At 73.3% G+C, this 57359-nt stretch carries 48 protein-coding genes, 3 tRNA genes and 1 pseudogene (1 of these 52 running past the window's edge); 21 read left to right on the forward strand and 31 right to left on the reverse strand.

The genetic code is table 11. From position 1 onward, the window contains the following. The first annotated feature begins 176 nt into the window (after window positions 1-176). From ABEB07_RS15990 to ABEB07_RS16010, 5 genes are all read left to right on the forward strand, one after another. Complete coding sequence (locus ABEB07_RS15990) at window positions 177-980, forward strand: sirohydrochlorin chelatase (protein WP_345668947.1); 804 nt, start codon at window positions 177-179, stop codon at window positions 978-980. A gap of 77 nt (window positions 981-1057) precedes the next feature. Beyond that, entirely contained in the window at window positions 1058-2401 is a 1344-nt protein-coding gene (locus ABEB07_RS15995; protein WP_176148845.1) for a deoxyguanosinetriphosphate triphosphohydrolase, read from the forward strand. A 219-nt stretch (window positions 2402-2620) separates the two neighbouring features. Further along, window positions 2621-3886 carry an NAD(P)/FAD-dependent oxidoreductase gene (locus ABEB07_RS16000; RefSeq protein ID WP_345668948.1) on the forward strand — a complete coding sequence of 422 codons (1266 nt, stop codon included), beginning with the start codon at window positions 2621-2623 and terminating at the stop codon, window positions 3884-3886. A 44-nt stretch (window positions 3887-3930) separates the two neighbouring features. Next, entirely contained in the window at window positions 3931-5850 is a 1920-nt protein-coding gene (gene dnaG / locus ABEB07_RS16005) for a DNA primase (RefSeq protein ID WP_176148843.1), read from the forward strand. Between the two features lie 185 nt (window positions 5851-6035). Then, window positions 6036-7334 (forward strand): RNA polymerase sigma factor, encoded by a 1299-nt coding sequence (locus ABEB07_RS16010; protein ID WP_345668949.1) that lies wholly within the window; start codon window positions 6036-6038, stop codon window positions 7332-7334. A 110-nt stretch (window positions 7335-7444) separates the two neighbouring features. Here the strand turns inward: ABEB07_RS16010 and ABEB07_RS16015 are convergent, their stop codons facing one another. The 4 genes from ABEB07_RS16015 to ABEB07_RS16030 all read right to left on the reverse strand — a co-directional run bounded on the left by ABEB07_RS16015 (window position 7445) and on the right by ABEB07_RS16030 (window position 13329). Then, entirely contained in the window at window positions 7445-9373 is a 1929-nt protein-coding gene (locus ABEB07_RS16015; RefSeq protein WP_345668950.1) for an ABC transporter ATP-binding protein, read from the reverse strand. Next, window positions 9373-11106, reverse strand: coding sequence for an ABC transporter ATP-binding protein (locus ABEB07_RS16020; protein WP_345668951.1), 1734 nt, complete (start codon window positions 11104-11106; stop codon window positions 9373-9375). The genes ABEB07_RS16015 and ABEB07_RS16020 overlap by 1 nt, the downstream gene beginning before the upstream one ends. A 281-nt stretch (window positions 11107-11387) precedes the next feature. After that, entirely contained in the window at window positions 11388-12842 is a 1455-nt protein-coding gene (locus tag ABEB07_RS16025; protein ID WP_345668953.1) for a xylulokinase, read from the reverse strand. A 184-nt stretch (window positions 12843-13026) separates the two neighbouring features. After that, window positions 13027-13329: a YtxH domain-containing protein gene (locus ABEB07_RS16030; protein WP_164582558.1), complete on the reverse strand. Its 303-nt coding sequence runs from the start codon at window positions 13327-13329 to the stop codon at window positions 13027-13029. A gap of 147 nt (window positions 13330-13476) precedes the next feature. Here ABEB07_RS16030 and ABEB07_RS16035 point away from each other — a divergent pair. The 3 genes from ABEB07_RS16035 to ABEB07_RS16045 all read left to right on the forward strand — a co-directional run bounded on the left by ABEB07_RS16035 (window position 13477) and on the right by ABEB07_RS16045 (window position 13889). Next, window positions 13477-13549 (forward strand) — tRNA-Asn (locus ABEB07_RS16035). A gap of 5 nt (window positions 13550-13554) precedes the next feature. Further along, window positions 13555-13627, forward strand: a tRNA-Asn gene (locus ABEB07_RS16040). Between the two features lie 188 nt (window positions 13628-13815). After that, window positions 13816-13889, forward strand: a tRNA-Ile gene (locus tag ABEB07_RS16045). Window positions 13890-14011: 122 nt separating this feature from the next. Here the strand turns inward: ABEB07_RS16045 and ABEB07_RS16050 are convergent. The 3 genes from ABEB07_RS16050 to ABEB07_RS16060 all read right to left on the reverse strand — a co-directional run bounded on the left by ABEB07_RS16050 (window position 14012) and on the right by ABEB07_RS16060 (window position 16467). Then, on the reverse strand, window positions 14012-14179 hold the full coding sequence (locus tag ABEB07_RS16050; protein ID WP_203633017.1) for a hypothetical protein: 168 nt from the start codon (window positions 14177-14179) through the stop codon (window positions 14012-14014). Window positions 14180-14345: 166 nt separating this feature from the next. Then, window positions 14346-15083 carry an ANTAR domain-containing response regulator gene (locus tag ABEB07_RS16055; RefSeq protein WP_345668954.1) on the reverse strand — a complete coding sequence of 246 codons (738 nt, stop codon included), beginning with the start codon at window positions 15081-15083 and terminating at the stop codon, window positions 14346-14348. A 343-nt stretch (window positions 15084-15426) separates the two neighbouring features. Beyond that, a complete protein-coding gene (locus ABEB07_RS16060; protein WP_164582567.1) occupies window positions 15427-16467 on the reverse strand; it encodes a rod shape-determining protein in 1041 nt (346 codons plus the stop codon). 444 nt (window positions 16468-16911) lie between these two features. Here ABEB07_RS16060 and ABEB07_RS16065 point away from each other — a divergent pair, with 444 nt between their 5' ends. After that, on the forward strand, window positions 16912-20574 hold the full coding sequence (locus ABEB07_RS16065; RefSeq protein WP_425589012.1) for a S8 family serine peptidase: 3663 nt from the start codon (window positions 16912-16914) through the stop codon (window positions 20572-20574). 148 nt (window positions 20575-20722) lie between these two features. Here the strand turns inward: ABEB07_RS16065 and ABEB07_RS16070 are convergent, their stop codons facing one another. Then, complete coding sequence (locus tag ABEB07_RS16070) at window positions 20723-22201, reverse strand: acyl-CoA synthetase (RefSeq protein WP_345668956.1); 1479 nt, start codon at window positions 22199-22201, stop codon at window positions 20723-20725. A 118-nt stretch (window positions 22202-22319) separates the two neighbouring features. Next, window positions 22320-22922 carry a hypothetical protein gene (locus ABEB07_RS16075; RefSeq protein ID WP_176148834.1) on the reverse strand — a complete coding sequence of 201 codons (603 nt, stop codon included), beginning with the start codon at window positions 22920-22922 and terminating at the stop codon, window positions 22320-22322. Between the two features lie 178 nt (window positions 22923-23100). Between ABEB07_RS16075 and ABEB07_RS16080 the strand changes: the two genes are divergently transcribed. Both ABEB07_RS16080 and ABEB07_RS16085 read left to right on the forward strand, forming a co-directional pair. Next, on the forward strand, window positions 23101-23874 hold the full coding sequence (locus ABEB07_RS16080) for an IclR family transcriptional regulator (protein WP_176148833.1): 774 nt from the start codon (window positions 23101-23103) through the stop codon (window positions 23872-23874). After that, the gene (locus tag ABEB07_RS16085) at window positions 23871-24737 is read left to right on the forward strand and encodes an SMP-30/gluconolactonase/LRE family protein (RefSeq protein WP_345668957.1); all 867 of its coding nucleotides are present in this window, start codon (window positions 23871-23873) and stop codon (window positions 24735-24737) included. The genes ABEB07_RS16080 and ABEB07_RS16085 overlap by 4 nt, the downstream gene beginning before the upstream one ends. A 7-nt stretch (window positions 24738-24744) precedes the next feature. Here the strand turns inward: ABEB07_RS16085 and ABEB07_RS16090 are convergent, their stop codons facing one another. The 5 genes from ABEB07_RS16090 to ABEB07_RS16110 form a co-directional block, all read right to left on the reverse strand. Further along, the gene (locus tag ABEB07_RS16090) at window positions 24745-26214 is read right to left on the reverse strand and encodes an NAD(P)/FAD-dependent oxidoreductase (RefSeq protein WP_345668958.1); all 1470 of its coding nucleotides are present in this window, start codon (window positions 26212-26214) and stop codon (window positions 24745-24747) included. A gap of 26 nt (window positions 26215-26240) precedes the next feature. After that, entirely contained in the window at window positions 26241-27416 is a 1176-nt protein-coding gene (locus ABEB07_RS16095; RefSeq protein WP_345668960.1) for an MAB_1171c family putative transporter, read from the reverse strand. Between the two features lie 76 nt (window positions 27417-27492). Continuing rightward, window positions 27493-28779 (reverse strand): MAB_1171c family putative transporter, encoded by a 1287-nt coding sequence (locus ABEB07_RS16100; RefSeq protein ID WP_345668961.1) that lies wholly within the window; start codon window positions 28777-28779, stop codon window positions 27493-27495. Then, window positions 28776-29309 (reverse strand): toxin, encoded by a 534-nt coding sequence (locus tag ABEB07_RS16105; RefSeq protein ID WP_345668962.1) that lies wholly within the window; start codon window positions 29307-29309, stop codon window positions 28776-28778. The genes ABEB07_RS16100 and ABEB07_RS16105 overlap by 4 nt, the downstream gene beginning before the upstream one ends. A gap of 165 nt (window positions 29310-29474) precedes the next feature. Next, window positions 29475-32444: a glycoside hydrolase family 35 protein gene (locus ABEB07_RS16110; protein WP_345668963.1), complete on the reverse strand. Its 2970-nt coding sequence runs from the start codon at window positions 32442-32444 to the stop codon at window positions 29475-29477. Window positions 32445-32521: 77 nt separating this feature from the next. Between ABEB07_RS16110 and ABEB07_RS16115 the strand changes: the two genes are divergently transcribed. Beyond that, complete coding sequence (locus ABEB07_RS16115) at window positions 32522-32989, forward strand: RrF2 family transcriptional regulator (RefSeq protein ID WP_345668965.1); 468 nt, start codon at window positions 32522-32524, stop codon at window positions 32987-32989. 13 nt (window positions 32990-33002) lie between these two features. Here the strand turns inward: ABEB07_RS16115 and ABEB07_RS16120 are convergent, their stop codons facing one another. Next, window positions 33003-33245: a DUF397 domain-containing protein gene (locus ABEB07_RS16120; protein WP_345668966.1), complete on the reverse strand. Its 243-nt coding sequence runs from the start codon at window positions 33243-33245 to the stop codon at window positions 33003-33005. Next, window positions 33242-34078 (reverse strand): helix-turn-helix domain-containing protein, encoded by an 837-nt coding sequence (locus ABEB07_RS16125; protein ID WP_345668967.1) that lies wholly within the window; start codon window positions 34076-34078, stop codon window positions 33242-33244. Before ABEB07_RS16125 ends, ABEB07_RS16120 begins: the two co-directional genes overlap by 4 nt. Before the next feature lie 135 nt (window positions 34079-34213). On the opposite strand from ABEB07_RS16125, the gene ABEB07_RS16130 reads away from it, so the two are divergent. Further along, complete coding sequence (locus tag ABEB07_RS16130) at window positions 34214-34723, forward strand: ATP-binding protein (RefSeq protein ID WP_345668968.1); 510 nt, start codon at window positions 34214-34216, stop codon at window positions 34721-34723. Window positions 34724-34743: 20 nt separating this feature from the next. Here the strand turns inward: ABEB07_RS16130 and ABEB07_RS16135 are convergent, their stop codons facing one another. The 9 genes from ABEB07_RS16135 to ABEB07_RS16175 form a co-directional block, all read right to left on the reverse strand. Then, entirely contained in the window at window positions 34744-35145 is a 402-nt protein-coding gene (locus ABEB07_RS16135; protein WP_345668970.1) for a hypothetical protein, read from the reverse strand. Between the two features lie 66 nt (window positions 35146-35211). Then, window positions 35212-35586 carry a hypothetical protein gene (locus ABEB07_RS16140; RefSeq protein ID WP_345668972.1) on the reverse strand — a complete coding sequence of 125 codons (375 nt, stop codon included), beginning with the start codon at window positions 35584-35586 and terminating at the stop codon, window positions 35212-35214. A gap of 173 nt (window positions 35587-35759) precedes the next feature. Then, on the reverse strand, window positions 35760-37439 hold the full coding sequence (locus ABEB07_RS16145; RefSeq protein ID WP_345668974.1) for a pyridoxal phosphate-dependent aminotransferase: 1680 nt from the start codon (window positions 37437-37439) through the stop codon (window positions 35760-35762). A gap of 93 nt (window positions 37440-37532) precedes the next feature. Beyond that, window positions 37533-38780: a multiple monosaccharide ABC transporter permease gene (mmsB, locus tag ABEB07_RS16150; RefSeq protein WP_176148824.1), complete on the reverse strand. Its 1248-nt coding sequence runs from the start codon at window positions 38778-38780 to the stop codon at window positions 37533-37535. Then, complete coding sequence (mmsA, locus tag ABEB07_RS16155; RefSeq protein ID WP_345668975.1) at window positions 38777-40336, reverse strand: multiple monosaccharide ABC transporter ATP-binding protein; 1560 nt, start codon at window positions 40334-40336, stop codon at window positions 38777-38779. Before mmsA ends, mmsB begins: the two co-directional genes overlap by 4 nt. A 53-nt stretch (window positions 40337-40389) precedes the next feature. Continuing rightward, window positions 40390-41496: a multiple monosaccharide ABC transporter substrate-binding protein gene (chvE, locus tag ABEB07_RS16160; protein ID WP_345668976.1), complete on the reverse strand. Its 1107-nt coding sequence runs from the start codon at window positions 41494-41496 to the stop codon at window positions 40390-40392. A gap of 147 nt (window positions 41497-41643) precedes the next feature. After that, on the reverse strand, window positions 41644-42612 hold the full coding sequence (locus ABEB07_RS16165) for a hypothetical protein (protein ID WP_345668977.1): 969 nt from the start codon (window positions 42610-42612) through the stop codon (window positions 41644-41646). Window positions 42613-42825: 213 nt separating this feature from the next. Then, window positions 42826-43812 (reverse strand): zinc-dependent alcohol dehydrogenase, encoded by a 987-nt coding sequence (locus ABEB07_RS16170; protein WP_345669029.1) that lies wholly within the window; start codon window positions 43810-43812, stop codon window positions 42826-42828. Window positions 43813-43967: 155 nt separating this feature from the next. Further along, window positions 43968-45131, reverse strand: coding sequence for a mandelate racemase/muconate lactonizing enzyme family protein (locus tag ABEB07_RS16175; RefSeq protein WP_176148819.1), 1164 nt, complete (start codon window positions 45129-45131; stop codon window positions 43968-43970). Between the two features lie 201 nt (window positions 45132-45332). On the opposite strand from ABEB07_RS16175, the pseudogene ABEB07_RS39195 reads away from it, so the two are divergent. The 3 genes and pseudogenes from ABEB07_RS39195 to ABEB07_RS16185 all read left to right on the forward strand — a co-directional run. Next, window positions 45333-45521: pseudogene (locus tag ABEB07_RS39195) on the forward strand (SCO2400 family protein); the annotation flags it as partial. Between the two features lie 156 nt (window positions 45522-45677). Further along, window positions 45678-46289, forward strand: coding sequence for a hypothetical protein (locus ABEB07_RS16180; protein WP_345668979.1), 612 nt, complete (start codon window positions 45678-45680; stop codon window positions 46287-46289). A 599-nt stretch (window positions 46290-46888) separates the two neighbouring features. Continuing rightward, window positions 46889-47275 carry a hypothetical protein gene (locus tag ABEB07_RS16185; protein WP_062647838.1) on the forward strand — a complete coding sequence of 129 codons (387 nt, stop codon included), beginning with the start codon at window positions 46889-46891 and terminating at the stop codon, window positions 47273-47275. 545 nt (window positions 47276-47820) lie between these two features. On the opposite strand, the gene ABEB07_RS16190 is transcribed toward ABEB07_RS16185, so the two are convergent. Further along, window positions 47821-48348, reverse strand: coding sequence for a hypothetical protein (locus ABEB07_RS16190; protein WP_345668980.1), 528 nt, complete (start codon window positions 48346-48348; stop codon window positions 47821-47823). A gap of 181 nt (window positions 48349-48529) precedes the next feature. Continuing rightward, complete coding sequence (locus ABEB07_RS16195) at window positions 48530-48970, reverse strand: MarR family winged helix-turn-helix transcriptional regulator (RefSeq protein ID WP_345668981.1); 441 nt, start codon at window positions 48968-48970, stop codon at window positions 48530-48532. 171 nt (window positions 48971-49141) lie between these two features. On the opposite strand from ABEB07_RS16195, the gene ABEB07_RS16200 reads away from it, so the two are divergent. The 3 genes from ABEB07_RS16200 (at window position 49142) to ABEB07_RS16210 (ending at window position 51728) form a co-directional block, all read left to right on the forward strand. After that, window positions 49142-50164 (forward strand): NADP-dependent oxidoreductase, encoded by a 1023-nt coding sequence (locus ABEB07_RS16200; RefSeq protein ID WP_345668982.1) that lies wholly within the window; start codon window positions 49142-49144, stop codon window positions 50162-50164. A 111-nt stretch (window positions 50165-50275) separates the two neighbouring features. Further along, window positions 50276-50695 (forward strand): organic hydroperoxide resistance protein, encoded by a 420-nt coding sequence (locus tag ABEB07_RS16205; RefSeq protein ID WP_176148814.1) that lies wholly within the window; start codon window positions 50276-50278, stop codon window positions 50693-50695. Between the two features lie 163 nt (window positions 50696-50858). Next, window positions 50859-51728: an EI24 domain-containing protein gene (locus ABEB07_RS16210; RefSeq protein ID WP_345668985.1), complete on the forward strand. Its 870-nt coding sequence runs from the start codon at window positions 50859-50861 to the stop codon at window positions 51726-51728. On the opposite strand, the gene ABEB07_RS16215 is transcribed toward ABEB07_RS16210, so the two are convergent. Then, window positions 51694-52662 carry a LysR family transcriptional regulator gene (locus ABEB07_RS16215; protein ID WP_425589013.1) on the reverse strand — a complete coding sequence of 323 codons (969 nt, stop codon included), beginning with the start codon at window positions 52660-52662 and terminating at the stop codon, window positions 51694-51696. The two genes, ABEB07_RS16210 and ABEB07_RS16215, sit on opposite strands and share 35 nt — an antisense overlap. A gap of 49 nt (window positions 52663-52711) precedes the next feature. Between ABEB07_RS16215 and ABEB07_RS16220 the strand changes: the two genes are divergently transcribed. Further along, window positions 52712-53995: an NAD(P)-binding domain-containing protein gene (locus ABEB07_RS16220; protein WP_345668987.1), complete on the forward strand. Its 1284-nt coding sequence runs from the start codon at window positions 52712-52714 to the stop codon at window positions 53993-53995. A 167-nt stretch (window positions 53996-54162) separates the two neighbouring features. Here the strand turns inward: ABEB07_RS16220 and ABEB07_RS16225 are convergent, their stop codons facing one another. Together ABEB07_RS16225 and ABEB07_RS16230 are read right to left on the reverse strand one after the other, a co-directional pair. Beyond that, the gene (locus ABEB07_RS16225) at window positions 54163-55140 is read right to left on the reverse strand and encodes an aldose epimerase family protein (RefSeq protein WP_345669030.1); all 978 of its coding nucleotides are present in this window, start codon (window positions 55138-55140) and stop codon (window positions 54163-54165) included. 22 nt (window positions 55141-55162) lie between these two features. Further along, window positions 55163-56047 carry an SGNH/GDSL hydrolase family protein gene (locus tag ABEB07_RS16230; protein WP_345668988.1) on the reverse strand — a complete coding sequence of 295 codons (885 nt, stop codon included), beginning with the start codon at window positions 56045-56047 and terminating at the stop codon, window positions 55163-55165. 257 nt (window positions 56048-56304) lie between these two features. Between ABEB07_RS16230 and ABEB07_RS16235 the strand changes: the two genes are divergently transcribed. After that, window positions 56305-56802: a DUF3145 domain-containing protein gene (locus tag ABEB07_RS16235; protein WP_217711071.1), complete on the forward strand. Its 498-nt coding sequence runs from the start codon at window positions 56305-56307 to the stop codon at window positions 56800-56802. An 87-nt stretch (window positions 56803-56889) separates the two neighbouring features. Here ABEB07_RS16235 and fabF read toward each other — a convergent pair whose 3' ends face one another. Then, window positions 56890-57359: the final stretch of a beta-ketoacyl-ACP synthase II gene (gene fabF / locus ABEB07_RS16240; RefSeq protein WP_176148808.1), read on the reverse strand. It continues 802 nt past the right edge of the window; the window shows 470 of its 1272 coding nt (coding positions 803-1272); the start codon falls outside the window, past its right edge — the gene reads right to left on this strand; its stop codon occupies window positions 56890-56892.

Consider the following 57359-nt stretch of genomic DNA (forward strand, 5'->3'; position numbering starts at 1 on the left):
CCCCGCCGCCCTCGCGCCCCCTCGCCCCGCCGCCCTCGCGCCCCCTCGGCCCGCTGTCCGCGCGGCCTCCTCGGCCCCGCCGCCTCACACCGCCCCGCCGTGCCCCGTGAACCCTTCGCAAACCCCCGTCACCGGTGCGCAACGGAGGGGCAATCCGGTCCCGCGACCATGGCCGTATGACGCCGCCCGCCCGCACCCCGCCGGACCCGTCCGCCCCGTCCGGCTCGCCCGCCCTCGTCCTAGTCGCGCACGGCAGTCGTGACCCCCGTGCGCGGGGCACCGTCGAGGCCCTCGGGGAGCGCGTCCGGCGGTTGCGTCCGGGCCTGCCCGTCCGCCTCGGGCACATCGAGCTGAACGCGCCGCTGCTCCCCGACGCCCTGGCCCGGCTCACCGCCGCCGGGGCCGCCGAGGCGGTGCTCGTGCCGCTGCTGATCGGCCCCGGCCACCACGTCAAGCACGACATCCCGGCGACGGCGGCGAGTGCGCCGCTGCACGCGCGGGCCGCCGCCCCGCTCGGCCCGCACCCGCTGCTCGTCGAGACCCTGTGCGCCCGGCTGGCCGAGGCGGGCTGGCGCACCCCGCCCGACGCGGCGACGCGCCGCGCGAGCGCCGTCGTGCTCGCCGCCGCCGGCTCCCGCGACCCCGACTCGGCCGCCGTCACCCGCCGCACCGCCCGGCTCCTGGCCGAACGCGTCGGCGTGCCGGTCGTCGCCGCCTACGCCTCGGCCGCCGCGCCCACCGTCGAGGCCGCCGTGGCCGCCCTCGCCGCCCGGGGCCGGCACCGGGTCGCCGTCGCCTCCTGCTTCACCGCCCCGGGCCGCTTCGCCGTCGCGTGCGCGCGGGCCGCGCCCTGGATCGCGGCCGCCCCGCTCGGCGACCACCCGGCCCTGGCCCGCCTGGTCCTGCACCGCTACGACCAGGCGCTCGGCCACGACCGAACCGTCACCGCCCGCACCCGCACCCCGGCGCCGGCAGCCTGAACGGACGCGGACCGGCCCCGCCCACCCGGATCCCCACCCGCATCCCGATTGTCACCCCCTGCCCGTACTGTCGAGGCATGGAAGGGATCGCCCCCGGGGCAGCACAGGCAGCACAGGCAGCAGGACCGTACGAGAACCAGCTCCCGCCCGCCGGCTACGAGACGCCGGCCGTCGAGCGCTGGGCCGCCGAGCCGGACAAGCGGCCGGGACGTACGGCGTTCCAGCGCGACCGCGCGCGCGTGCTGCACTCCGCCGCCCTGCGCCGCCTGGCCGGCAAGACGCAGGTGGTCACGCCGGGCACCCGCAGCCAGGCGTGGGACCCGAGCCCCCGTACCCGCCTCACCCACTCCCTGGAGTGCGCCCAGGTCGGCCGTGAGCTGGGCGCGGCCCTCGGCTGCGATCCCGATCTCGTGGAGGCGGCCTGCCTCTCCCACGACCTCGGCCACCCGCCCTTCGGCCACAACGGCGAACAGGCGCTCAACGAGTTCGCGGCCGACTGCGGCGGCTTCGAGGGCAACGCCCAGTCGCTGCGCCTGCTCACCCGCATCGAGCCCAAGCGGTTCGTGCCCGACCCCGTCTCCGGCGCCCTCGTCGGCGTCGGCCTCAACCTCACCCGCGCCGCCCTGGACGCCGCCACCAAGTACCCCTGGCCGCGCGGCGCCCACCCCACCGACCCGGCCTCGCCCAAGTTCGGCGTCTACGAGGACGACCGCCCCGTCTTCGACTGGCTGCGCGAGGACGCGCCCGGCACCCGCACCTGCTTCGAGGCGCAGGTCATGGACTGGGCCGACGACGTGGCGTACTCGGTGCACGACGTGGAGGACGGCCTGCACGCGGGCCACATCGACCCGGACTGCCTGCACGCCGAGTCCGAGCGGCAGGCGGTGTTCGAGGTCGCCGTCGGCCGCTACGTCCCGGCGGACACCGACCCCGCCGAGCTGGCCGAGGCGCTGGACCGCCTGCTGGCCCAGGAGTGGTGGCCGCACGGGTACGACGGCTCGGCCCTCGCCCAGGCCCGCCTGAAGGACGCCACCAGCCAGCTCATCGGCCGGTTCTGCCTGGCCGCCGAGGGCGCGACGCGAGCGGCGTACGGCGCCGGGCGGCTGACCCGGTACGGCGCGGAGCTGGTCGTCCCGAGGAGCGCCCGGCTGGAGTGCGCCGTCCTCAAGGCGGTCGCCGACCGCTTCGTCATGCAGCGCGCCGAGCAGGAGCTGCTCCGCGCCGACCAGCGGATCGTGGTCGCCGAGCTGGCCGAGGCGCTCACCGCGCGCGCCCCCGAGGGCCTTGAACCCCAGTTCGAGTCCGCGTTCGCCGAGGCCGCCGACGACCGCGCCCGCAAGCGCGTCGTCGTCGACCAGATCGCCTCCCTCACCGACGCCTCGGCCCGCGCGCTGCACACGAGACTCACGGGCCGGGCGTGACCCTCCGTGGCCTGATCGGGGCACTCCCTCTTCCCGCATCACGCTCCGTGCGGGACGCTCGCCTATGGCGGCACCGACAACAGCACCGACAACAGCACCGCCAGCAACAGCCACAACAGCGATAGCAGAGATAACAGAGCCAACGGCGACAACAGCGACAACAGCGGCACCGACAGTGATCTCTGGGGACGTCCCCAGACCCCTGGCAGGAGGCATCAAGTGGTCGACGCGGATCAGACGTTCGTCATCGTCGGAGGAGGTCTGGCCGGCGCGAAGGCGGCCGAGACCCTGCGCGAGGAGGGTTTCAGCGGCCGCGTCATCCTCGTCTGCGACGAGCGCGACCGCCCCTACGAACGGCCGCCGCTGTCCAAGGGCTACCTGCTCGGCAAGGAGGAGCGCGACACCGTCTTCGTGCACGAACCGGCGTGGTACGCGCGCCACGACGTCGAGCTGCACCTCGGCCAGACCGTCGACGCCATCGACCGCGAGGCGAAGACCGTCCACTACGGCGACGACGGCACCCATGTGCGCTACGACAAGCTGCTGCTGGCCACCGGAGCCGAACCGCGCCGCCTGGACATCCCCGGCACCGACCTCGCCGGCGTCCACCACCTGCGCCGCCTGTCCCACGCCGAGCGGCTCAAGGGCGTCCTGGCCCACCTCGGCCGGGACAACGGCCACCTGGTGATCGCCGGCGCCGGCTGGATCGGTCTGGAGGTCGCGGCGGCGGCCCGCGAGTACGGCGCGGAGGTCACCGTCGTCGAACCGTCCGCCACCCCGCTGCACCACGTCCTCGGGCCCGAGCTGGGCGAGCTGTTCGCCGAGCTGCACAGCGCGCACGGCGTCCGCTTCCACTTCGGCGCCCGGCTGACCGAGATCGTCGGACAGGACGGCGTGGTGCTGGCCGCCCGCACCGACGACGGCGAGGAGCACCTCTGCCACGACGTGCTGGCCGCGATCGGCGCCTCCCCGCGCGTGGCGCTGGCCGAGGCGGCCGGCCTGGAGCTGGCCGACCGGGCGGACGGCGGCGGCATCGCGGTGGACGAACGGCTGCGCACCTCCGACCCCGACATCTACGCGGCCGGCGACGTGGCCGCCTTCCCGCACGGCCTGTTCGACGCCCGGCTGCGGGTCGAGCACTGGGCCAACGCGCTCAACGGCGGCCCGGCCGCCGCCCGCGCGATGCTCGGCCGGGACGTCGTGTACGACCGGGTGCCGTACTTCTTCTCCGACCAGTACGACCTGGGCATGGAGTACAGCGGCTGGGCGCCGCCGGGCTCGTACGACGAGGTGGTGATCCGGGGCGACGCCGCCAAGCGCGAGTTCATCGCGTTCTGGCTGAAGGAGGGGCGGGTGCTGGCCGGGATGAACGTGAACGTGTGGGACGTCACGGACCCGATCCAGCGGCTGATCCGCTCCCGCGCCCACGTGGACACCCACGCCCTGGCCGACCCGCACGTCCCCCTGGACACCCTGTCCGCGTGACCCGGCGGGCGAGGAGTGTCCGACCGCCCCCGTAGAATTCACTCGTGGCAGGACGGATCAACGACGAGGACGTGAAGGCGGTACGGGACGCGGTCCCGATCGACGCCGTCGTCTCCGAGTACCTCCAGCTGCGCAACGCGGGCGGCGGCAACCTCAAGGGGCTGTGCCCGTTCCACGACGAGAAGTCGCCGTCCTTCCAGGTCAGCCCGAGCAAGGGGTTCTTCCACTGCTTCGGCTGCCAGGAGGGCGGCGACACCATCACGTTCGTGATGAAGATCGACCACCTCACCTTCTCCGAGGCGGTCGAGCGCCTGGCCGCCCAGGCCGGCATCACCCTGCGCTACGAGGAGGGCGGCTACAACCCCGCCCACCAGCGCGGCGAGCGCATCCGCCTGGTCGAGGCGCACAAACTGGCCGCCGAGTGGTACGCCGAACAGCTCGCCTCCGCCGCCGAGGCCGAGGCCGGCCGTCTCTTCCTCGCCGAGCGCGGCTTCGACCAGGGCGCCGCCCTCCACTTCGGCGTCGGCTACAGCCCCCAGGGCTGGGACCACCTCACCCGCTTCCTGCGCGGCAAGGGCTTCACCGACAAGGAGCTGGTCCTCTCCGGCCTCGCCCAGGAGGGCCGCCGCGGCCCCATCGACCGCTTCCGCGGCCGGCTGATGTGGCCGATCCGCGACATCGGCGGCGAGGTGGTCGGCTTCGGCGCCCGCAAGCTCTACGAGGCGGACAACGGCCCGAAGTACCTCAACACCCCCGAGACGCCGATCTACAAGAAGTCCCAGGTGCTGTACGGCATCGACCTGGCCAAGAAGGAGATCGCCAAGGTCTCCCGCGCGGTCGTGGTCGAGGGCTACACCGACGTCATGGCCTGCCACCTGGCCGGCGTCACCACCGCGATCGCCACCTGCGGCACGGCCTTCGGCGGCGAGCACATCAAGATCCTGCGCCGGCTGCTGATGGACAACGGCTCGGCCCGGGTGATCTTCACCTTCGACGGCGACGCGGCCGGCCAGAAGGCGGCCCTGCGCGCGTTCGAGGACGACCAGAAGTTCGCCGCCGAGACCTACATCGCCGTCGCCCCGGACGGCATGGACCCCTGCGACCTGCGCCTGGCCAAGGGCGACGACGCGGTCCTGGACCTGGTCGAACCGCGCACCCCGCTGTTCGAGTTCGCGCTGCGCCAGATCGTCGCCCGCTACGACCTGGACACCCCCGGCGGCCGGGCCGCCGCCCTGGACGAGGCCGCGCCGGTCGTCGCCAGGATCAAGAACAGCGGCGCCCAGCACGAGGTCGCCGTCCAGCTCGCCGGGCTGCTCGGCATCCTCGACACCCAGTTCGTGGTCAAGCGGGTGGCGCAGCTCGCCCGCTGGGCCCGCGACCGCGGCGGCCGCGGCCCGGCCCAGGACGGCAGACAGCGCGGCGGCCCCCGGCAGGAGTTCGCCGCCCCGGCCGGCGCCCCCGCCGTCCGCGGCCCCGCCCTCACCCTGCGCAACCCCGTCTTCGCCACCGAGCGCGAACTGCTGAAGCTCGCCCTGCAACGCCCCGAGCTGGTCTCCCCGGCCTTCGACGCGTACGGCGTGGACGAGTTCACCGCGCCGCCCTACGCCGCCGTACGCCAGGCCATCCAGGACGCGGGCGGCGCCGAGCACGGCACCGCCGACCCGCACGAGTACCTGGTCCGGGTGCGCGAGGCCGCCCCCGACGACACGGTCCGCGCGATGGTCACCGAACTGGCGGTGGAGGCGATCCTGCTGCGCCGCGAGGTCGACGAGGCGTACGCGGGCGCCCAGCTCGTCACGGTGCGCCGCCGCGCGGTCGAGCGCCGCATCCGCGACCTCAGCAGCACCGTCGCCCGCCTCGGCACCGGCGGCGACCCCGCCCGACTGGCCGCCGCGCAGAACGAGTTGTGGGTGCTCCAGCAGTACGACCAGGCGCTGCGCGAGCGCGGCGCGGCCGCTCTGTGAGCATCCGCCGTACGGCGTCCGCCCGGCGGCGGTAACCGCCCCGTCACGGATCGAACGCAAAAAGTCACCGCACGCCCCTCGTGGCGGCGATGTGTCGTACCCCACACTGGGTCCGGTGCCTGAGCCCTCGGAGCGCGTAGCGCTGCCGCGCAGCTGAGCAGCGATCATCCTGGAGGTCGCCCCCCGTGCACACCCAGACCCGCACCCCCACCGACAGCGCCACCGGCCGTGGGAGGGCGGTGGCCGTGCCCCCGCAGGACCGGGCCGCGCACCACCCGGAGGCCGGGCAGGCCGCCGATCCGGAGGACCCGCCGGCCACCGAGCCGGCCCCGGAACCGCCCGAGCCGCAGCCGGACGGCCCGGAGCTGGAGGGCCCGCAGCCGGACGGCCCGGAGCTGGACGGCCCGCCGCTGGACGGCCCGGAGCCGGACGCCCAGGAGATCGACGGCGCCGAGGCCGACGCACCGGAGCCCGACCCGCACGACGCCCCCGACCCGCACGACACCACCGGCCCACTCGACCCGCACGACGCCACCGGTCCCCCCGCCACCCCCACCCGCACCGATACCGGCGGCCCGTCGGCCGACCTGTTCCGGCAGTACCTGCGGGAGATCGGGCGGATCCCGCTGCTCACCGCCGCCGAGGAGGTCGAACTCGCCCGGCGGGTGGAGGCCGGACTGTTCGCCGAGGACAAGCTGAGCAGCACGCCCGACCTGGACAGCCGGCTCGCCGGCGACCTGGACCGGCTCGTCGTGCTGGGCCGGATGGCCAAGCGCCGCCTCATCGAGGCCAACCTGCGCCTGGTGGTGTCGGTGGCGAAACGGTACGTCGGCCGCGGCCTCACCATGCTCGACCTGGTCCAGGAGGGCAACCTCGGGCTGATCCGGGCCGTGGAGAAGTTCGACTACGCCCGCGGCTACAAGTTCTCCACCTACGCCACCTGGTGGATCCGCCAGGCCATGTCCCGCGCGCTGGCCGACCAGGCCCGCACCATCCGCGTCCCCGTCCACGTCGTGGAACTCATCAACCGCGTGGTGCGCGTGCAGCGGCGGCTGCTCCAGGAGCGCGGCTACGAGCCCACCCCCGCCGAGGTCGCCGCCCAGCTGGACCTGACGCCGGACCGGGTCGGCGAGGTGCTGCGGCTGGCCCAGGAACCCGTCTCCCTGCACGCCCCGGTCGGCGAGGAGGACGAGGTGGCCCTCGGCGACCTCATCGAGGACGGCGACGCGGCCTCCCCGGTGGAGTCGGCGGCGTTCCTGCTGCTGCGCGAGCACCTGGAGGCGGTGCTGTCGACGCTGGGGGAGCGCGAGCGCAAGGTCGTGCAGCTGCGCTACGGGCTGATGGACGGCCGGCCGCGCACCCTGGAGGAGATCGGCCGCATCTTCGGCGTCACCCGCGAACGCATCCGGCAGATCGAGTCCAAGACCCTCGGCAAACTCCGCGACCACGCCTTCGCCGACCAGCTCCGCGGCTACCTGGACTGAGCCCGCCGCACCGCACGGCGGAGGGGGCCGCCCCGCGAGGCAGCCCCCTCAGCTTCCCGTACGGCCCCGACGACCGCCCGCGCTCAGTCGACCTCGGCGACCGCCCGCGCTCAGTCGACCTCGGCGACCGCCTGCGCGAACTGCGCCTGGTACAGCCGGGCGTACGCCCCCCGCGCCGCCAGCAGCTCGGCGTGGGCGCCCTGTTCGACGATCGAGCCGTTCTCCATCACCAGGATCGTGTCCGCGTCCCGGATCGTGGAGAGCCGGTGCGCGATGACGAACGAGGTGCGGCCGTGCTGGAGTTTGGCCATCGCCTTCTGGATCAGCACCTCGGTCCGGGTGTCCACCGAGCTGGTCGCCTCGTCCAGGACCAGGATCACCGGGTCGGACAGGAACGCCCGCGCTATCGTGATCAGCTGCTTCTCACCCGCGCTGACCCCGGTGCCCTCGTCGTCGATGACGGTGTCGTAGCCGTCGGGCAGCGTCCGGACGAACCGGTCGACGTGCGCGGCCCGCGCCGCCTCCTCGATCTCCCCGGGCGTCACCTCGCGCGCGGCGCCGTAGGCGATGTTCTCCGCGATGGTGCCGCCGAACAGCCAGGTGTCCTGGAGCACCATGCCGATGGCCGAGCGCAGCTCGTCCCGCGACATCCGGGCGATGTCCACGCCGTCCAGCGTGATCCGGCCGCCGGTGACGTCGTAGAACCGCATCAGCAGGTTGACCAGCGTCGTCTTGCCCGCGCCGGTCGGGCCGACGATCGCGACCGTCTGCCCCGGCTCGACGGTGAGCGACAGGTCCTCGATGAGCGGCTTGTCCTTCTCGTAGCGGAACGACACCTGCTCCAGGGCGACCCGCCCGCGCAGCTCCTCCGGCCGTACGCCCGGCACCGGATCGGCCTCCTGCTCCTCCGCGTCCAGGAGTTCGAAGATCCGCTCGGCCGAGGCGACGCCCGACTGCACCAGGTTCGCCATCGAGGCGACCTGCGTCAGCGGCATGGAGAACTGCCGCGAGTACTGGATGAAGGCCTGCACGTCGCCGATGGACAGCGAGCCGGAGGCGACCCGCAGACCGCCGACCACCGCCACCAGCACGTAGTTCAGGTTGGAGACGAACATCATCAGCGGCTGCATGACGCCGCTGTTGAACTGCGCCTTGAACCCGGCCTCGTACAGGGCGTCGTTCTGCTCGGCGAACTGCCGCGCCGACTCCTCCTGCCGGCCGAACACCTTCACCAGCGTGTGGCCGGTGTACATCTCCTCGATGTGCGCGTTCAGCTTGCCGGTGGTGCTCCACTGCTGCACGAAGTGCGGCTGGCTGCGCTTGCCGACGCGGGTGGCGACGACGAACGACAGCGGCACCGTCACCAGCGCGACCAGGGCGAGGATCCAGGAGACGTAGAACATCATCACCAGCACGCCGACGATGGTCAGCACCGAGTTGATGAGCTGGCCCATCGACTGCTGGAGGGTCTGGCCGATGTTGTCGATGTCGTTGGTGGCGCGGGAGAGCACCTCGCCGCGCTGGCGCTTGTCGAAGTAGGACAGCGGCAGCCGGGACAGCTTGGTCTGCACGTCCTCGCGCATCCGGAACATCGTCCGGTTCACCGACCGGTTCACCAGCCGCGTCGCCACCGCCATCAGCAGCCCGGCCACCATGAACGTGCCCAGCGCCAGCAGCAGCACCTTGCCGACCGCGTCGAAGTCGATGCCCTGGCCCGGGGTGAAGTCGGTGCTGCGGAGCATGTCGGCGACCGAGCCCTGGCCGTGCTCGCGCATGTTCTGGAGCACCTGCTCCTTGGTCGCCCCGCCCGGCAGCTGCCGGCCGATGATCCCGGCGAACACCAGGTCGGTGGCCTTGCCGAGGATCTTCGGCCCGAGCACGCTCAGGGTGACGCTGATCACCACGCACAGCAGCAGCGCGTACAGGGTGACCCGTTCGGGCCGGAACTGGGCCAGCAGCCGCTTGCCCGAGTCCTTGAAGTTCATCGAGCGGCTGTTCGGGCCGCCCCCGGCCATCATCCGACCCATGGGCCCGGCCATCAGGCGGCCTCCGCTTCCGTCAGCTGGGAGAGGACGATCTCCCGGTACGTCTCGTTGTCCGCCATCAGCTCGTGGTGGCGCCCGGCGCCGACGACCCGGCCGCTGTCCAGGACGACGATCCGGTCCGCCTCGCGGATGGTCGCCACCCGCTGGGCGACGATGACGACGGTGGCCTGCGAGGTCTCCTCGGCCAGCGCCGCGCGCAGGGCCGCGTCGGTGGCGTAGTCGAGCGCGGAGAAGGAGTCGTCGAAGAGGTAGATCTCCGGGCGCTGCACCAGGGTGCGGGCGATCGCCAGGCGCTGGCGCTGACCGCCGGAGACGTTGGTGCCGCCCTGCGCGATCGGCGCGTTCAGACCGCCCTCCAGCTTGCCGACGAAGTCCTTGGCCTGCGCCACCTCAAGGGCATGCCACAGCTCCTCGTCGGTGGCGTCCGGATTGCCGTAGCGAAGGTTGGTGGCGACGGTCCCGGCGAACAGGTACGGCTTCTGCGGCACCATGCCGACCGTCCTGGCCAGCAGCCGGGCGTCGAGGGTGCGCACGTCCACGCCGTCGACGAGGACCTCGCCGTCGGTCGCGTCGAACAGGCGGGGCACCAGGCCGAGCAGCGTGGACTTGCCGCTGCCGGTGGAGCCGATGACCGCGGTCACCTCGCCGGGCCGGGCCACCAGGTCGACGCCCTTGAGCACCGGTTCCTCGGCGCCCGGGTAGCGGAAACCGGCCTGACGCAGCTCCAGATGGCCGTGCCGGCGCAGCTCCGGGACGGGCGCGGCCGGCGGGACGACGCTGGACTCGGTGTCCAGCACCTCCTGGACGCGCTCGGCGCACACCTCGGCGCGCGGCACCATCATGAACATGAACGTGGCCATCATCACGGACATCACGATCTGCATCAGATAGGCCAGGAACGCGGTCAGGTCGCCGATCTGCATGCCGCCGCTGTCGATGCGGTGGGCGCCGAACCACACCACCGCGATGGACGACAGGTTCACCACCGTCATCACGATCGGGAACATCAGCGCCAGCAGCCGTCCGGTGGCCAGCTGCATCTCGGTGAGGTCGGTGTTGGCCTTGCGGAAGCGGTCGTTCTCGTACTCGTCGCGGACGAAGGCGCGGATGACGCGGTTGCCGGTGATCTGCTCGCGCAGCACCCGGTTCACCGTGTCCAGCCGGGTCTGCATCGACCGGAACAGCGGGCGCAGCCGGCGCACGATCAGCGTCACGCAGACGGCGAGCACCGGGACGACGGCGACCAGCACCCCGGACAGCGGCACGTCCAGGCCCAGCGCCAGCACGACACCGCCCACGCACATGATGGGCGCCGACACCATCAGGGTGAACGTCATCAGCGCCAGCATCTGTACCTGCTGGACGTCATTGGTCGTACGGGTGATGAGCGAGGGCGCGCCGAAGTGGCCGACCTCGCGCGCCGAGAAGGACTGCACCCGGTCGAAGACGGCGCCGCGGACGTCCCGGCCCAGCGAGGAGGCGGTCTTGGCGCCGTAGTAGACGGCGCCGATGTTGCACACCACCTGCGCCAGCGAGATGGCGATCATCACCGCGCCGTAGGTGAGGATGTAGCCGGTGTCGCCCTTCACCACGCCCTTGTCGATGATGTGGGCGTTCAGCGTCGGCAGGTAGAGGGTGGCGCAGGTCTGCAGGAGCTGTAGCAGCACCAGCAGGGATATGGGTTTCTTGTAGGGCCTGAGGTAGGTCCGCAGCAGTCTTAGGAGCACGCTGGTCTCTCGGAGTCGGCGGTGGGAGGCGTCGGGGTGTCCGTTCCCTTGGCCCCTATCGTCGGACACTCGACCCGTGTTACCTCAACCGATTAACCCAATAGCGGACCGATGACCGACCCCGCTCGGCCATCCGCCTTACGCCCACGGACCCACCGGACGGTCGGCGGCGGACCCGCCGGGCAGCCGGGGGCGGGTCCGCGGGGCGGTCGGGGGCGGACCCGCCGGGCGTTCGGTAGCGGGTTCGCGGGGCGGCCGGGGGCGGACCCACCGGGCGGCCCTCACGCGTGGAAGGCTCCCGGGTGGGTCTGTTCGCGGACCGACACGTACTGCTGGCGCACCGCCTGGCCCACGGCCAGCTCCTCGCCCGGTTCCAGGACCTGCGCGGCCGCGCCCTGCCAGGCCGGCGGGGTGCGCGGGTCGAGGACGCCCTGCGAGACGCCGAGCGCCCAGGCGGCCTGCCGGGCGGCGCCGATCGCGGCGTAGTCCGCGGGCTGCGGCACCACGACCTGCGCGCCGAACAGCGCGGGCGCCGCGGCCTGCACGGCGGGCAGCTCGGCGGCCGGCCCGAGCAGGAAGACCCGCCGCACCTCCACGCCCCGCCCGCGCAGCACGTCCAGCGCGTCCGCGAGCCCGCACAGCATGCCCTCGAACGCGGCCCGCGCCAGGTGCTCAGGCTTCATCGACTCGCGCCGCAGCCCGGCCAGCGTGCCCGCGGTGTGCGGCAGCGCGGGGGTGCGCTCGCCCTCCAGGTACGGCAGCAGCACCAGCCCGTGCGCGCCCGGCGTCGACTTCATCGCCAGGTCGGACAGGGACTCCAGATCGGGCAGGCCGAGCAGCTCGGCGGTGCCGCGCAGGGCCCGTACGGCGTTCAGCGTGGTGACGACCGGCAGGTGCATGCCGGTGGCGTCGGCGAGCGAGGTGATCATGCCGGCCCGGTCGACCAGCGCCTCGGGGTGCACGGCCATCACCGAACCGGAGGCGCCGAGCGAGACCACCACGTCGCCCACGGCGAGCCCGAGCCCGAAGGCGGCGGCCATGGTCTCCCCGGTGCCCGCCGAGATCAGCAGCCCCTCCGGAGTCGTGCCGGCCGCCTCGGAGGGGCCGATCACCTCGGGCAGCACGGCCTGGTGGCCGAGGGCCAGCTCCACCAGATCGGGGCGGTAGGCGCCGGTGGCCGCCGACCAGTAGCCGGTGCCGGAGGCGCCGCCGCGGTCGGTGGTCCGGCGGGCCGGCCGCCCCAGCAGCTGCCACACCAGCCAGTCGTGCGCCTGGAGCAGCACGGCGGTCCGGCGGGCCGCGTCCGGTTCGTTCTTCGCGAGCCAGCGCAGCTTGGTGACCGGCTGCGCGGCCTGCGGCACACAGCCGACCGCCTGCGCCCACGCCTCCCGGCTGCCGAGCGCGTCGATCAGGTCGGCCGCGGCGATCTGGGCCCGCCGGTCGCCGCCGACCAGCGCGGGCCGCACCGTGGCGCCCTGGGCGTCCAGCGGCACCAGCGCGTTCTGCTGGGCCGACACGCCGATGGCCTGCACGCCCTCCAGCAGCCCGCCGCCCGCGGCCTCCCCGAGCGAGAGCAGCCAGGCCTGCGGATCCACGTCGGCAGGGCGGCCGCCCCCCTCGGGGCTCTCCACCGGATGCGGCGCGTAGCCCTGCCGGAGTACGGCGCCCGTGTCCGTGTCGCAGACCACGATGCGAGTGAAATCAGGTGAACTGTCCAACCCGGCGACTATCCCCATGGCGAAAATTCTGCCGCACCGCGGCCCCTGCTCGGGTCACGGATCGCCAGGCGGACGCATTCTCGCGGCCGCGGAGCGGGCGCGGCCCGCGTTCCGGACGCCCCCGCACACGCCACCGGCGCCCCTCGCGGGGCGCCGGGACCGTCCGTCTCACGTGTGCTCAGCTGTCGCCTCAGCCGTCGCCTCAGGTGTTGCTGGTGCCCCAGTCGTCCGGGCCGCTGCCGTTGCCGTGGCCGCGCAGCGAGCGCACCCGCTGGGCCACGGACTCCGGCACGCGGTCGCCGACCTTGTCGCTGACCACGTGGTACGCCTTGTCCGCGAACTGGCGGCCCTGCTGCGCCGCCGTCTCGGCGGTGTTGCGCACCGCCGGGTTCTGCGCGACCTGCCGTGCGGACCTGCGGAGCTGCTCGTAGCGCTCACGTCCCGCCTTCGTGCCCAGTACGTATCCCACGGCGAGCCCTGCGATGAACACGAGCCGGTACCGCATGGTTGGCCACCCTTCGTTCTGCCTCGATCCGGAGCCGGGGGGAACCGATTGGCGGAGCACCCCCCTGCTTGCGCTAATGTATGTGTCGCAGCGAGCGCGCGCCCCCTGGCGACTACCCAGGTAGACGCGTTCGATGCGACGAGGCATTCCTCCGTAGCTCAATTGGCAGAGCAGCCGGCTGTTAACCGGCAGGTTACTGGTTCGAGTCCAGTCGGGGGAGCTCGGTCCTCCGTAGCTCAATTGGCAGAGCAGCCGGCTGTTAACCGGCAGGTTACTGGTTCGAGTCCAGTCGGGGGAGCACAGTGAACGAGGACCCTCCGGGGTCCTTTTTCATGTCCGGTTCGTGACCCGGGGAACCGCGCGGCCCGCGCCGGAGTCCTCAAGGTCACGAGGGGCCGCGGCAAGCCGACCATGACGAAGCAGGAGATCGTATGAGCGGCTATGCTGCGGCAGACGGCGCGCACACATGTACGCGACGCGCCGAACGGGGCGGTAGCTCAGCCGGTTAGAGCAGCGGACTCATAATCCGTCGGCCGTGGGTTCGAGTCCCACCCGCCCCACCTCGCAGTGCAGGCGCAGAATCGATCTGACCTGTTCGTACGCGGCGGCGGTGGTCGCCACGCCGGAGCGGCGGCCACCGCTCACCCACTTGGACCGCTCGCCCCCCTTACGGCCTCACGGCTCAGCGGCGTCGGCCGTCGTCGGCTGCGTCGGAGGTTTCCGGGAGGTCGTCGCGGTCGCCCTCCGCCTGGGAGGGGGTCGGGTAGGGGGTGTCCGGCGGTTCGGCGGTGCGCCGGGTGTCGTTGTCGTCCCGTTCGCCCTCGGCCTGGGACGGGGTGTGCTCTCTCATCGTGCTGCTCCTGCGGACGTGCGGCCCCGGTCGGGCCGATCCGGCTGGTTCGGCTGATCACTCGCCGGGCCGAGTACCCCCTGAGCGGGGAACCCCACGGAAGCCCGAGTGCCCGTTCGTGCCCTTCGCGCGCCTTGTGAGGGCGCTTACGCCGCCCTCCGCGTCGTCACGGGCGCCGGGGGGCTCCGGGGTCCTCCTCGGCCGTCGTGCGGGCGGCCGCCTCGCTCAGGGCGTGGCGCAGGGCGTCCGGCGGTGGCGGGCCGTCGGGGCGGGCGCTCGCGACGACCCGGGCGGCGACCGAGCGGAGCTTGGTGTTGGTTCGCTGCGATGCCTCCCGGAGGATGTCCCACGCCTGCTGCGGGGTGCAGGCGTGCGCGGCCATCAGGATGCCGCGCGCCTGGTCGATCACCGGGCGGGAGGCGATGGCCTGCCGCAGTTGCGCCACCTCCTGCTGCAACTGGCCGAGCCGCTCCGCCCGTTCCGCGGCCACCGCGGAGGCCGCCCGCGCCGCCGGGACCGGGGGCCGGCCGTCCGCCGGGCGCAACGGGTCCTCGGTGTCCAGGCCGGCCAGTTCCAGGATGCGCAGCGGCTGTCCCGTCCAGCCGGTGGCCGTCACCGGGATCAGGTGGCGGCGGCCGTACTCGTCGAGCGCGTCCAGCAGTTCCAGGCCCGCCGTGTCCATGAAGGTCACCCGGGCCATGTCCAGGTCGATGCGGGTCGTCCCCGGCGGCAGCCCGGCCAGCGCCTTCGCCAGCGCCTGTGCGCAGCCGTGCACCAGTTCGCCGCGCGGGCGCAGCAGGGCCCGGCCGTCCGGGAACGTGCGTAGGTCGATGGTCAGGGCGTCCACGAGTGTGGTCAGCCGTCGCGCGAGAGGTGGGAGAGGTGGTGGTGCCGCTGAGGTCATGTTCCCGCCCTGTTCCGTCCCCGGCAGTCCGCGCGCGTCCTCGCGACGACGCGTTCCCCGTCGCCACCGGGGCGCGGCCGTGCCGAGCGGCGTCCGCGGAGGTTCCGGCGCTGCTGGCCTGCGCCTGCCCGCTCCCCGCCCGCGTACACCTGACGGCGGCCGGACCGGACCGCCCGCCGGCGGCCGGAGTGGGGCGGGGGCGCGGAAAAGCGGGCGGGCCGATGGCCTGCCCGCTGTCGTACGCCCCGGTGGTCCGCCCGCTGTCGTGTACCCCGGTGGTCCGCCCGCTGTCGTGCGCCCCGGTGGCCTGCCCGCTCTCGTACGCCCCCGGCGCGCGGTATCCCTAGTACGCCCCCAGCGGGTCCAGTACCAGGGGCTCGATGCGGCCCTCCAGCATTTCGCCGAGGCCCTGGACCGCGCACACGTCGGGGCGTTCGGCGATGTGCACCGGCATGCCGGTGGCCGTGCGGACCATCTGGTCGAAGCCCGGCAGCAGGGCGGAGCCGCCGACCATCGTCAGGCCGCGCTCGGCGAGGTCGGCCACCAGGTCGGGCGGGCACTCGCGCAGCACCTTGCCGATCCCGTCCAGCACCGCCGTCAGCGGCGTCTGGATGGCCTCCCGTACGGCGGCCGTGTCGACCAGGACCGAGCGCGCGAGGCCGGTGGCCACGTCGCGGCCGTGGATCTCGGTGGCCGCCGGGCCGTGCGCGGTGAGCCCGTTGCCGTGCAGGGCCAGCTGGAGCGGCCGTACGGACTGGCTCGGCAGCATCAACGCGTGCTCGTGGCGCAGGTACTGGACGATCGCGTGGTCCACCGCCTCACCGCCCACCGGTACCCGCTCCGCCGTGACGATCGAGCCCAGGGAGAGCACGGCGACCTGGGTCGCGGCCGCCCCGCACACCATGATCATGGTGGCCTCGGCGCGCTCCACGGGCAGCCCGCAGCCGACGGCGGCGGCGATGAGCGTGTCGACCAGCTCCACCCGCCGCGCGCCGAGCCCGACCAGCGTCTCTATCGTGGCCCGCTGCGCCAGCGGGTCGGCGTCGTGCGGGGTGCAGGCCGCCGCCCGCAGCCGGGCCTTGCGCCGCAGCGACCGGCGCATCCGGTCGCCGAGCAGGTGCCGCAGCATGCGCTGGGCCATCTCGATGTCGATGACCGTGCCGCCGGAGACGGGGCGCACCACGCGGATGTAGTCGGGGGTGCGACCGGTCATCCGCTCCGCGAACTCGCCCACCGCGATGAGCGCGCCGGTGCGGGTGTTGACGGCGGCGACCGAGGGCTGGTCCACGACCAGGCCGGCGCCCTTGACGTACACCCGGGTCCGGGCCGCGCCCAGGTCGACGGCGAAGTGACAGCGGCGCAACTGCTCCAGGCTGGCGGTCATGGCAGTTCCTCCCGAGAGCGCGGACCGAGCCGGCCGCCGGTCGGCGGCCTCCTTGAAATCGTGCGGGGGCGGGGGAGCGGGCGCCCGTTCAAGGGGGCCGGGCGGGGGGCCGCGAGATGGGTGCATTTTACGGTTATGCGCTCAATAAGCGCCAGATAAGCGACTACCGGACTCCTTGCCCCCGGCCGTCCCGGCCCGTCCCCGGCCGTTCCTGGCGGGAACATGCCACGGCAGGCATCCGCCACCTCTCGTCAACTCCCTTGCAACACAAGTCTCCTGACACTCTTCGCAGCGCTCGGCCCAGCACTCGACGGCACAGGCAGCACTCGACGAAGAGAGGCACGGATGAGCAGAGGACCAGGCGTACCAGGCGGATCAGGCGGATCAGGCGGATCAGGCGGATCAGGCGGGCACAGAGTGGCCCTCCTCCTGTCGGCCGGACTCGTGATCGCCCTGCTGCCGGCGGGACCCGCCGCCGGCGCCGCCCCCACCCCCACGACATCCGGCACCGCCCCCGCGACGCCCGCCACCGCCCCCACGGCACACCCCGTCGCACCCGCCGCCGCGAACCCCTCGGCCGCGTCGGCCGCCCCCCGCACCGTCACCCTCGTCACCGGCGACCAGGTCACCGTCACCGACCTCGGCGGCGGCAAGCAGACCGTCACCGTGAAGCGGCCGGCCGGGGCATCCGGCGCGGTGCGCACGCAGGTGGCCGACGGCGCGATCAGCGTCGTACCGGACGAGGCGCTGCCGTATCTGCGGGCGGGCCGGCTGGACCGGCGGCTGTTCGACGTGAGCGCGCTGCTGCGCCAGGGCCTGGCCGACGCCCGCACCGGCGAGCTGCCGCTGATCGTCACCTACGGCGGCGGCGCCCGCACCGCGACCCCGTCCGGCACCGAGCGCACCCGCCTCCTCGCCAGCGTGCACGGGGCCGCCGTCGCGGCGGACAAGGGGCGGGTGTTCTGGCGGGACTTCACCCGGCCGGGCACGCGCCGCGGCCTCTCGGCGGACGGCGTCGACAAGGTGTGGCTGGACGCCCGGGTCAGTGCCGACCTGGCCGAGTCCAACGCGCAGATCGGCACGGCGAAGGCGTGGCAGGCCGGGCTCACCGGCAAGGGCGTCACCGTCGCCGTCCTCGACACCGGGGCCGACGCCGCCCACCCCGACCTGGCCGGCCGGATCAAGCAGTCCAAGAGCTTCATCGCGGGCGAGGAGGTCGCCGACCGCAACGGCCACGGCACCCACACCGCCTCCACCGTGGGCGGCAGCGGCGCCGCCTCGGACGGCGTGGAGAAGGGCGTCGCCCCGGACGCCGACCTCGCCGTCGGCAAGGTCCTGGACGACCAGGGCACCGGCAGCGAGTCGCAGATCATCGCGGGCATGGAGTGGGCCGCGCGGGACGCGCACGCCCGGATCGTCTCCATGAGCCTCGGCTCCGACGAGCCCAGCGACGGCGCCGACCCGATGGCGCAGGCCGTCGACAACCTCTCCGCCGAGACCGGCGCCCTCTTCGTGGTGGCCGCGGGCAACACCGGCGCGCCCTCCTCCATCGGCTCGCCCGGGGCCGCCGACGCCGCCCTGACGGTGGGCGCGGTGGACTCCGCCGACCAGGCCGCCTACTTCACCAGCGCCGGCCCCCGCGCGGGCGACAACGCCCTCAAGCCGGACCTCGCGGCCCCCGGCGTGGACATCCTCGCCGCCCGCTCCCAGCTCACCGAGGGCAGCGGCTACTACACGTCGATGAGCGGCACGTCCATGGCCACGCCGCACGTGGCCGGCGTCGCCGCGCTCCTCGCCCAGGAGCACCCCGACTGGAGCGGCGCCCGGCTCAAGGACGCGCTGATGTCCACCTCGAAGCAGCTCGACGCCTCCGCCTACACGCTGGGCGCGGGCCGGGTGAGCGTCCCGGACGCGGTGGCCGCGACGCTCACCGCGACCGGCAGCGCCGACCTCGGCTTCCACGCCTGGCCGTACTCCTCGGACCACCCGGTCACCCGCACCCTTTCCTACGCCAACACCTCCGACCGGCCGGTGGAGTTGACCCTCGCCGTCCAGGGCGCCCCCGAGGGCGTGGCCACGCTCGCCGACACCCGGCTCACCGTCCCCGCGCACGGCGCCGCCGCCACCACGGTCACCGGTGACGCGGCGAAGGCCCCGGTGGGGGAGACCAGCGGGCAGATCGTGGCCTCGGCGGCCGGGACGCCCGTCGCGCACACCGTCTTCGCCCTGGTCAAGGAGGAGGAGCGCTACACCCTCACCGTGCACGTCAAGGACCGCTCCGGGGCCGCTGCCGCCGCCGACCTCACGGTGCAGCGGCTCGCCGAGGGCGTCGATCCGGCCCCCGCGCACGTCGGTGACTCGGGCACGCTGCGCCTGCGGCTCCAGCCGGGCACCTACAGCCTGACCTCGTTCCTCGACGTGCGCGGCAGCCACGGCCGCGACTCGCTCGGCCTCGGTTTCCTCGCCGCGCCCGAGATCCGCCTCGACCGGGACCGCGAGGTCACCCTCGACGGGCGGAAGCTGCGCGAGATACGCGCCGACGTGGGCCGGCGCACCGAGACCCGGCAGTTGCTGATGGAGTACGACCGCAGCGGCGGCGGCTCCGACCTGTTCGGCGCGGTGCAGGTGCCGGTGACCTACGACAGCGTCTTCGCCGCGCCCACCGCACGCGTCGGGCAGGGCGGCTTCGAGTACCGGACCGTGTGGCGGCTGGGCAAGCCGCTGCTGGAGGTGAAGGGGATCGGCGAGGCGGTGGCGCAGTCCGGCGGCACGCTCGCCGACGGCCGCGCCAGGCTGCCGCTGGTCGACGTCGGCGACGGCGACTTCAGCGGAAAGTCCGTACGCGGCAAGGCGGTTCTGGCCCGGCTCGCGGCCGGTGCCGAGCCGACCGCCCTCGCCCGGGCCGCCCAGGACGCGGGCGTCGAGGCGCTGTTCGTGACCGACGACGCGCCCGGCCGGCTGAGCGCCTGGTGGGGCGCCGACGACGACAGCGACCGCCCCTTTCCCATCGCCACGGTGAACGCCGCCGACGCCGCCCGGCTGCGCGCGGCCGGCCGCGTCGACATGACGGGCACCCGGGACACGCCGTACGTGTACGACCTGTCGGAGGGCCACGCCGGGCAGATCCCCGACCGGGACCTGACGTTCCGGCCGGGCGAGCGCCAACTGGCCCGGATCGGTGTCGCGTTCCACGCCGCGCGGCCCGCCTCCGGCGGTGAGTTCCGCTACTCGATCACCGACGCGTTCCCCGTCGGCATCGGCTTCCAGGAGCGGGTCGACTACCCGGCCCGGCGCACCGACTACGTCTCCACCGGCCCCGGCCAGCGCTGGCACGAGTCGGTGACGCTCGGCGACTCCGCCTTGGAGGAGCGCGGCGGCCTGGTCCGCTACACCGGCGGATCGCACCCGGCGCTGGACTGGTTCAAGCCCGTCTGGCACCCGTGGCTGGGCACCGGCCTCGGCTGGGGGCAGCAACGGGCGGGCGACACGCTCCAGTTCAACGCGCCGGGCTGGGGCGACTCCGGGCCCGACCACACCGGCTTCGGTGACACCTACAGCGCGGACAGCGGCATGACGCAGACCACGGAGGTGTTCGTGGACGGCGTCTCGGCCGACCGCAACCCCGACTCGACCGCGCACGTGTGGGACGCGCCCGCCGACGAGCACACCTACAAGCTCGTCACGGACACCGCGCTGGACGCCGCCCGCTGGCCGCTGGCCACCCGCGGGCACGCCGAGTGGACGTTCCGCTCGGCGGCCACCCCCGACGACCACTGGACCGCGCTGCCGCTGATCAACCTCGGTTTCGACGTCGCCACCGACCTCGCGGGCGGCCTCCGGGCCGGCGCCCGGACACCGGTCGGGCTGCACGCCGAGTACGTGGCGGGCGCGCCGGACACCGGGACGATCCGGGGCGGACGCCTGGAGGTGTCGTACGACGACGGCGCGACCTGGACGGCGGTACGGCTGACCGGCGGGCACGGCGACTGGCGCGGCACGATCACCGTGCCGCGCGGCGCCGCCTCCGTCTCGCTGCGGGCGGGCGCGGGCGACGACCGGGGCGGTGCGGTGCGCCAGGAGATCGTCCGGGCCGTGGCCGTGCGGTAGCCGGCCCGGCGCGGATACGGGAACGCGCGGGCGGCGCCGCCTCCCTGGGACGGGGAGGCGGCGCCGCCGCGGGGGTCTCTCGCGCACCGTGGGTATGTGCCCGCACCACCCACTCGCCGCCCGCTCACCCCGCGCGGGAGCGCCCCGTTCAGCCCTGCGGCAGCGCCCGCTTCATGATCTTGCCCATCTCGTTGCGGGGCAGGGCGTCCAGCAGGCGGACCACGCGGGGCCGCTTGTGCGGGGCGAGCCGCCGGGCCACGTGGTCGGACAGCTCCCGCTCCCCGGGCGGCGCGTACGGGTCGGCCGGGACGATCCAGGCGACGATCCGCTCCCCGAGGTCGGCGTCCGGCTCCCCGGTGACGGCGGCCTCGCGCACCGCCGGATGCTCCAGCAGCGCGTTCTCGATCTCCCCGGCGCCGATCTTGTAGCCGCCGCTCTTGATCAGATCGGTGGCCTTGCGGCCGACGATGCGCACATACCCGTCGGCCTCGCGCACCGCCATGTCCCCGGTGCGGAAGAAGCCGTCGGCGGTGAAGGCGGCCGCCGTCGCGTCGGGGCGGTTGAGGTACTCGGTGAACAGGTTCGGCCCGCGCACCTGGATCTCGCCCACCGTCTCCCCGTCGTACGCCGTGATCGGCGCGCCGTCCTCCTCCACCAGCCGCAGCTCCACGCCCGGCAGCGGCACCCCGACCGTGCCCGCGCGGGCCTCCCCGTCGGCGCGCACGCTGGTGTTCATCAGGGTCTCCGTCATGCCGTACCGCTCGATCACGCGGCGGCCGGTGGCAGCCGTGATCCGCTCGTGGTCGTGCACGGGCAGCGCCGCAGAGCCGGACACCAGCAGCCGCGCCCCGGCCAGCGCCTTGGCCAGTTCGGGATCGCCGGGCAGCGCCTCCGCGATCCGGTGGTACATGGTCGGCACGCCGAACAGCATGGTCGCGCCGCCGCTCAGCTCGGCCGTGACGCCCTCCGTGCTGAACCGGCCCAGGTGCCGTACGGACCCGCCGCGCCGCAGCGGGCCGAGGACGCCGAGCACCAGCCCGTGCACGTGGAACAGCGGCAGCCCGTGCGTCAGCACGTCCTCGGCGGTCCACCGCCAGGCGTCGGCGAGCGCGTCCAGGGTGGTGGCGAGGGCGCGGCGCGGCAGGACGGCGCCCTTGGGCGGGCCGGTGGTGCCGGAGGTGTAGACGATCAGGGCCGGGTCGCCGTCCTGGGCGCGCGCCTCGGCAGCCGGACCGTCCTCACGGGCCGTCACGTCCGTCACGTCCGTCACAGCCGTCACATCCACGTCGATCCGCGTCAACCCGGCCAGCGCGGGCGGGAGTTCGTCGCCGGGCGCGGCCAGCACCAGCGACGGGGCGCTGTCGCCGAGGATGTGCGCCAGCTCCTTGTCGCCGGACTTCGGGTTGAGCGGCACGGCGGCGGCGCCGGCCAGCAGCACGCCCACCACCGCGACCGCCGTCTCCAGCTCCGGCGTCGCCCACACCGCGACCCGGCCCTCCCCGCGCAGCCGCGCGCCCACGGCCCGGGCCGCCCCGGCGAGTTGCGCGTACGTCAGGGAGCGGGGGCCGAACCGCAGCGCGGTGCGCGCGTCCGGCGCGTCCGTCAGGGCCGGGAAGAGGGAGGACACGCGGCGACTCCTGGTGACTCGGGGCCGGCCGGGGTGACACGCGGGCCGGCGCGGGTGCGAACGACACCCCGTTCCTACCCCACGAGCGGCGCCCCCGGACCCACCGGGAGCACGCGCGCTACGCGTCCGCCGTCCGCGTCCGCTGGAGCAGCCCCCAGGTGAACTCCGCGGCCACCTCGTGCCGTACGCCCCCGGCGTCGGGGGCGGTGAAGGCCAGCCCCCAGCGGGTGGGCGCGCTGCCCTCCAGGGGGCGGGCGGGGGCGAAGGCGCGGGCCGCCTCGTCCACCGTGCAGGACCAGGGGGTGAGGTCGTCGAGCGTGCGCAGGACGGGCGGCTCCGCGCCCGGGGCCCGGACCAGCCACTCGTTCCAGACCTGGCCGTTCGGCCCGGCCAGCACCTCGAAGCGCAGGTCGGGCCAGAGCGGCAGCGGCCACCGGCGGGCCTCGCAGTCCAGGTCGCCGACGCGGCGCGCGGCCGTCGACTCGGGCGGGCCGAGCACCGAGCGGTACCGGGCGGCGGCCGACCGGGAGCGCGGCGAGCGGACCATCGCCTGCCAGCGCTTGTTGGCCTCCCGCATGGCGGCGAGCGACACGCCCAGCTCCCGGCGGGCGTCCGCCACCAGGTCGGGCTGGTGGTCGGCCATCCGGCGCAGCAGCACCAGCTGGAAGTCGAGCGGGGTGAAGGGGCCGGAAGGACTGGAAGGGGCGGAGGACCCAGGCATGGACCCATCGTCCCGCACGGGCCGCCTTGGACGCCCCATTGCCCGTCCGCCGCGTCCCGCACAGGGCGCCCCGGACGCCCCATTGCCCGTCCGCCCCACCCGTGACTAGCCTGTGTTCGTCATGCCGGTCGCCTGTTGAAATATCGAACGCAGGCTGGAACAGGGGAGGGGGCCGGCCGTGGGACGCCTCGTACCCGCCGTGACCCGGGCTCTGGACATACTGGAGCTCTTCCTCGACGGGGACGGGACGCTGTCCGCCCCCGACATCGTGCGCCGGCTGGGACTGCCGCGCACCACGGTGCACGAGCTGGTCACCACGCTCGCCGCCCGCAAGTACATCGTCCAGGTGACCGGCCAGCCCGGCCGCTACCGGCTCGGCGTCCGCCCGTACCAGCTCGGCAGCCGCTACGCCGAGGACCTCGACCTCGCCGCCGAGGGCCGGCAGGTGGCCCGCGCCGTCGCCGAGACCTGCGACGAGACCGTGCACGTGGCGATCCTGGAGGACGCCGACGTCATCTACATCGCCAAGGTCGACTCCACGCACGCGGTGCGCATGGTCTCCGCCGCCGGCCGCCGGCTGCCCGCGCACTGCACCTCGGTGGGCAAGATGCTGCTGGCCTCGCTGCCCGAGCACGAACTCGCCGACCGCGTCCCGGACGGCGCCGAGCTGCCCGCGATGACCCCCGACAGCATCACCGACCCCGCCGCCCTGCGCGCCGCGCTCACCGAGATACGGCGGCGCGGCGTGGCCGTGGAGCGGCGCGAGTCCAACCCGGACGTGAGCTGCGTGGCCGCCCCGGTGCGCGACCGCACCGGAGCGGTGGTCGCCGCCCTGTCCGTCTCCGTGCCCATGATCCGCTGGAGCGAGGAGCGCCGCGCCGAGCTGGAGCGGCTCGCCGTCGAGGGCGCCGCCGACCTGTCCGAACGCCTCGGCCACCGGAGCGCCGTATGACACCGCCGAAGACGCCCGCGCCCGAGTACGAGGTCGCGGTGGACGCCCGCGCCGAGCTGGGCGAGGGCCCCACCTGGGACGCGGCGGCCGGCCGGCTGATCTGGGTCGACATCCTCGCCTGCCGCGTGCACACCTACGACCCCGTCACCGGCCGCCGCACCGTGCGCACCACCGGCCAGCACGTGGGCGCGGCCAAACCGCGCGCCGGCGGCGGCCTGGTGCTGAACCTGCGCGACGGCGTGGTCCTGCTCGGCCCGGACGGCGCCTTTAGCTGGCTGCACCGCGCGCCGGTGTCCGGCCGCCGGGGCAACGACGCCGCCGTGGCGCCCGACGGCTCCCTGTGGGCCGGCACCATGCGCTACGACGAGGCCACGGGCGGCGGCACCCTCACCCGCCTGACCGGCGACGGCGCGGCGCGCGAGGTGCTGTCCGACGTGACGGTGAGCAACGGCACGGGCTGGAGCCCGGACGGCCGCCTCATGTACTACGTCGACACCCCCACCGGCCGTATCGACGTCTTCGACCACGACGGCGGACGGATCACCGGCCGGCGGCCGTTGGCGCGAGTGGAGGAGGGCGCCGGGTTCCCCGACGGCCTCACCGTGGACGCCGAGGGCTGCGTCTGGGTCGCCCTGTGGGACGGCTGGGCGGTCCGCCGCTACACCCCCGCGGGCGAGCTGGACCGGATCGTGCGGCTGCCCGTCCCGCGCCCCACGGCCTGCGCCTTCGGCGGCCCCGCCCTGACCGACCTCTATGTCACCACCGCCCGCGCCGGCCTGACCGCCCCGCACCCGCTGGCCGGCGCGCTCCTGGTGGTCCCGGACGCGGGCGAGGGCCTGCCGCAGCCGCCGTTCGCGGGCTGAGGCGCGCTCAGCCCGCCGTACGGTCCAGCTCGTCCAGGATCTTGCGCTCGGCGGCCGTCAGCGGCGGCCCGGACAGCGGCGGCAGCAGCGCGCCGCAGGCCACGTCCAGCAGGGTGCCGGGGCGGAAGAGGCGCTCGGGGCCGGTGTTGAGGCTGGTCACGTCCCATAGGGCGGCGGCCGCGCGGTAGGAGCCGGTGGCGGTCCGGGTCAGCCGGCGGCTGTAGGCGGTGACCAGCCGGTCGGCCGCGCTCGGCCGCGCGCCGCGGGTGTCCGGGTACCAGACGTCCTGGCCGACCGCCGCCGCCCAGGCCGCGTCGACCGACCGGGCCGCGCCGCGCTGCACCCGCCGGGACAGTCCGGGCGCGCTCACCCCGGCCCGGCCCGCTTCCTCGCCGAGCAGCCGCGCGCCCAGCGCCGCCACCGACATGCCCTGCCCGTAGGCCGGGTTGAAGGTGGCCACCGCGTCGCCGAGCGCGACGAACCCCTCCGGCCAGCGGTCGGCCTTCTCCAGATGGCGCCGCACATTGCTGGTGCTGCGGCTGAGGTGCACCTCGGTGAGGGGTTCGGCGCCGGCGGCGAGCCGGCCGACGATCGGGTCCGGCAGGCCGAGCGCGTAGGCGAGGAAGCCGTCCGGGTCGGCCGGCGGTTCGCCGCCCCGGGTGCCGGCCAGGCTGACCATCCACCGGTCGCCCTCGACGGGCATCAGCATGGCGCTGCGGCCGGGCGCGGCGGCGTACGGGTCGGCCTGCACGACCGTCAGCGGGAACTGCTCGGCGCCGGCCGGGGTGCGGTAGACGCGGGTGGCGTTGACCAGGCCGGAGTCGACCGTCCTGGTGCGCACCCCGGTGATGCCCAGCTCCGCGAGCCAGGTCTCGATCCGCGACCCGCGGCCGCTCGCGTCGACCACGAAGTCGGCGTTCAGCTCGCTCTCGGTGCCGTCCGGCGCGGCCACCCGCACGCCCCGCACCCGCTCCGCGTCGCCCACCAGGCCCACCGCCCGCGCCCGGCGCACCGCCGCCCCGGTGTGCTCGACGACCGTCTCGCGCACCGTGAAGTCCAGCAGCGCGCGGGTGCAGCTGAGCATGCTCGGCCCGTCGTGCCGCCAGCGGCGGTGCCAGCCCTCGGGCGACAGCGCCAGCATGCCCGAGCCGAGGGATATCTCCCGCGCGCCGGCCGCCAGCAGCCGCCGCCGCAGGCCCGCGCCGGGCAGCACCCGCTCCATGGCGGCCAGGCCGCCGGCCATCAGCAGGTGCGCGTGCCGGCCCTGCGGCAGCCCCTTGCGGTGCTCGGGCCCGGCGGGCAGCTCGTCGCGGTCGAGGACGATCACCTCGTCCACGGCGGGGGCCAGCGCCGCCGCCGACAGCAGGCCGGCCAGACCGGCGCCGACGACGACGGCCCGGCGCGCGCCGCCGGGCCGGGAGGCGGCGTCGGGGACGGCACGCAGGACGGCTCGGGCGCCGGATGCTCTACCGGACATGGGGCTCCTAGAAGTCGGCCATGGCCTCAGCCATGGGAGGTCCGCACGGTCTTGTCGGTCACGGCGCCGTCGGCGGCCGGCCGCACCAGCGCCTGCGCGAGTTCCACCAGGCCGCCGGTCCCGGACACCTCGGTGGCGTGCAGGCGGTAGCCGCTCGGCGTCCGCAGCGGCTCCTGGCGGGCGGCGGCCCGGCGCGCGGCGTCGGCGAGCATCGCCGCCTCCGCCGCGATCCGCGCCTGGTGCGCGCCGCGGCCCTCGTCCCGGGCGGCGGCCAGCGCCTGTTCGCGGACCAGGTCGTCGAAGTAGGGGGCGAGGCCCAGCAGCGCGTCGTGGATGGACACCTCGCGCCAGTGCAGCCGCGCCTGCGGCAACTGCCACCACGCGCTGGGCGGTTTGGGCGCGGTGGACACGAACCGCACCCGCGACCACAGCGGCCCCAGCCGGCGGTAGTCGCGCAGGTCGCGCACCTGGGCGAGGACGGCCGGCAGCAGCCGGGGCAGCACGAAGCCCGCCGAGCACAGCAGGGCGCCCAGCGAGGCCATCGGCGGGGCGACCTGCGTCGACAGCGCGTCCAGGTCATGCCCCGTCCAACGGGCTGCCACGGCCGTGTACTTGGTCAGCTGGAAGCCCAGCACGTCCAGCAGCGACCCGGCCAGGATCAGCCGCAGCCCGGACCGCAGCAGCCCGGTGACCTCGCGGCTCCACTTCACGCACAGCGTGCACATCGTCACCGTCGCCGCGCTGTGCCCGATCAGGTAGAGCAGGATCATCTCGCGCAGGTAGGGCGTGTTGGCGTAGTAGGTGTCGAGGTCGGTCAGCCGCTCGGTGCGGGCGTCGCCGAGCGCGAACAGCACCACGATCGCGGCGATGAGCGGCACGTACGCGGCGATGCTGCGCAGCACCATCCGCCGCACCTGGGCGCGGGGGCCGCCGCGCCAGTGGATGAGCAGGATCAGCAGCGAGCAGCTGTACGCGCAGAGCATGCCGTACGTCAGCGGGGCGCCGAAGTTGGGGACGCCGGTGAGCCGGTTGACGGCGGCCAGGGTCAGCGGCGCCGAGCAGACGAACACCAGCGAGCCCAACACGATGGCCACGCACGTGGACAGGGTCAGCGGGTCGCGCACGGCGGTGCGCGGGCGGCGCAGCAGCACGACGGCGGACAGCCCGAAGAGTCCGGCCGCCAGGTAGACGACGAGGCTCACCCGCGCCACCCCCGCCGCCCGGCCCCGCCGCCCGTCCGCCCGGCCCCGCCGTCCGTTCGACCCACCGGCGCGCCGCTCACAGCGCCCCCGAGGGCGTGGTGCCGCCCCGGACCTCGCCCGCCGGGACCTCGCCGGCCGGGACCTCGCCGGCCGCCGCCGCGAGGACGGCGTCCCGCGGCCGGGCCACGAGCGCGTCGGCGACGCGCACCAGCACCCCGGCCCCCGGGACGGGCACGGCCGCCCGCCCGTCCGGGTCCGGCGGCGGCACGAGGTCGCCGCCGGGGAGCGCGGGCTCCACCGACGGAACGGGCCGCACGAGCCGCACGGGCGGCCGGGGCCGGGCGTCCTGCGCGCCGGCCGCCGCGCGGATGACCGCCGCCCAGGCGGCCGCCTCCGCGCGCTCCTTGTCGCCGGTGGCGTCCAGGGCGGCGGCGTGCACCCGCGCGTACAGGGCGTGGTCGAAGGACGCGTCGAGGTAGCCGAGGGCGTTGTGGATGCTGGTCTGCCGCCACATCAGCCGGGTGGCGGGGGAGGCCCAGCGCGGCCGGGGCAGCCGCAGCGCGTGCCGGGTGAGCACGCCGTCCAGCTCCCGTTCCAGCGGTTCGAGGCGGGCGTACGCGCGCCGCGCGTGCCGCCACCGCGTCAGCCGGGGCCCGGCCAGCGGGACCAGGATGCCCACCGAGGTCAGCACGGCGCCGAGTCCGGCGGCGGCCGGCGAGACCGTCGTGCCGAGCGCCGACCAGTCCCGTCCGCACCAGCGGGCGACGACGGCGACGAGCTTGGGCACGCTGTACCCGGCGCTGCACAGCGATCCCGCCCCCAGCAGCAGCAGGCCCGCCCGCAGCCGCCCGGACACCTCGCGCGCCCAGCGCAGCGAGGAGACCGTGGTGACGGTCACGGCGGTGAGGTGCCCGGCCAGGTACAGCACGATCATCTCGGCGATGAACGGCGTCGTCGCGTAGTAGGTGTCCAGGTCCGTGCGCCGCTCCACCGGCGCGCTGCCCAGCGCGAACATGGCCGCGATCCCCACCACCACGACCGCGTACGCCGTCACCCAGCGGCGGACCACCCGGCGCACCCGGTCGCCGCCGCGCCAGTGCACGATGAGGACCTGGGAGGCCGCGCTGTAGGCGGTGATGGAGGCGTAGGTCACGGGCGCGGCGAGGTTCGGCACGCCGCTGAGCCGGTTGACCGCGCCGACCGTGGGCGCGGCGCCGAGCAGGAAGCAGACGCCGGCCAGGCCCAGCACCGCGCAGATCGCCCGCAGGTACGGGTCGCGCCGGTGGCGCACCAGGTCCGGTGTCTTCACCGCCAGTCCGAGCCACAGCGCGCCGCAGCTCGCGTAGTTGATCAGGCCGGTCATCTTCTCCGTGTCCCGCGGTAGTTGAGCGCCGCCCCGATGCGTCCGGCGAGGCCCTCGTCGGCGGCGGGTTCGGCGGGCGGCGCGGCGGTCGCCGGGGCCTCGGCCAGCCAGGTGCGCAGCCGGCCGCCCATCAGCATGCCGAACCGGTCGGCCTCCTGCTCGTCGGCCAGGCTGAAGTCGGTGCGGGCGGCGACCGGCCGGGGCGCGCCGGCCGGCACGGCGGTGCTGATCGGCCCGGCCCCGGCGGCCGTCGTCTCCTCGGCCCGCCGGTTCATGTGCCACACCTCGTGGCAGAAGATGACGATCTGGTGCCACAGGGCGGCCCGCTGGTCCACGACGACCACGTCCTGCGTCTCCGCCTCCAGCCACAGCCCGCTGGCGGTGTGCGGCGGGAACACCTCACGGCGCACCACGACCCGGCGTCCGCGCCAGGCGCTGACGGACTCCACCAGGGCGTCGAACACCGCCTCGGGGTCGGTGGGCACCGGAACCCGGATGGGGTCGATGAGAGCGTCGGCGAGCCGCCGCATCTCCCGTTTCCTACGCACCCGTACCCGCACCCCTTCCGGCCGCCCCTGCCACGGCGGTCCGTTCGAGCCTACGCGGCTCTGCGTGTCCGCGTCATGCGGTCACGCGACCGTCGTTCAACGTCCAACGACCCGTCAACGTCCCACGACCCGTGCCGGACGGGCCGGTCAGCGGCCGGGCGAGGACACCGCGGCCACCGGCACCCCGCCAGCCGCGCTGCCCAGCAGCGTCAGCTCCACGCTGCCCGGTCCGGACGGCGTGCCCGCCTCGGACAGGACGGCCAGGGCGAGGGTGTTGGCGCCCCGGCCGCGCAGGATGCCGTCCGGCAGCACGAAGGTGTGCTGCGGGCCCACGTCGTTGACGTACTGGCCCAGGTTCCAGCCGTTGAGGAAGATCTGCGCGCGGTAGGCCCGGCGCGGGTCGTCCTGGAGGGTCAGCCCGACCGAGGCGTCCACGCCCGCCGGGACGGCCAGCCGGAACGTCGTCCGGTACCAGGTGACGCCCTGGCGCCGCTCGGCGCGCGGGAGGGCGACCGGCTTCCAGTCCCGGTCCGGGAAGCCGGGCAGGTGCCAGCCCGCCCGCTCGCCGTACAGGCCGCCGTTGTTCAGCGGCCCGCGCACCGGGTCCGGCGCGCCCGCGCCCTGGAGCCGCCACACCGCCTTCGGCGCGGCCCCGGTGAAGGCGGCCGCCGTCAGGCCGCGCGCCGCCTTGTGCGTGTCGCGCGATCCGCCGTCCTGGTCGTGCGCCATCCGCCGCACCAGCACCGACAGCACGTGCCGTCCGCCCTTCCGCAGCCGCTTGGGCACCGCGAAGGCGGCCGTGTCCGTCCATGTTCCCTTGCGCAGCGTGCTGTTGTCCGGGACCGGCATCCGGTGCGTGCCCAGCGGCTCGCCGTCCAGCCAGGCCATCAGCAGGCCGAGGGTGCCGGTGCTGTAGGACAGCGACACCGATGTGAGGCCGGCGGCCTCGGTGAGCGTCGCCCGGTACCAGACGTCGCCGTAGTGGAAGCCGTAGTCGTCGGCGAAGAGGACCGGCTGCCCCTCGGGCACCGGGGTGGTGCTGTGCGAGGCCGTCCGGTCGGCGACGGGCCAGGCCGCGTCGTCGAAGCCGGGCGCCGCCTCCGGGTTCTCGGTCCGGGTCCGCCAGCCGTCGAGCACCGGCAGCGGCACCTCCGGCACGCCGGGCAGCGGGGCGACGGCGCGCAGACTGCCCGAGCCGGTCGTGACCGTGCGCACCGCGCCGCCGTTCCACGTCACGGCGTGCACGCCGGCCGGCCCCCACACCTCCAGAGCGGCCGGGGCGACGGTGTCGCCGGTCAGGTGCAGCGTGCCGCCGCGCACCGACGCGGAGCGCACCAGCTCCGGCCCGTGCACCAGCACGGGACCCGCCCCGGTGTCGCGCGGCCACAGCCGCAGCGAGGCCGCGTCGTCGGCGAACAGCACCAGCAGCGGCCGGTCCGCGCCGTCGTCCTGCACCCGCGACCCGATCAGACCGCCCGCGCCGAGCGGCGCGGTCAGCCGCAGCAGCCCGTCCGCCCACACGTCGGCCGCCTGCTGGCTGAGCCGGGTGACCAGCGGTTCGCCGGGGCATTCCAGGACCACCCGCGCCATGTCGCCGCGCCGCCCGCAGAACACCACGATGTCCTGACCGCCCGCCGCCGTGAACAGCATCGGCTGCGCGGTCGCCGACCGCAGCCGGCGCTCGCCCAGCCGCAGCCCGGTGACCAGCAGCCGCGCGTCGTGCCCGGCCACCTCCACCGGCAGGTCGTCGCCGTCGGCGGTCCGCAGGGTGGTGGCGACCTTGTCCGCGCCGTCGTTGCGCAGGACGTAGACGTGCGTGCCGGTGTCCCGGTTCGTCACGTGGTACGCGGTCAGCCCGGCCGCCCGCACGTCCGCCGCCCGGTCCAGTTTGGCGAAGTCGGGGATGGTCCGCAGCAGGTGCCCGAGCTGGTGCATCGGCGCCAGCTTCCCGGTGAGCTGCCGCCCCTCGTCGATGGCGGCCCCGTAGTCGTACGAGGTGTAGACGACCGGCGCGGGCAGCCAGCCCCAGGAGGTGCCGCCGAAGGTCATGTAGACGTTGTGCGCGGTGATGCCGTTGGCGAGGTTGGTCAGGTAGAAGCGGCGCTCGTACGCCGCGTCCCGGGTGCGGCGCGCCTCCGCGTACCCCTTGCCCTGGAAGAACGCCCCGCCCCACGGGTCGAACCAGCCGCCCCCGAACTCGGGGACGAAGCCGGGCGTACGGGGGCTGGCGGTGGCGCCGCCGGTCCTGCCGCCGCTGCCGAACATCCCCCAGTCCGGCGGGACGTGCGACGGCGAGGGGTACCCGTCGAACCCGTACAGCCACCGCCCCTGCTCGCCGCCGGTGTCGAAGCTGCCCGGCGTCCAGTAGCCGTTGCGGCCCTTGTCGTTGTGGAAGAGCGGCACGTCGATGCCGTCGGCGCGGACCTTCTTGTACAGGTGGGACATGTAGGCGCGGCCGGTGGGCTCGTCCACGTGCGCGTCGTACTCGTTCTCGATCTGGTACAGCAGCACGGTGCCGCGGCCCCGGGTGAACAGGTGCCGGGCGGCGATGGCGTTCACCCGGCCGAGCCACTCGTCCACGTGCTCCAGATACGCCGGGTCGTCGGTCCGCGCGACGCCCTCGGCGGCGGTGAGCCAGCCGGGGAAGCCGCCGCCGTCGACCTCGGCGTTGATGTACGGGCCGGGGCGCAGGATGACGTAGAGGCCGGTCTCGGCGGCCGTGCGCAGGAACAGGTCCAGGTCGCGCACCCCGGTGAAGTCGTACTGGCCGGGAGCGGGGGAGTGGTAGTTCCAGGCCACGTACACGCTGACCGCGTTGTAGCCGTGCGCGCGCATCTTCTCCAGCACGTCCCGCCACAGCGACGGGCTGGGCAGCCGGAACGGGTGCGTCTCGCCCGACCACAGCACCAGCCGCCGGCCGTCGACCAGCAGCGAGTAGTGGTCGAAGGCGATGGTGTGCCGCCGGCCGTCGGGGCCGGGCGCGGGCGGCGGCGGCCCGGTGGGCACCTCGCGCGCCGCGTACGCCGACGACGCCCCCGGTCCGCCGCTGCCGCCCAGGGCCAGCCCGAGCGCGGCGGTGCCCGTGAGGGCGCTGAAAGAACGTCTGCTGAGCGCCAAAGCGTGTGCCTCCCGGGCGGATCTTACGGGGCGCGGGCGCCGCCATTCTCCCTCGCGCCGGGCGTCACAATGGCGCCATGAGGATCTCGGCACGGGCGGATTACGCGGTACGGGCGGCTCTGGAACTGGCCGTACGGCACGGCGACGTCCCGGCGGCCCCGGTGAAGGCGGAGACGATCGCCGCCGACCAGGGCATTCCGCACAAGTTCCTGGAGGGCATCCTCGGTGACCTGCGCCGCGCGGGCCTGGTCACCAGCCGGCGCGGCGGGGGCGGCGGGTACGCCCTGGCGCGGACGGCGTCGGCCATCACCGTGGCGGACGTCATCCGCGCGGTGGACGGCCCGATCGTCTCGGTACGCGGCGAACGCCCCACCGGCCTCACCTACACCGGCACGGCGGAACCTCTGCTCCCGCTGTGGATCGCCCTGCGCGCGAACGTCCGCCGCATCCTGGAGGGCGTGACGCTGGCGGACATCGCGACGGGCTCCCTCCCGGAGGAGGTACGCAGCCTGGCGGCGGAGCCGGGGGCGTGGGAGAACCCGTGAGGGGGCGCTCCGCTCACTTCCCGAGGTACGCCAGGAAGTCGCCCCAGGCGTCGGCGGCGACGGTGAAGCTGGGGCGCTGCCGGTCCTTGGTGTCCCGCACGTGCACGGCGGCGGGGCAGGTGGCGACCTCTACGCAGTCGTCGCCCGAGGCGCTGCTGTAGCTGGACTTGTGCCAGGTGAGGGCGACTTCGATGCAGTTGTCGCCGGAGCCGCTGCTGTAGCTGCTCTTGAACCAGGCCAGGTCGGACGTGCTCATAGGTCTCCTCGCATCTGCTGCAGCAGGCTCACGGAGTCGTCGAGATTTAGAGCCTGTGCACGCATCCTGGCATACCTCCCCTGAAGCACGCTGATCACCTTTGCGTCGGAGATGAAGTGGCCGCATTCCTGGCCTTCGCTGTATCCGAACCACTTGTGCTTGGGGTCTTCGAGCAAGGCGATGGGGCCGTGCAACCCCGCGTGTGACGACTTGAGGAGCGGCATGATCTGAATCTCGACATTCCGCAGCTCTGCCACCACCAGAAGATGGTCGATCACTGCTTTGCTGACCTCCAGTCCACCGGTCCGTCGAAGCAGCACGTGCTCCTCGATGATGAAGCTGAAGGCGGTGTTCGGTCGCTCTCGCAGCAACTGCTGCCTCGTGGCGCGCGCTGTCCACTGCTCCTCGATCTGGTCGTCCGCTAGAGGCGGCAGCTGGTCAGCGAAGAGTTGCCGCGCGTAGGCCTCCGTCTGCAACAGCCCAGGAATCATCCTGCACTCGTAGTTGAAGAGGCTGATCGCCGTCTTCTCCAGCCGAGCCCACTGCCGAAACCAGGACGCCAACCCCGGCTCGCGGATCAGGTATTCCGCCGCCCTCCGTAGCGCACCCGTGTTGCCCGTGGCCGCCTCGGCCCGTTCCACGAACGCCGGGTCCGGCATCCTCCTGCCCAGCTCTACCGACGCCACCGTGTGTTTGGAGAACCGCACCCGCTTGCCGAACGCCTCGCGGTTCAACCCCGCGTGCTCCCGCAGGGCTTGCACCACTGCACCGAACGTCCGCAAGCTGTCCGAGGACTCCGGCTCGCTCCCCGCACCCGTCGCACCATCGACCATCGTTGGCCACCTCCCGTTCCCCACCCATGGTCACGATGGGTGACCGGTACTGTCCAGTCCGTGACCGCGTACGCTGCCGCAGCGTACGTGGTCGGACCCTGGTGAAGTGGCTGTTCAGGCCGACAGATTGGCCCCATGACCGCACCTTCCACCCCCCAACGCCCGGTTACCGTACGTGTGTTCGCCCAGCGATTCAGCGCCACACCGCGGGGCGCCCGCCTCGCCCGCAGGCTGGCGCTGCACCAGCTGGAGAACTGGGGCGTCCCGCACGGCAGCGACGCCTACGACGTCGTGGGCCTGGTCGTCGCCGAGCTGGCCGCGAACGCCGTGACCCACGGGCGCGTGCCGGGACGGGACTTCGAGCTGCGTCTGTCGCTCGTGACGGGCGGCGTCCGCATCGAGGTGACCGACGCCCGCAGCGGCCCGCTGCCGCCCGGACCGCGCGACGTCCGCTCGCCGCAGGCCCTCGCCGAGAGCGGCCGGGGACTGCTGCTGGTCGACGCGCTGGCCTCCCGCTGGGAGGTGCTGGACCGCTCCCCGTCCCCCGGCAAGACCGTCCGCGCGGAGATCGACCTACCCCCGGCAGGCCGCCGCCGGGATGGCGCCGTGAATGGCGAGACCGCGCGCCTCCACCCCGAGGAGTGACCACGCCGGCGACGGGTCGGTCATTCTCGACGGTGCTCTTCCTCATGCCAGCGCTCCCAGGCGCGCCGGTACTGCCCCACCGGACACGACCAGGTGCCGTTCTCGTCCGGGTCTTCCCACACCACCGTATTCGACACGATCTTCGGAGTGGCAGGCCGTTCGGTGCCTGGCACTACGGGGAGTCCCAGGAAATAGAATTCGACGTAGGCGTCCGGAATCCGGTAGGCCATCTCGAAGAGAACTTCCGCCTCGGACGCCGAGGGGCTCACGATGAAACCCACGCCCATTCCTGATTCGTCCTGAAGGAGAACCTCAACGTAGCCCTCGCTGTCCGGAGGGGAGAACGTAACGGATGGCACTGCATCCACACCCACCGACAGGTCACGAAAGACGCGCTCGGAAAGCTCCTTCAGGTTGGCCATGCGGGCATCCCTTTTGATAGCTGGTGCACGTGCCCCCACCCGATGGGAGGGGGCACGTGCACGAGGTCAGACAAGCGTCACGAGGAAGTCGAAGACGGTCGTGATGTACTTCGTACTCCGACCGCTTCGGAAGTGCTCGTCGACCGTGAGCTTGTAGTGACTGGTGTTCACCCGGAACGATGAATGCACCAGGTAGTTCGCGGCCAGGGCGGGGTGGCTGTCAGCGTAGCCGAAAGCTCGGCCGTTCCGAGTCGCCGTGGCGTGCTCAGTCATGATGCCGGTCGCCGATGCAGCCACATTCGGGTGGAGCTTGAGGCTCCACGCGAACGTCATGTGGGGGATATCGACACCATGGCGAGCATGGACAGGCCGATACTCGCCACTCGTCGTGCGATTTTCGATTTTTCTCCCCGAAAGTGTCGTCTGGTCAGTGATCGACAAGGGGGAGTCTATCGACGGGATTCCAGAGCCCGCAATCTACTTGAGGGTGCGGCGAGTCACATGATCATGATGGTGATCATGTGCGGGATCTCTTCATGCAAGTTCGCCGTTGCGGAAAGGGCAATGGGGAAGTTCTTACCGAACTTGAACCTGAGGGGGAGCGCCGCGGTGGTTCAGCCCGTCCGGCCGTACATTTCGCCGCCCGCCGCGGGCCAGGTCATCGGTGGGGGGACGGCCGGGTCCGGCTGGGTCCGGCCGCGTACCTGGGCCGCCGTCAGGCCGCCCGCGGCCGGCATGCCCCGGCGGTCGGGCGCGGGGGCGGGCATGGGCACGCCCGGTATCCCGGTCTGCGGCACCGGTTGCAGCCCGGGGACGGGGCCGGGGAAGGGCGTCGGCACCGGAGGTGGGGGCGGTACCGACGCCGGCGGGTAGGCCGGCATCGCGGCGGCGGGCGCGGGAGCGAACGGCATCGGCGCGGGCGCCACCGGCATGGGGGGCACCGGCATGGGGGGCACCGGCACGGGTGCCGCCGGAACCGGTCCCGGAACCGGCACCGCGACCGGGCTCGGCGTCGCGACCGGCCCCGGCACCCCGGCCGGTTCCGCCGCCGCCGGGGCCGCCCCCGGCGCCAACCGCACTCCCGCCCCGTTCGTCTGGCTCACCAGGCGGTCCACCGCCGCCGTGCCCGAGCTGTACGCCGTACCGGCCGTCGGGCCGGCGGCACCCGCGGCCACCTCGGTGTCGTACAGGACCTGTTGCAGCGCCGGCACCAGCCGCCGTACGTCCACCTCCGGACGGACCACGAGCCGCATGAAGCGGCTGGAGGAGCCGATCTGGTCGCCGCACGCGCGGACCAGGACGTGGTGCTCGGTCAGCAGCCGGTCGCGCACCACCGTGCCCTCCGCGCCCACCGGCAGCCGGACGAAGAGGAAGTCGCCTTGGGACGGGTAGACCGTCAGACCGGGCAGGGCGGCCAGACGCGCGGCCATCGCCGTGCGGTCCCGGCGCACCAGCTCGATGCTCCGCCGGTACTCCGCGCCGTGCTCGCGCAGCATGAACACCATCCGCTCGGCCAGGCAGCCGAGGTTCCCCTCGGGCAGCATCGCGCGGACGCGGCCCGCCAGGGACGGGTTGGCGACGAGGTGGCCGAGGCGTACGCCGTGCAGACCGAGGTTGTCGCCGAGGCTGCGCAGGACGACCACGTTGGGCCGCAGCACCGCCTCCTGGACGACGCTCGGATCGTCCTCGGCGTCGGCGAATTCGAGGAACGACTCGTCGACCACGACCAGGTCCAGATCGGCCATGGCGTCCAGGAACTCCACCACCGCCCGCCGGGGCAGGAAGCCGCCGTCGGGGTCATTGGGGTTGCGGAGCACCGCCGTCCTGCTGCCGCGGCGGCGGATGAACTCGGCGTAGCGGGTGAGGTCGAGGGCGAAGCCGCCGGCCTCCTGGAGCGGGAACATGTCGACCCGCTTGCCGGTCTCCATCGGCTGGTCGGTCCAGCGGCCGAAGGTGGGGACGGGGACGGCCAGGGAGTCGCGGACCAGGAGGTGGTCCAGCCAGGTGATCAGCTCGGTGGCGCCGTTGCCGATCGCCACGCACTGCGGCGGGAGCCGGAGCAGGTCGCACAGTGCGGCGGTGACGGCGCCGGCGTCGCTCGGGCGGGAGGTGAGGATCTCGCGCAGCCCGGCCGCCAGCGCGTCGAACATGGCGGGCGTCGGGAAGTACGGGTTGCACGGGACGCGGAAGTCCAGCGGGCCGCCCGCTCCGTCGCCGCTGTCCCGGGCCGGCGGCGCCGTCGACGGGCCGTGCGCCGCCGTGCCGGGGAAGAGGGACGTGACGTTGCCGGCCAAAGGGACCTCCGGGTGCGGGGGTGGCCTGTGCGGGGGAGCACGGGCCACCCACACATACGGGGGCGGCGGCCGGGGTGTTCAACGGCCCCCGGATCAGGAACCGGACTTGCGCTTGTTCCACACGTCGAAGCCGACCGCCACCAGCAGCGCCAGGCCCTTGATGACCTGCTGCCAGTCGGTGCCGACGCTGAGCAGGTTCATGCCGTTGTTCAGCACGCCGAGGACGAGACCGCCGATGATCGCGCCGAGCACGGTGCCGACGCCGCCGCTCATCGAGGCGCCGCCGATGAACGAGGAGGCGATCGCCTCCAGTTCGAAGTTGACGCCCGCCTTCGGCGAGGCCGCGTTCAGCCGGGCGGCGACCACCAGGCCCGCCAGCGCGGCGAGCACGCCCATGTTCAGGAACACCTGGAAGGTGACCCGCTTGTCCTTCACGCCCGACAGCTTCGCGGCCGGCAGGTTGCCGCCGATCGCGTAGATGTGCCGGCCGAAGACCGCGTTGCGCATGACGTAGCCGTAGCCGACCACCAGCGCGGCCAGAATGATCAGGATGATCGGCGCGCCCTTGTAGCTGGCGAGCAGCAGGGTCAGCACGAGGATCGCGGCGACCAGCGCGACCAGCTTCAGCGCGAACAGCTTCACGGGCACCACGTCGAGCGTGAACTCGCGCTGCCGGCGCCGGGCCCGCACCTCCTGCCACACCACGGCCGCGATCAGGACGACGCCGAGGAGCAGGGTCAGGTTGTGGTAGTTCGTGGTCGGTCCGACCTCGGGCAGGAAGCCGTTGCCCATCTTCTGCAGGGCGTCCGGGAACGGGCCGAGGGTCTGCCCCTTGAGCAGGATCTCGGTGAGCCCCCGGAACAGCAGCATCCCGGCCAGGGTGACGATGAAGGACGGTATCCCGAGATACGCGATCAGGAAGCCCTGCACCGAGCCGGCCGCCGCGCCCACCAGCAGGCACAGCACCAGCGCGAGCGGCCAGGGCATTCCGTGCTGCACGGTCAGCACGGCCGCGAACGCGCCGACGAACGCGGTGAGCGAGCCCACCGACAGGTCGATGTGCCCGGCGATGATCACCAGCATCATGCCGATCGCGAGGATCAGGATGTAGCTGTTCTGGAGGACCAGGTTGGACACGTTGCGCGGCAGCAGCAGGTCGCCGCCGGTCCACACCTCGAAGAGGACCACGATCAGACCGAGCGCGATCAGCATGCCGTACTGGCGCATGTTGCGGCGCAGTCCGTCCAGCACCAGCCGCAGCAGGCCGTCGCCGCCGGCCGCCGGGCCGCCGCCGCCCGGCGGCGCGGGGGCCGGGCTCTTGGCGCTCACATCCGTGCTCATCGGGTTACCTCTTCATCCTGGGTGTCCTGCGTCATCCGGCGCATCAGCTCCTCCTGCGTGGCCTCGGCGCGCGGCACCTCACCGGTCAGCCGCCCGGCGGACATGGTGTAGATGCGGTCGCACATGCCGAGCAGCTCGGGCAGTTCGGAGGAGATGAAGACGACCGCCTTGCCCTCGGCGGCCAGCCGGTCGATGACCGTGTAGATCTCGTACTTGGCGCCCACGTCGATGCCCCGGGTGGGCTCGTCCAGGATCAGCACGTCCGGACCCGCGAAGATCCACTTGCTGAGGACGACCTTCTGCTGGTTGCCGCCGGACAGCTTGCCCACCGGCTCGAAGACGGTCGGCGCCTTGATGTTCATCGAGCGGCGGAAGCCCTCGGAGACCTGCCGCTCCTCGTGCTCGTCCACCACGCCCCGCCGGGCGACCTTCGCCAGCGCGGTCAGCGTGATGTTCCGGTTGATGGTGTCGATCAGGTTCAGGCCGTAGTGCTTACGGTCCTCGGTGACGTACGCGATGCCGTGCCCGACCGCCTCCGCGACGGTCTTCGTCCGGATCTCGTGTCCGTCCTTGAGGACCGTGCCCGCCGCGTACCGGCCGTAGGAGCGGCCGAAGACGTTCATCGCCAGCTCGGTGCGGCCGGCGCCCATCAGGCCGGCGATGCCGACGATCTCCCCGCGCCGCACGTGCAGGGACACGTCGTCCACCACCTTGCGCTGCTGGTCGATGGGGTGGAACACGGTCCAGTCGCGGATCTCCAGCGCGGGCGCCGCGCCCTCCTCGGCGTGGTGCGGGGTGCGCTCGGGGAAGCGGTGGTCCAGGTCGCGGCCGACCATGCCCGCGATGATCCGCTCCTCGGTCGTCGCGGCCGCCTTCACGTCCAGGGTCTCGATGGTGCGGCCGTCGCGCAGGATCGTCACCGAGTCGGCGACCTTGCGGATCTCGCCCAGCTTGTGCGAGATGACGATCGAGGTGATCCCCTGGTCCTTCAACTCCAGGATCAGATCGAGGAGTTTGTCGCTGTCCTCGTCGTTCAGGGCCGCGGTCGGCTCGTCCAGGATCAGCAGCTTCACCGACTTCGACAGCGCCTTGGCGATCTCCACCAGCTGCTGCTTGCCGACGCCGATGTCGGCGACCCGGGTCTCCGGATGCTCGTCCAGGCCCACCCGGCGCAGCAGTTCGGCGGCGTGCCGGAGCGTGTCGTGCCAGTCGACGAAGCCGCGGGTGGCGTGCTCGTTGCCGAGGAAGATGTTCTCGGCGATGGACAGGAACGGCACCAGCGCCAGTTCCTGATGGATGATGACGATGCCGTGCTGCTCGCTGGCCCGGATGTCCTTGAAGCGGCACGGCTTGCCCTCGAAGAGGATCTCGCCGTCGTAACTGCCGTGCGGGTGGACGCCGGAGACCACCTTCATCAGGGTGGACTTGCCGGCGCCGTTCTCCCCGCAGACGGCGTGGACCTCGCCCTGGCGGACACTCAGGTTGACGTCCGACAGTGCCTTGACACCGGGGAAGGTCTTGACGATCGAGCGCATTTCCAGGACGGGTCCCGCCATGGTCGTGCCTTCCAGTCGTGTTCCGAGTCGTGCCGGTCGGTGGGGGCGCCGCGCTACTTGAGCTGGGCGTCGGTGTAGTAGCCGCCCTTGACCAGCACCTCTTCGTAGTTGGCCTTGTCGACGCTGACCGGCTGGAGCAGGTAGGCGGGCACGACCTTGGTGCCGTTGTCGTACGACTTGGTGTCGTTGACCTCGGGCTTCTTTCCCTTCAGCGCGTCGTCGACCATGGTGGAGGCGACGTCGGCGAGCTTGCGCAGGTCCTTGTAGACGGTCTGCGTCTGCTGCCCGGCGATGATCGACTTCACCGAGGCCAGCTCCGCGTCCTGGCCGGTGATCACGGGCAGCGGCTTGCTGCCGGAGCCGTAGCCGTCGGACTTCAGCGCGGACAGCACGCCGATGGAGATGCCGTCGTAGGGCGAGAGGACCGCGTCGACGCGCTGGCTCTTGTAGGACGAGGTCAGGACGTCGTCCATGCGCTTCTGCGCGGTGGCGCCGTCCCAGCGCAGCGTGGTCACCTGGTTCAGCGCGGTCTGCCCGGAGCGCACGACCAGCTTCTTGCTGTCCAGGTACGGCTTCAGCACGGTCATCGCGCCGTTGAAGAAGTACTTGGTGTTGTTGTCGTCGTTGGAGCCGGCGAACAGCTCGATGTTGAAGGGGCCCTTGCCGCTCTTGAGGCCCAGCTTGTCCACGATGTAGCCGGCTTGCAGCTCGCCGACCTTCTCGTTGTCGAAGGAGGCGTAGTAGTCGACGTTCTTGCTGCCGAGGATCAGGCGGTCGTAGGAGATGACCGGGATGTGCGCGTCCGCGGCCTCCTGGAGCACGTTGTTCAGCGACTTGTTGTCGATGGCCGCGATGATCAGACCCTTGACGCCCTGGGTGATCAGGTTCTCGATCTGCGAGACCTGGGTGTCCGGGTCGTCCTCGCCGTAGACCAGCTTTGTCTGGTAGCCCTTGGCCTTCAGGTCGGCGACGACGTTCTTGCCGTCGGAGATCCAGCGCTCGGAGGACTTGGTCGGCATCGCGATGCCGATCGTGCCGCCCTTGGAGTCGCCCTTGTCCTCCTTGGAGCCGCCCGAGCCGCTCTGCCCGCAGGCGGTCAGGGTCAGGGCGAGGGAGGCGGCGGTGGCCATGGCGGCGACTGCGGCTCTGCGGTTGCGCATGGTGGTCATCCTTGGGGTGGGGTGAACGCTTGGGGTGGGGTGAACGGGTGGGGTGGGGTGAACGGGTGGGGCGATGGGGGGCCGCGAAGGGTTGTGTGGGATTGTGCGCGGCTGTGTCGGCTTCTGTGAAGCGCAGTGTCCGGAACGTTATGCCGGTGTGTCGAAGCGCCGCAGCGGGCCCGGCAGCCGGGAGCCCAGCGGCGCCATCTCCCCGTCCGCGCCGTGCCGTTGGAGCAGATCCAGGGCGAGCCGGCCGCGCCGCACCCGCTCCCGGGCCGTCGCCAGCGTCACCTCGCGCAGGTGGTGGCCGTACGGGTAGATGCCGGGCGCCTTGGACAGACCGAACTTCAGATACAGCGGCGCCCCGCGCCGGATCAGCTCGGCCACCTCGTACATCCGCACATAACCGCCCAGGTCGTCCGGCGCCTCGATGTACATGTCCATCGGCGCCGCCGACAGCCGCCGGATCTCGGTGAGGTGAGCGAGCGTCAGATCGCTGGGCACGTTGACGGAGTCGGCGCCCAGATGCTCGTAGACCGCGTACGAGGCCGGGTTGACCGGTCCGATGAGCGCGGAGACCTTTAGCGTGGTGTCGGCCGGCAGGACACCGGCCGTACGCGCCCGGTGCAGCGTCCACAGCACGCCCTCGTCCGCCACGAGCAGGCACTTCACGCCCAGCTCCGTCGCCCGCACGGCGTCCTCGACGCAGCCGGCGACCGCGTCGTGACCCCGGGCGCGCACGCCCGCGCCGCGCGAGTCCGAGCGCACCGAGCCGCCGGTGTCCCAGGTGCCGCGCGGCCCGGTGAACAGGCACAGTTCGATGCCGCGTTCGGCGCTCGCCCCGGCCATCTCGGTGATCTCGGCGTCGGTCAGCATCCACACCCCGCTGCCCTGGCTGATCCGGTGCACCGGCACGTCGAGCCGCGCCGACTCCGCGAGGACCACCGCCAGCGCCTCCGGCCCCTCGCAGGAGGGGATCTCGGTGCGCCAGCGGCCGCCGCCGGGGAAGGCGTGCGGGGAGGCGTCGGCGGGGTCGGGGGCGGGGGCCGCCAGGCCGAGCGCGGTGAGCGCGCGCTCACCGGGCCGGCGGACTGCCGGGGCGAAAACGTCGGTCACAAGCTGTCCTTCGGTTCGACGGGCCGGTCTGGCCGGGGGCTTCGCATGATGTTGTTCGAGATGTCGAACGTGGTTCGCGGTTCTGGGCGTGGGGTGGAGCGTAGGGCGGGGCGTGCCGCGTGGCTGCGGCGAGGACGGACGGATCCGTCAGGGGGCGAGGACGGAGGGATCCGTCAGGGGCGAGGGCGGATGGATCTGTCGGGGATGGATCTGTCAGGGGCGGAGGAGGACCTTGCCGACCTTCGGGTCGCCGGCTGCGACGAGGTCGAGGGCGTGCGCGAAGTCGGTGAGCGGGAGTTCGTGGGTGACCAGCGCCGCCGGGTCGAGCAGCCCGGCCGCGAACATCCGCACCGCGTGCGCCCACGCGTGCGGCGGCGCGCCGAAGACGGTGTGCACCTCCAGCTGCCGTACCACCAGCTCGGTCGGGTCGAGTCCGGCCGCGCCCGCCGCCGGGAGGCCGGTCAGCACCAGCCGCCCGCCCCGCCGGCACAGCGCGGCCGCGGTGCGGGCCGAGTCGGCGGCCCCGGCGGCCTCCACCACCACGTCGTAACCGCCGGGCAGCTCCGCGTCCACGGTCCGGAAGGCGGTCGCGCCGAACCGCCGGGCCAGGGCGGCCCGTTCCTCGCTGACGCCGACCACCAGCAGCTCGGCCGGGGAGACGGCCTTGAGGAACCGCACGGCGAGCATGCCGAGTGTTCCCGTGCCGACCACCGCGACCCGCTCGCCCGGCCGGGCGTTCGCCTTCAGCGCGGCGGCGGCCACACAGGCGGCCGGCTCCAGCAGCGCGGCGGCGGTCAGGTCGGCGCCGTCCGGCAGCACGTGCAGCAGCCGGGCCGGGAGCGTGAGGGTGGCCGCCATCGCGCCCGGCCGGGTGAAGCCGGTCTCCTCGTAGCCCGCGTCGCACAGCGTCGTCTCGCCCGCGTGGCAGTGGTCGCACACCTGGCAGTTGCGGAAGCCCTCGCCGACCACCTTGCGGCCCACCAGCTCCGCCCGCACCCCGGCGCCCACCGCCCGCACGACACCGGACCACTCGTGCCCCGGCACCAGCGGGTAACGGACGTACTCCGCGGGCCGGTTGCCCTGGTACACCTCACGGTCGCTGCCGCAGACGCCCACGGCGTGCACGGCGACCAGGACCTCACCGGGCCCGGGATCGCGGGGGGTGTGCGGGACGACCCGGTGAACACCGGGCGCCCGCACGACGACTTCGAGGGCGGGGGCGGCGGCGGTGGCGGCGGCTGGGTCGGTGGCCGGGGCTGGGGCGGAGTCCGCGTCGTGGCCTCTGGCTGGGGCGGCGGCCGTGTCGTGGTCTCCGGCCGGGGCGGCGGCCGTGTCGTGGTCTCCGGCCGGGGCGGTCACCGGGCGCCCTTCGGACGGCGGGTCTCCCAGCCCTCGGCCCACAGGTCGAACCGGGCCTGCTGCTGCGGGAACTCGGCCGCCGCGTCGGTGTCCAGCTCGACGCCGAGGCCGGGCGCGTCGCTCAGGTGGAAGCAGCCGTCCGCCGGATCGACCTGCGGCGCGCCCTTGACCACCTTCTTGATCTCCGCGTCCGCGAAGTCGTTGAAGTGCTCCAGAATCTTGAAGTTGGGCGTGGTGAAGCCGACTTGGAGGGAGGCGGCGGTCAGCACCGGGCCGCCGACGTTGTGCGGGGCGACCAGCGTGTAGTGGGTCTCGGCGGTGGCGGCCAGCTTGCGGGTCTCCCAGATGCCGCCGATGTGGCCGACGTCCGGCTGGATGATGTCGACGGCCTGGCTCTCGAACAGCTCGCGGAACTCGATCCGGTCGTGCACGCGTTCCCCGGTGGCCACCGGCAGGTCCACCTTGGCGGCGACCTTCTCCAGCGCCTTCAGGTTCTCCGGCGGACACGGCTCCTCCAGCCAGGCCGGCCGGAACGGCGCCATCTCCCCGGCCAGCCGGATCGCGGTGGCGGGGGAGAAGCGGCCGTGCATCTCCAGCATCAGTTCGGCGTCCGGACCGATGGCGTCGCGCACCGCCTCGATCAGCGAGACGGCGTAGAGCGTCCGCGCGTGGTCGAGTTCGAAGTGGCCGGTGCCGAACGGGTCGATCTTCAGGGCCCGGTAGCCGCGCTCCATGACGCCCCGCGCGGCCTTGTGGTACGCCTCCGGGGTGCGCTCGGTGGTGTACCAGCCGTTCGCGTACGCCTTCACCTTGTCGGTGACCTTGCCGCCGAGCAGCTGCCAGACCGGGACGCCGAGCGCCTTGCCCTTGATGTCCCAGCAGGCCATCTCCACGACCGCGATGCCGGACATCACGATCTCACCCGCGCGGCCGTAGTCGCCGTACTTCATCCGGCGCACCAGGTCCTCGGCGGCGAACGGGTCGGAGCCGAGGATGTGGTTGGCCTCGGCCTCCCGCAGATAGCCGAGCAGCGCGTCGGTGTGACCGAGCATCCGGGTCTCGCCGACGCCGGTGATCCCTTCGTCGGTGTGCACCTGCACGTACGTCAGGTTGCGCCACGGCGTCCCGACCACGTGGGTGCTGATTCCGGTGATGCGCACGGCGGCCGTCCCTCGCTTGTTCGATATTTCGGCACACGTTCGAAATGTTGGCGTGACAGTAAGGAGGCGGTGAGGGGGGTGTCAATGGGGGCGACAGAGAACGGTTCCGGCAAACCATTCGCCCACGCTTTCGATCCCGCACCGAACCTTCACAACGGCCCCTAGGAACGCGGGGCGCGCGGAATCTAGTCTTCCCGCGTCATGAACTACTGCCCCCCGTGCCGACGGCACCTCAACGGCGCCCTCCTCTGCCCGGGATGCGGCACTCCGGCCGAAGCCCTGCCGACCCTCCGGGACGAACCGGAACTCCCCGCGCGAAGCGCGCAGTCGGCCCCGGACCGGACGCCCGGCGACGACACGGACCACACCCCCGCCCCGAGCCGCGCCCAACGGCGCCGCGCACAGAGCCGCACACGTGACGGCGGCCGCCGCACAGCGAAAGCCACGGCGGCGACGAAACCGGCGGAGACGGCGGCGACCGCGACGGCGACGGCACCGGCGGAGACGGCGGCGAGCGCGGGGGCGACGGCACCGGCGGAGACGGCGGTGACCGCGGACTCCGGTACGGCCGCGAGCCGGCGGGACCGCAAGGCCGCCCACCACCGCAGACGGCGGCGCCGGACCCTGCTGATCGCCGCCGGCTTCGTCCTGGCGGCGGGCGGACTGAGCCTGGCCGAACTGGGCGTGGACGCACCGGGCCTGCCCGGCTTCAGCGACCCCGGCCCGGCGGCGGCCGGCGCCGACACGGCGGCCGGTTCCACGACGGCGCCCGGTACGACGCCGACGGCCCGCCCACTGGACGACACCTCCGGCGGCGCCGCGAGCGCCCGCCCCGCGGCGGCCTCGTCGTCCGCGTCGTCCTCCGCGTCGCCGTCCACCTCGGCGACGGGCACCACGCCGACCCCGAGCGGTTCGGACAGCTCCGCCCGCTCGGCGTCGGCGACACCGGGCGGCCCCGGCGGCACGAACGACGGCGCGGACGGGAACGCGGGTACGGGTGTGGGCACGGGCGCGGACGCGGGCGCGGTGACGGGCCCGGGCGGCGAAGCGCCCCCGTCCACGCCCTCCCACCAGCCCACCCCCTCCGCAACCACGACCACCCCCTCACCCCCTTCCCCCACCCCCACCTGCGACCGCTTCCTCTGGTGGTGCACCTAGCCCCCTCAGGGGCGCGGGGAACTGCGCGCCCAGCCCAACCTCACCCGCACCAAAAACCAACGCCCACCCCCACTCCCTACAAGGACGAAACGCTCTTTAAGTGCTTTGACGGGACAACGAAGTTGAGCGGTGCGAGGTGTCCTCGGGCTCGACGGGTGGTGACGCAGCGTGTGCGTAGCCGCTGGTTGGCCGGGTTCCGGAAGCCGTTCGTATTCCGCGCGCACAGCTTGATCATCCGGTTGACGCCCTCGCTGGTGGCGTAGCAGTGGCAGGTCGCGATGAAACGCCGAGATCTTGGGCCACGAGCAGTCGAGAGTGACCGCGAGCTGGCGGACCTCGAAGTCCGCGTACCAGGTGAGGACCTTCCAGCACAGGTGGCCGACGCGCTCGCGGTCGGCCCGGTGCGGGCGAGGGCGAGCGGGCCCCGCAGCCACTCCTGCGCGATGCACGCAGTCAGCAGCGCCATGCCGATCTGGCCGGCGTCCATCACGGCGTTCCGCATCTTCGTGAACTGCACGCCGTACCCGGCCAATAATGGACATGCCGATGGCCACCTTCCATAAGATTGCCCCTGATGCGCGGCCAACGAGGAGGTATGGGTGGGCAATCTGGGGGGATACCAGATGATGACGACGCTGGCGAAGAAGGTGGGCGGCCCCGGGGCGCTGGCCGTCGTCACTGCCGTGGGCGGGTGGGCCATCGGCCGGGGTGCTGAAGCTGGCGGGAAGAACGTATTCAGGGCCGCCAAGGCTGCGGCCAAGAAGCGGAACGCCCCGTGCTCGACGAAGGGCCAGGTCTTCGACGTCGTGTCCGACGGCGAGGACGGCAAGGGCCTCGCGCTCCGGGCAGGTGATCAGTACCGAGTCATGGAGTGCGATGAGGAAGCGATCCTTATCGAGGTGCTCGGTGGCACGAACAATCCCTACTTCACGTCAGCACAGTTCCTGGCGTCAGTGTCGGGCTTCCCCCACGGCGGAGAAGATTAATGCCGAGTAGCTCGACTGCGGGTGTGGGCACTCGAGTCAGGGGCTGACTCGCGCATCGTAGAAGCCCCGCGAGTGCGGCGCTTACGGGGCTTCTACGCTGATGTCGATCCAGGTCGCTCGGTCTCGAGTCCGCCATTCGAGTCGATCCCGAACTCGGCCGCCGACATGCGGGCGCGGTCAACGGCGCAGAACTGTGCGCTGTCCAGTTCGTGCATCGCCAGGACGGCCGAGCCGCCGTTGAGCGTCCCGCCCAGGATGCCCGGCGGGAGGCCACAGCCGTGTCGTTGCTGGCTCTTCGCTCTTGAGCGGTGCGCCTGGCTCTTGTCGCTGACGTGCTATCACGGTCGGTGACGGGTCTGTCGGCCCCGTTATGAGGCGCTCGTGGTCCTGAGTAATCATGCGCACGGCTTCCGGAACCCGGCTAACCAGCGGCTACGCACACGCTGCGTTACCACCCGCCGAGCCCGAGGACACCTTGCACCGCTCAACTTCGTTGACCCGCTTTGACGCGGTTTTGCGCGGCGCTCTCGACGCCCCGCCGTGATTTACAGCTGAACGGCAGGATCAATCGCTCTTACCACGTGACCCTTTGCCATCCCCCCTGTGCATTTCCAGACCGCGGTCTCATGGAAGTAACCCACATGCAGACCGCGGTCGTGCTCGCCGCAGACGGGCCAGGTCACGCGATGGTGGCTCATGACGAATTCCTGCACTCCTTCCGCCACAGCACCCAGAACCTCTGCCGAATCGGGTGTGGAGACCTCCGCCGACTTGATGTGGACCACGCCGACCGGGCTCAGGTCCGGGTCGCGGACGTAGTCGATGTAGCGGAAGTCGTCGCCTGTGGCCGCTTTTCCGGTGTCCTGTTCCGCCGATCTGGCGACCGTCTCGAAGGCCGATCTCGCCAGGGCGAAGGTTCGCGTGGTCCAGAGGTCGCAGAATTCCGGTTCCGGTACTTCTCCGTGCTCGTCGTACAGCTCGGCCATCCACGTCAGTACCTCCTCGGGGAGCTGTTCCCCGTGCCGCCAGACCGCTCGCAGCATCCGGTCCTGCCAGTCCGAGAAATTCGACATCGTCGCTGCCTTTCGATGGCAAGGAAAGCCGGCGGAGAAGTGGCTCAGGGTCCGCAGGCCCGGGGCCAGAGGATTCACTCCGGTACCCAAACTCACCCGCACCAAGAATCAACACCCACCCTCACCCCCTGAAGGGGCGCGGGGAACTGCGCGCTCAGCCCGAACTCACCCGCACCAAACCTCACCCCACCCCCAACATCCTCCGCAAAAGCTCCCGCAGGGACCTCCGCTCAGCGTCACTCAACCCCGCCAGCGGCTCCCGAGCGAACCGCAACCCCTCCCGCAACTCCCGAGCCACCCGCCGCCCCTCCTCCGTAGCCGCCGCCAGCTTCACCCGCCGGTCGGCCGGATCGGGCCGCCGCTCGACCAGACCCCGCACCTCCAGCCGGTCCACGATCCCCGTCACATTCGACGGCTCACACTTCAGCTTCAGCGCCAGCTTCCGCATCGGCAGCGGCTCCAGCGCCAGCAGACTCAGCAGCCGCGCCTGCGCCCCGGTCAGCGCGTGCTCGCCGGCCGCCTCCTCGTAGTCCTCGTAGAACCGGGCCACGACATCCCCGATCAGCTCGACGACCTCCATGGTCACGGGGTCGGGGCGACGGGCATTCGGGGGAGTGGACATGGCATCCAGGGTACCCGTTTGCTTGACACCATGAAATATTCAGGAGCATGGTTGTTTCATATGCTGAAGTAATTGCGGCGGCGGCCCACCCCTCGCCGCACCCCCACACCCCCACACCCCCGCAACCCCACACCCGAACCCCCCACCCCGCACCGACGAGAGGCGCCCACCATGACCGACACCCCCACACTCCCCGCCGTCAGCCGTGAATGGCACCTGCTCAGCCGCCCGGTCGGGTGGCCGAAGCCGGAGGACTTCGCCCTCGTGGAGGCCGAGCTCCCGCAGCCGGGCGAGGGCCAGGTCCTCGTCCGCAACGAGTACCTCTCCGTAGACCCGTACATGCGCGGCCGGATGTCCGCGGCCAAGTCCTACGCCGCCCCCTACGAGCTGGACCGCCCCATGCAGGGCGGCGCCGTCGGCGAGGTCGTCGTCTCCCACGCCGAGGGCATCGCCGTCGGCGACCACGTCCTGCACTTCGAGGGCTGGCGCGAGTACGCCGCCGTCAAGGCCACCCAGGCGGTCAAGGTCGACCCCGAGACCGCGCCGCTGTCGACGTACCTCGGCGTGCTCGGCATGACCGGCCTGACCGCGTACGCGGGCCTGCTGCGCACCGCCTCCTTCAAGGAGGGCGACATCGTCTTCGTCTCCGGCGCGGCCGGCGCGGTCGGCAGTCAGGTCGGACAGCTCGCCAAGCTCAAGGGCGCCGCGCGGGTGATCGGCTCCGCCGGCTCCGCCGAGAAGGTGAAGCTGCTGACGGACGAGTACGGCTTCGACGCCGCCTTCAACTACAAGGACGGCCCGGTGGCCGAGCAGCTGCGCGCCGCCGCCCCCGACGGCATCGACGTCTACTTCGACAACGTCGGCGGCGACCACCTGGAGGCCGCCATCGGCGCGCTCAACCTCCACGGCCGTATCGCGATCTGCGGCGCCATCTCGGTCTACAACAACACCGAGCCCGCGCCCGGCCCGAAGAACCTGCCCCGGCTGATCCAGACCCGCGGCCGCATCGAGGGCTTCCTCGTCGGCGACCACTACGACCTCCAGCCGGAGTTCGTGCGCGAGGTCGGCCCGTGGGTGCGCTCGGGCGAGCTGAAGTACCGCGAGACGACGGTCGAGGGCATCGACAACACGCTGGAGGCGTTCCTCGGCGTCCTGCGCGGCGACAACACCGGAAAGATGATCGTCAAGCTCTGAGGCCGCCGGGCCGGAGGCGCCTTCCCGCACCTTCCGGCATGCGGTAACTTCATTCCGAAACCGTTGTGATCGTGGGCGCGAGTCACGACGGAACGAGGAGGAAACACAGCGATGCCCATCCAGCAGTCCGACGTGAAGTACACCGCGGTCGCCACCGCCGAGGGCGGCCGCGACGGCCGCGTCGCCACCGACGACGGCAAGCTCGACGTCATCGTGAACCCGCCCAAGGAGATGGGCGGCAGCGGCGCCGGCACCAACCCCGAGCAGCTGTTCGCCGCCGGCTACAGCGCCTGCTTCCAGGGCGCCCTCGGCGTCGTCGCCCGCCAGGAGGGCGCCGACATCACCGGCTCGACCGTCACCGCGAAGGTCGGCATCGGCCAGAACGAGGACGGCTTCGGCATCATCGTCGAGATCTCCGCCGAGATCCCGAACGCCGACGCCGCCACCGCCAAGGCCCTGGTCGAGAAGGCGCACCAGGTGTGCCCGTACTCGAAGGCGACCCGCGGCAACATCACCGTGACGCTTGCCTGAGCCGGTCGTTTGCACCGAGGAGGCCGCATTCCTGGACGTGGGATGCGGCCTCCGCCATACCCGGCCGCCGTACCCGGCCGCCGTACCCGGCTGCCGGCCGCCCCGCCCGGCCGCCCGCGGTCCGGCCGCCGGGGCCGTGCGAGCCCCTGGATACAGTGGCCCCATGCGTGATCTCGGGGTGGGCTTCGGATATCTGCTGGCGGGCCAGCGCTGGGTGGCCCGGCACGGCCGGGCGTACGGCTTCGGCCTGCTGCCGGGCCTGATCACCCTGCTCCTGTACGCCGCCGCGCTCACCGCGCTCGCCCTGTGGGGCGAGGACGCCGTCGGCTGGGCCACCCCCTTCGCCGACGGCTGGCCCAGCCCCTGGCTCGGCCTGTTCCGCGGCTTCCTCACCGCCGTCCTGTTCGCCCTCGGACTCCTCCTCGCCGTGGTCACCTTCACCGCGGTCACCCTGCTGATCGGCCAGCCCTTCTACGAGGCCCTCTCCGAGCAGGTCGACCGGGACGTCTCCCCGGACGGCACCGCGCCCGAGTCCGGCCTGCCGCTCTGGCGGGAACTGTGGATCTCCGCCCGCGACAGCCTCCGCGTCGTCGTGCGGGCCGCGCTGTGGGGCGTCCTCCTCTTCGCGCTGGGCTTCCTGCCGGTCGTCGGCCAGACGGTGATCCCGGTGATCGGCTTCTTCGTCACCGGCTTCTTCCTCACCGAGGAACTGGCCGCCGTCGCCCTCCAGCGCCGGGACGTCGACCTGCGCGCCCGCCTCGCCCTGCTGCGCTCCCGCAAGACCCTGGTCTGGGGCTTCGGCACCCCGCTGGGCCTGGCCTTCCTGGTCCCGTTCGTCGCCGTCTTCCTCATGCCGGGCGCGGTGGCCGGCGCCACCCTCCTCGCCCGCGACCTGCTCGGCGAGGACACCGAGGAGCCGGACCCGCACGACCCGCAGCACCAGCAGCACCAGCAGCACCAGCAGGACCGGCAGGGCGCGGCGGACCCGGCCGCCCCGGTCAGCGGGACCGGGACGCCCCGCCCGCCACGCTGACCGCCGCCTCCCGCAGCACCCCGAGGAACGCCCCTACGGCCGGCGACAGCGACCGCCCCCGCACGCTCGCCGCGTACACCGCACGGCACGGGACGTCCGCCGTGTCCAGGGGCAGCAGGGTCACGTCGGGCCGTACGGACGCGACGGCCAGCGCCGGCACCAGCGCCACGCCGAGCCCGGCGGCGACGTAGCCCTGCTTCGCGGTCCACTCGGCGACGACGTGCCCGACGCGCGGCCGGAACCCCTGGCGCAGCGCCGCGTCCAGCAGCGTCCCCTCGGGCCGCGCGCTGCCGGAGATCCACTCGGCGTCGGCGAACCGGGCCAGCCGCACCGGCCCGTCCGCACCGGCCAGCGGATGCCCGGCGGGCACGGCGACGTACAGCGGCTCGTCCAGCAGGTGGTGCAGCGTGTACGCCTCCATCGGGGCGCCCTGCGTGGTGGAGACGACCGCCAGGTCCAGGTGCCCGGCGGCCAGCCGCTCCAGCAGCCGCGGCGTCAGCCCCTCCTCGCGGGAGATCCGTACGCCCGGATGGCGGGCGCGGAAGGCGGCCAGGGCGCACGGCACCAGCGCCGCGTCGGCCGTGCTGAACGCCCCGAACCGCACCTGCCCGCCCGCCGCCTCGCGCAGCGCCGCCAGTTCCCGCACCGCCTCGTGCAGCGACTCGGCGACGGCCTCGGCGTACCCGACGAACGTCCGCCCGGCCTCGGTCAGCCGCACCCCGCGCGGCAGCCGGTCGAACAGCGGACCGCCGCCGAGCGCCGACTCCAGCGCCGAGACCTGCCGGGAGACCGCCGACTGCGTCCAGCCCAGATGGCGCCCGGCCACCGTGAACGACCCGTGCCGCGCCACCTCCAGGAAGACCCGGACCCAGACGGTGGACACCTCGGGCAGGCCGTCCCGCGCGCCGCCATGCGTACTCGACATGCCAGCCATGCTAGACATTCGCTGGTCGCATCCCTGGTCCCGCCCTAGCGTCAGCGCCATGAAGAAGCCCGACCCGACCGCCGAGACCACCACCGAGCAGACCACGACCGGGAAGCCCGACCCCACCCAGAAGATCGCCTTCCTGGGGCTGGGGCACATGGGCGCCCCGATGGCCCGCAGGCTGCTGGCCGCCGGTCACCCGGTGACCGTCTGGAACCGCACGGCGGCGAAGGCCGGCCCGCTCGTCGCCGAGGGCGCCCGGCACGCCGCCTCCCCGGCCGACGCCGCGCGCGACGCCGACGTGGTGATCACGATGCTCACCGGCCCGGACGCCCTCGCCGCCGTCGCCGACGCCGTCCTGCCGGCGCTGCCGCCCGGCGCGCGCTGGATCGAGATGTCCACCGTCGGACCGGACGCGGTCCGCGCGCTCGCCGCCCGCGTCGGCGACCGGGCGACCCTGGTCGACGCCCCGGTCACGGGCAGCACCGACCGGGCGGCCACCGGCCGGCTCGCCATCTTCGCGGGCGGCGACACGACCGGCGTGGACCACGTGCTGGCCACCCTCGGCGCCGTCACCCGCACCGGCCCGGCCGGCTCCGGCGCCGCCCTCAAACTGGTCCTCAACGCGGCAGCCCTCGTCGGCATCGGCATCGTCGCGGAGGCGCTGCGGCTCGCCGCCGCCCTGGGCCTCGACGAGGACACCGCGCGCACCGCCCTCGCCGCCGGCCCGCTCGCCGGCGCGGCGGCCCGCGCCTTCGCCGAGGACGTCCACTTCGCGACCGCCCTGGCGGTCAAGGACCTCGACCTCGCCGCCCGCGCGGCCCAACTCCCGGTCGTACGGGCCGTGTCGGACCAGTACCGGCAGGCCGCCGCCCACGAGCCCGCCCTCGCCGCGGCCGACGTCTCCCGCACCGCCCGCCACCTCAGCAGCACGCCGACAGGAAGCAGCACGATGCGCGTCACCCTCGACGACCCGGCCGACGCCCCGCAGCCCCTCACGCCCTACTACTCCCAGGTCGCCCGCGTCGAACAGGCCGACGGCGGCGCCCTGTTGTTCCTCTCCGGTCAGATCGCCGAGGGCGACACGGTCGCCGAGCAGAGCCGCGGCGTCTTCGAGACCATCGCCGCGCTCCTGAAGGCGCACGGCGCCGGCCTGGAACACATCGTCAGCATCCGCACCTACCTCACCGACATCGGCGACCTCCCCGCCTACGGCGCGGTCCGCCGCGCGTACCTCACCGGCACCCCGCCCACCAGCATGACCATGGAGGTGCCCCGGCTGTTCCGCCCCGAGGCGCGGATCGAGGTGGAGGCGGTCGCCGCCGTGCCCGCCCGTTTGTGAAGGGTTCGTACGAGACCGCCGCCGAACCCCCGATCACCCCGCACCACGCCACCTCGCCGATTACCTTCGGCACCGGGACGAGTTCCCCCCGCGAACAGCCCCGGTCCACGGACCTGACCCCACGGACCGGGGCCCGCGGCGCCGGGAGTCGCCCCTCCGCGGTCTCGTCACCGCACCGAGAACCCGTACACCGTCTCCGAGCGGTACACCTCGCCCGGGTTCAGTCGGGTGGGTGGGAAGTCCGGGCGGTTGGGGGAGTCGGGGAAGTGCTGGGTCTCCAGGGCGGTTCCGGCGTTCGGGGTGAACGGGGCGGTGAGGTGGTCGGCGGTGTAGAGCTGGACGCCCGGCTCGGTCGTGGCGACCGTCAGCACGCGGCCGGAGACCGGGTCGTGCAGCTCGGCGACCTCCTCGGGAGCCGCCGTCACGCCCTTGTCCAGGACGAAGTTGTGGTCGTAGCCGGCCCCCAGCGCCCGGGTGCGGCGGAAGTCGAACCGGGTGCCGGCCACCTCCGCCGGCTCGCCCGCCGGGATCAGGCGGTCGTCGACCGGGGTGTAACGGGCGGCGGCGAGTCGCAGTTCGTGGCCGCCGGTCGGACCGGAGCCCGCGCCGCCGAGGTTCCAGTACGTGTGATTGGTCAGGTTGACCACCGTCGGCGCGTCCGTGACCGCCTCGTAGGCGATCCGCAGCGCGCCCGACGCGTCCAGCGTGTACGTCGCCGACACGTCGAGGCGCCCCGGGAAGCCCTCCTCGCCGTCCGGGGAGACGCGGGCCAGCCGCACGCCGTGCGCCACCTCGGTCGCCTCCCACACCCGCTTGTCGAAGCCGTTCGCCCCGCCGTGCAGCGAGTTGGGCCCGTCGTTGGCCGTGAGCGGGTACGCCCGGCCGTCCAGCGCGAACCGGGCGCCGCCGATCCGGTTGGCGTACCGGCCGACCAGCGCGCCGAGGAACGGCTCCGGATGGGCGACGTAGCCCTCCAGGCCGGGGAAGCCGAGCACCACCTGAGCCGTGCGACCTGCCCGGTCCGGGACCTCCACCGACTGCACGATCCCGCCGTACGTCAGCACCCGCACCCGCACTCCGGCCCGCTCCAGGGTCCAGCGGTGCACCGTGGTCCCGTCGTCAAGCCGGCCGAAGACTTCGCTCATGCTCATGCCCAGAACCTTAAGGTCACGGCGTCGCGGCCGTGACGGTGCGGTACGCGATCTCCGCGAGCCGCGCCTGACCGTTGCGGCTCGGGTGGAACCAGTCCCAGTGGCTGAGCTGCTGCGTGCCGAAGCGGTAGTCGAAGACCGCGTCGTGGTCGAACCGGCAGCGCCGGTCCTTCGCGCAGACGTCCGCCAGCACCTTGTTGTACGCCACCACCCGCGCCTGCACCGTCTCGCGCCGCGCGGTCGCCGCCCCGTCCAGCGCGTCCGCGTCGCCCAGCATCGACGGGCAGATCCCCAGCTTCCAGATCTGCTTGCCCAGCGCGTTGGTCCGCCCCTCCGACCACAGCCGCTTCAGGTTCGGCACGCTGGAGACGTACACCTGCGTCTTCGGCAGCGTCTGGCGCAGGGTCTTCAGGGCGTCCTGGAACTGGCTGCGGAAGTCCGCCACCGACGTCATCTCGGCCGTGGAGGCACGGCAGGCGTCATTGGCGCCGGCCATGATCGCCACCAGCTCCGGCCGGTGCACCACCGCCTTGTCCATCTGCGCCTTCAGATCCCGCATCCGGGCCCCGGTCACCGCGTGGTTCCAGCTGTGCTGCGCCGCGCCGCCCGCCCCGAGCAGCCGTACCGCCAGACTGTCGACCGCGGCGTCGCTGCCCGTCGCCCAGGACACCTCCGGACAGTCCGTCAGCACCGCGCACGCGTCGAAGCCGCGCGTGATGGAGTCGCCGACCGCGACGATCGACTCCGGGGAGGTGTCCCACTCCGGGGTCGGCTTCGCGGACGCCCGCGCCCCGGTGTCGCCGGAGGCGCCCCCGCCGGCGGTGGAGCAGCCCGCGACGGTCAGCACGGCGGCCGCCGCGACGGCGTGCGCGGCCCGCAGACGGTGGCTTCGCTTCCGCATCCCTGGAAATCCCCTCGGTCGTCCTACGGTGCTGCCGGTCCCCTCCATGAGAACGCGCGGGGGTTCCTCACCCCCTCCGATGTGACGGCGCGCACCCGTACAAGCGTCCCCATGGGTGAATGCCGGGGGTTTCCTGGCACCAGGACCGACGGTACGTCACACTCCTTGGCCCGTCGCACGGTAGCCTCGCCATCAACGTGGCCGTCGCGCCACTGACCGCCCGCCCGCCCCCTGTCCCGCTCTGCCCGGAGGTCCCGGTGACGACGACACGTGGAGTCCTGTACGTGCACTCCGCGCCGCGCGCGCTGTGCCCGCACGTCGAGTGGGCCGTCGCCGGGGTGCTCGGCACGCGCGTCAGCCTGGACTGGATCCGGCAGCCCGCGGCGCCCGGCACCTGGCGCTCGGAGTTCTCCTGGCAGGGCCAGGCCGGCGCCGCCTCCAAGCTCGCCTCCGCGCTGCGCGGCTGGCACCTGCTGCGGTTCGAGGTCACCGCCGAGCCGTGCGCCACCGCCGAGGGCGAGCGCTACAGCTGCACCCCCGACCTCGGCATCTTCCACGCCGTCACCGGCATCCACGGCGACATCCTCATCCCCGAGGACCGCCTGCGCGCCGCCCTCACCCGCTCCCAGGGCGGCGAGACGGACCTGGAGGCGGAACTCGCCAAGCTCCTCGGCAAGCCCTGGGACGACGAACTCGAACCCTTCCGCTACGCGGGCGAGGGCGCCCCGGTCCGCTGGCTCCACCAGGTGGTCTGAGACTCCGTCCACTGGTCGCACGACCTCACACGAACGGCGTCGGCCCGAACCCCTCCAGGGGTCCGGGCCGACGCCGTTCAGCGCTCCTCAGATCGTACGGAACGCCAGCACGACATTGTGCCCGCCGAACCCGAACGAGTCGTTCAACGCCGCGATCCGCCCCTCCGCGGGCAGCTTCCGGGCGCTCCCGCGGACCACGTCCGCGTTCGCCTCCGCCTCGGGGTCGAGGTTGTCGACGTTGATGGTCGGCGGCGCCACCCGGTTGTACAGCGCCAGCACCGTCGCCACCGACTCCACACCGCCGGCGCCGCCGAGCAGGTGACCGGTCATCGACTTGGTCGCGGAGACCGCCATGTGGTCCGCGTGGTCGCCGAAGACCTTCCGCAGCGCCTTCAGCTCGGCGACGTCACCGGCCGGCGTCGAGGTGGCGTGCGCGTTGACGTGCACGATCTCGGCCGGGTCCAGGTCGGTGCGGTCCAGCAGGTTGTGCAGGGCGTGCGAGATGCCGCGGCCCTCGGGCTCGGGCTGCACGATGTCGTGGCTGTCGGCGGAGATGC

Source organism: Streptomyces similanensis, from assembly GCF_039543625.1.
GTDB classification, from domain to species: Bacteria; Actinomycetota; Actinomycetes; order Streptomycetales; family Streptomycetaceae; genus Streptomyces; species Streptomyces similanensis.

Coding starts and splice junctions, on each gene's coding strand:
- ABEB07_RS16025 (WP_345668953.1), bottom strand. CDS start 12,842: ATGGGGATAGTCGCCGGGTTGGACAGTTCACCTGATTTCACTCGCATC.
- ABEB07_RS16015 (WP_345668950.1), bottom strand. CDS start 9,373: ATGGCCGGGCCCATGGGTCGGATGATGGCCGGGGGCGGCCCGAACAGC.
- ABEB07_RS16225 (WP_345669030.1), bottom strand. CDS start 55,140: ATGAGCGAAGTCTTCGGCCGGCTTGACGACGGGACCACGGTGCACCGC.
- mmsB (WP_176148824.1), bottom strand. CDS start 38,780: ATGAGCACGGATGTGAGCGCCAAGAGCCCGGCCCCCGCGCCGCCGGGC.
- ABEB07_RS16030 (WP_164582558.1), bottom strand. CDS start 13,329: ATGCGGTACCGGCTCGTGTTCATCGCAGGGCTCGCCGTGGGATACGTA.
- ABEB07_RS16230 (WP_345668988.1), bottom strand. CDS start 56,047: ATGCGGAAGCGAAGCCACCGTCTGCGGGCCGCGCACGCCGTCGCGGCG.
- chvE (WP_345668976.1), bottom strand. CDS start 41,496: ATGCGCAACCGCAGAGCCGCAGTCGCCGCCATGGCCACCGCCGCCTCC.
- ABEB07_RS16130 (WP_345668968.1), top strand. CDS start 34,214: ATGACCGCACCTTCCACCCCCCAACGCCCGGTTACCGTACGTGTGTTC.
- ABEB07_RS16190 (WP_345668980.1), bottom strand. CDS start 48,348: ATGTCGAATTTCTCGGACTGGCAGGACCGGATGCTGCGAGCGGTCTGG.
- ABEB07_RS16090 (WP_345668958.1), bottom strand. CDS start 26,214: ATGTCCGGTAGAGCATCCGGCGCCCGAGCCGTCCTGCGTGCCGTCCCC.
- ABEB07_RS16115 (WP_345668965.1), top strand. CDS start 32,522: ATGAGGATCTCGGCACGGGCGGATTACGCGGTACGGGCGGCTCTGGAA.
- ABEB07_RS16205 (WP_176148814.1), top strand. CDS start 50,276: ATGCCCATCCAGCAGTCCGACGTGAAGTACACCGCGGTCGCCACCGCC.
- ABEB07_RS16135 (WP_345668970.1), bottom strand. CDS start 35,145: ATGGCCAACCTGAAGGAGCTTTCCGAGCGCGTCTTTCGTGACCTGTCG.
- ABEB07_RS16195 (WP_345668981.1), bottom strand. CDS start 48,970: ATGTCCACTCCCCCGAATGCCCGTCGCCCCGACCCCGTGACCATGGAG.
- ABEB07_RS16060 (WP_164582567.1), bottom strand. CDS start 16,467: ATGACCGCCAGCCTGGAGCAGTTGCGCCGCTGTCACTTCGCCGTCGAC.
- ABEB07_RS16120 (WP_345668966.1), bottom strand. CDS start 33,245: ATGAGCACGTCCGACCTGGCCTGGTTCAAGAGCAGCTACAGCAGCGGC.
- ABEB07_RS16075 (WP_176148834.1), bottom strand. CDS start 22,922: ATGCCTGGGTCCTCCGCCCCTTCCAGTCCTTCCGGCCCCTTCACCCCG.
- ABEB07_RS16200 (WP_345668982.1), top strand. CDS start 49,142: ATGACCGACACCCCCACACTCCCCGCCGTCAGCCGTGAATGGCACCTG.
- ABEB07_RS16050 (WP_203633017.1), bottom strand. CDS start 14,179: ATGAGAGAGCACACCCCGTCCCAGGCCGAGGGCGAACGGGACGACAAC.
- mmsA (WP_345668975.1), bottom strand. CDS start 40,336: ATGGCGGGACCCGTCCTGGAAATGCGCTCGATCGTCAAGACCTTCCCC.
- ABEB07_RS15995 (WP_176148845.1), top strand. CDS start 1,058: ATGGAAGGGATCGCCCCCGGGGCAGCACAGGCAGCACAGGCAGCAGGA.
- ABEB07_RS16210 (WP_345668985.1), top strand. CDS start 50,859: ATGCGTGATCTCGGGGTGGGCTTCGGATATCTGCTGGCGGGCCAGCGC.
- ABEB07_RS16100 (WP_345668961.1), bottom strand. CDS start 28,779: ATGACCGGCCTGATCAACTACGCGAGCTGCGGCGCGCTGTGGCTCGGA.
- ABEB07_RS16220 (WP_345668987.1), top strand. CDS start 52,712: ATGAAGAAGCCCGACCCGACCGCCGAGACCACCACCGAGCAGACCACG.
- ABEB07_RS15990 (WP_345668947.1), top strand. CDS start 177: ATGACGCCGCCCGCCCGCACCCCGCCGGACCCGTCCGCCCCGTCCGGC.
- ABEB07_RS16055 (WP_345668954.1), bottom strand. CDS start 15,083: ATGACCTCAGCGGCACCACCACCTCTCCCACCTCTCGCGCGACGGCTG.
- ABEB07_RS16215 (WP_425589013.1), bottom strand. CDS start 52,662: ATGGCTGGCATGTCGAGTACGCATGGCGGCGCGCGGGACGGCCTGCCC.
- ABEB07_RS16105 (WP_345668962.1), bottom strand. CDS start 29,309: ATGCGGCGGCTCGCCGACGCTCTCATCGACCCCATCCGGGTTCCGGTG.
- ABEB07_RS16125 (WP_345668967.1), bottom strand. CDS start 34,078: ATGGTCGATGGTGCGACGGGTGCGGGGAGCGAGCCGGAGTCCTCGGAC.
- ABEB07_RS16085 (WP_345668957.1), top strand. CDS start 23,871: ATGACACCGCCGAAGACGCCCGCGCCCGAGTACGAGGTCGCGGTGGAC.